Origin of the sequence: Rothia nasimurium (assembly GCF_004569295.1) — a bacterium.
Classification (GTDB): Bacteria; Actinomycetota; Actinomycetes; order Actinomycetales; family Micrococcaceae; genus Rothia; species Rothia nasimurium_B.
On sequence record NZ_SPQC01000019.1, the window covers coordinates 1 to 51,422 of the forward strand.

Here is a 51,422-nt window from a genome sequence, read left to right on the forward strand (position 1 = left end):
CTAACTCCACCCCAGACCACCCCTACCCCGACCGAAAAGTGAGCCCCCGCATGCGTAAAGTTCTCGTTGCTAACCGTGGCGAAATTGCCGTCCGTATTATTGGCGCCTGCGCCGCCCAGGGGATCGCGTCGGTGGCAGTCTACGCCGATTCGGACGCCGAGGCCCTACACACCGCCCTGGCCGATGAAGCCTACGCCCTAGAGGGCACCGGCCCAGCCGAAACCTACCTAGATATGGAGAAGGTACTGGCTATTGCGGTGGCCTCGGGGGCTACCGACGTTCACCCCGGCTACGGTTTTTTGGCGGAGAACGCTGATTTTGCCCGGGCGGTGATGGCCGCCGGGCTAACCTGGATTGGCCCTGCCCCCGAGACCATCGAGGCTCTGGGCGATAAGGTTAAGGCCCGCGAGCTGGCCCAGTCGGTGGGTGCCCCGCTGGCGCCGGGGTCGGACGGCCCCGTGGCCTCCCCCGAAGAGGCCCGCGCCTTTGCCCAGGAGCACGGCCTGCCCTCTATTATCAAGGCCGCCCACGGTGGCGGCGGGCGCGGTATGCGCATCGTGCGGGAGCTGGGCGAGGTTGAGGACGCCTTCGTCTCAGCTTCGCGCGAGGCCGTAGCTGCTTTCGGTAACGGGGAGTGCTTCATTGAGCGCTTCCTAGAGAAGCCCCGCCATGTGGAAGCCCAGGTGGCTGCGGATTCCCACGGGAATGTGGTGGTGGTTGGCACCCGCGACTGCTCCCTGCAGCGTCGTAACCAGAAGCTGGTGGAGGAGGCCCCCGCCCCCTTCCTCACCGCTGAGCAGCGGGCCCAGATTGAGCGGGCGTCCGCTGAGATTTTCCAGGCCGCCGGGTATGTGGGCGTGGGTACCGCCGAGTTTATGGTGGCCCTTGACGGCACGATTTCCTTCCTTGAGGTCAACACCCGTATTCAGGTGGAGCACCCGGTCACCGAGGAGGTCACCGGTGTTAATCTGGTGGCCCTGCAGCTTGATATCGCGGCGGGCAAGCCCCTGCCCTTTACTGGGACTCCTGAGCCGGTCGGTCACGCCTTTGAGTTCCGTATCAACGCTGAGGACCCGGCTCGTGGCTTCCTGCCTGCAGCTGGCCGCATTGAGTCCATCACCGTGCCCTCTGGCCCCGGGATTCGCTGGGACGCCGGGGTACGCCCCGGTTCTGTGGTCAGCGGGGAGTTCGATTCCATGCTGGCCAAGCTGATTGTCACCGGTCCGACCCGCGAGGTGGCCCTGCGCCGAGCCCGCTTCGCCCTGGCCCAGATGGACATCGCCGGGGTGGCAACCGTGCTGCCCTTTGACCGGCAGGTGCTTGAGGCCCCGGCCTTTACCGCCGAGAGCGGCGACTTTGAGGTCTACACGACCTGGATTGAGGACGCCCTCCTCCTCTCCCTCACCCAGGGCGATGGCGCCACCACCACCCCTGCCAGCGCCGAGGCTGGGAGCGGGGTGCAGGCGTCCTACCGTCAGCCCCTGCTGCCGGTGGGTGCCAGCGTCTTCCCGGGCACCGGCATCACCCGCTTCACCCTGGAGATTGACGGCACCCCGCACCGGGTGGGCCTGCCCGATTCGGTGTTTGCTTCTTTAGGTTCGGGTACGAACGCCGCCACCCCCGCCAGCGGACAGGGGCAGACGGGCGCCGGTCAGGTGCTGGCCCCTATGGGCGGGGCCCTGCTTAAGTACACCGTTGCCGTGGGCGATGAGGTAGCCGCCGGCGACCAGGTGGCCCTGCTGGAGGCCATGAAGACCGAGGTTCCGGTGCTGGCTGAAACCGCCGGCACTGTGGCTGAGCTCCCCGCCCAGGCAGGCGAGCGCCTGACCGCGGGCCAGGTTCTGGTGGTCTTTGAGTAGAGACCTAGGCCCGCTCAGGGACCCACGCCGTACAATAAAACGGTGACTTCCCTAGCCCCTGAACCCCTGCCGTCCGCGTCCCTTGATAATATAGCCCGTAACCGCCCCATCGAGTTGCGGGCGTCCGAGTGGGCTGTATATGCCCTGCGCACCGCCATGGATGCGGGTGTTCTCACCCCCGCCACCCAGCTCACGGAAGAAGCGCTGGCCGCCACCCTGGACGTCTCCCGCAACACCCTGCGCCAGGCCTTTACCGAGCTTGAAGGGCAGAACCTGGTGCAGCGCATCCCCCACCGCGGGGTTTTTGTGGCCCGCCCCGATAGCACGCAGGTGCGAGAGCTTTTTATTGAGCGGTGGGCAGTGCAGGCGGCCGCCCTTGACTTGGCTCCCGCTGGGGAGAATAAGGACGCCCGGGCCTCCCTCGCGCGTGCAAGGGCAGCCCGGGATGCGGGGTCGGTGGACGGTATGGCCAACGCCAACCAGGATTTTCACCGGGCTCTGGTTGCGGCTGCCGGGTCAGAGCGGCTGAGCCGCACCATGTCACGGTTGCTTGCCGAGATGCGCCTGCTCTTTTTTGAGTACGCCCAGGACGGGGGCTTCCACGCTCCCTACGTTGAGATGAACGCCCACCTGCTCGGTCTGGTCGAGCACGGTGAGCGGGCCGCCGCCCACGAGGCCTTACGCAGTTACCTGGTGGCCTCGCGGGATAAGTTTTTGCAGCGGCAGGCGGATTCCTAGCCGGCCCAGAGGGCGGCGATACCGCTGAGGGACTTGTAGCCCAGGTAGATGGTCAGCAGCCAGGAGACCCAGCCAATCACGATAAGCCAGACGGGGTAGCGGTAGCCACCCAGCAGGGTTTTGGCGCGGAAGGTCGCTACGAAAAGAAGCACCGCAAAACCTACCGGCAGGATAAGGCCGTTGACGGCACCTGCCACGATCAGCAGGGTGGCGGGGGCCTTGCCCGCAACGATGAAGACGACGGTTGAGACGACGATGAAGCCGATGGTCAGGGCGTTCTTAACGGTTACGGAAGTCTTAGCGGTGGTCAGGAAGGACACCGAGGTAAAGGCCGCACCGATCACGGATGAGATTGCTGCGCCCCAGAGAATCAGACCGAAGAGGCGGGTTCCAATCTCACCGGCGGCGATGCCGAAAGCCTGACCGGCGATAGACTTATCGGTATCGAGGGCTACGCCGGTAGCGACCACGCCCAGAATGGCGAGGAAGAGCAGGAAGCGCATGATGCCGGTGATGACGATGCCGGTGACGGATGAGCGGGAGATGTCCTTGACGTACTCGGGGCCGTGGATGCCGGCGTCCAGCATGCGGTGGGCACCGGCGTAGGTGATGTAGCCGCCCACGGTGCCGCCGACCAGGGTGGTGATGACGGTGAAGTTCACTTCACTGGGAATAACGGTGTTCTTGAGGGCCTCACCGACGGGTGGGTTAGAGACAATCGCGACGTAGAGGGTTGCCAGAATCATGACGGCGCCGAGTACCACGACGATACGGTCCAGGGCAACGCCGGCTCGCTTGGAGAGGAAGACGCCGATAGCTAGGGCGGCGGTGATGATGCCGCCGGTAGTGGCGTCCATGCCGAGCATGGAGTTGAGGCCCAGGCCGCCGCCTGCGACGTTACCGACATTGAAGACGAAGCCGCCGAGGGCGACCAGGATAGCGAGGAAGATACCGAGGCCGGGAAGGACGGAGTTCGCGAGTTCCTGGGCTTTCATCCCGGAGATGCCAATGACGCGCCAGACGTTGAGCTGCACGGCGATGTCGATGAGGATCGATACCAGAATCGCGAAGGCGAAGGCTGCGCCCATCTGGTAGGTGAACTGGCCGGTCTGGGTAATGAAGCCGGGGCCAATGGCACTGGTGGCCATGAGGAAGAGGGAACCGAGCAGAGCTGCACGGCGCCCCTTGGCGGCCTGGTCTTTGGGGGTGATCAGGGCGTTTGCGTCTGCCATGTCTCTCCTTGAGGGTGCGGGCACGCGACGGAGGCGTCATAATGCGTGCTAGGTCATAGACATAGATTACACAATTGTTGAACAATCGCAAGAGAAACCAGGCTTGTCCCCTGGGGCAGTACGAGGCCATCCACACTTCATACCCCACTTTTTGTGCATGTACCCCGGTTAAAAACCTGGGTAGTTGGTGGCTAGCGCCAGACTGGCCGGCAGCTATCCCGGCGGTCGGCTGATCACTGGGCTGGGCAGTGGGCTCAGGGCTGGGGGCGCTCTCAGCTGCAGCCAGGCAGTCGTCAATCACCGCGCCACCTACAGCAAAGACCGCGCACTGGGTCTCACTGTGGGCCATGGTTCCATCGGGCAGCGGGGCGCTGTAGTAGACATTGAAGCCGTAGACACCTGGGTCGGTAAAGACCCAGTTGGCGTGGGCGTGGGTAGCAAAATCAACGTCGATGGTGGTGTCCTTGGTAGCACCCCCGGCGTGCAGGGTGACCGTCCCGGCGAGCTGGGCATAGTCAACATCCTGAGTGTTCCAGCCGGGCCAGAAAATACCGGCCTACTGGGTCTGTGGCAGGCCGCAGAACTCGCTACCGGCCTCGCCCAAGAAGTTCAGCTCGGGGGCCATCATCTGCTCCTGGCGGGTGAAGCGGGTATTATCGCCCAGGCCCAGCACCACGTCGTTCAGGGAGCGCTCAGTAGCTTCGCGGGTGACAACCCCGGTCTCGTCTTTCAACGCCAACTTCAGTGCCCCACCTGCCAGAGATGCCTTGATATCGACGTGCCCGCCAGTGAGCAGGTAGCGGCCTTCGAGCTCAGGGGGCTTGCACTGGCGGACGTCGGGCAGGCGGCGGCTATTGCGGCTGTACTGGCGCTTGTGTTGGGGCTCTTCCATAAGGAGATTGTGGCGGTATCGCTCGATAAGGAGAGCGCGAAAGCTGCGGGCCTGCCGGTGCTGGCCCTGCTGGTGGTTCCGGCGGCGAGCGCCCGCCTGCTCTGCTCTACCCTGGGGCGCATGATGGTCTGTGCACCGGCCTTCGGGGCGGTGACACCACGGTGGGGCTTTATCTTTCCTGGGCTTTCAACCTGCCCACCGGCGGCGTCATCGTGCTGACCATGATTGCCGGGTTCCTGCTCTGCTGGGCGGCTAGTCGGGTACTTCACGGCCGCTTCCCCCTGAAAAGTGCAACTTCCCGTTAAAAAATGACAGGCATGTGCACTTTTCGAAGGGCGTCTTCGTTACGGGAAGTTGGTCTCTGCCTTGTTTTTGCTTCTTTACCTCGGAAAGATAGCAAGTGAACTGTTATCAATCGAGTGAAGGAGCACCCGTGATTTTCATTGTTGTGAAGTATCAGGTTAAGGACGGCGACCGCGAGGGCTTTTTGGCCGCTACCCGCGAGTTCACCGAGGCTACCCGCGCCGAGCCGGGCAACAAGTGGTTTGAGTGGTCACTGAGTGTGGAAGACCCCAACGAGGTTGTTCTCGTTGAGGCTTTTGAGGACGACGCCGCGGCAGCTCACGTAGAGTCAGACCACTTCGCCAAGGGGCTGGAGGCCATGAAGCCCTGGCTGACCGAGACCCCCAAGATTATTTCCCGCACGATCGACGGCAACGACTGGGAGGAAATGGGAGAGCTGAAAATTTAGATTTCGTAGCTTTCCCCGCACCAGGACGCCGGTGGGCAGGTTGCTGCCTGCCTGCGTCCTTGTTTTTGTTCCCGGGCTTGTGCCCGGGGTGTTGGGCGGGGCTTATCTCTTGACCGATTGACTAGAATAGGTGTAGAGGTCGCCGTGGGGCGTCCTGATTTTTACTGCCTACGACCGGGGAGCCATATGACTTTGCCGAACGCCGCCCAGGCCCACCACGATGAACATCTTGATGCCGACCATACCTCGGTTTCGCTTGCTGTTTCTACCGTGATTTTGGCTCTGCGCCGCAAGGAGGGCGAGTCTCACCATTCGCTGTGGCTGCCTCTGGTGCGCCGTTTGCGTGAGCCCTATAAGGGCCAGTGGGCCCTTCCGGGTGGCCCTCTCCAGCCCGATATGTCTCTTGAAGAGGCGGCTGGTTATACCCTTCAGCGGGCGACCGGCCTGGTGCCGGGTTACCTTGAGCAGCTCTATGCTTTTGGCGATGTGCACCGCACCCCGGATTACAAGATTATGCGTGAGGGTGGCTCTCTGCCTGTTCCTGCTGAGGAAGACCGGCATGAGCGTGTGGTGTCGGTGATTTACTGGGCGTCAATCCCCCAGACTGAGGTGAACCGCACCCGCGTGCACGAGAATATCCGCTGGTTCCCGATTGACGAGCTCCCTATCCTGGCCTTTGACCACAACGAGATTGTTGAGTACGCCCTCTACCGCTTGCAGAATAAGGTGGAATACTCCCGTATCGCCCACTCCTTCTTGGGTGAGGAGTTCACGCTCGCCCAGCTGCGTGAGGTCTATGAGACGATTTTGGGTCGGGCGCTTGACCCGGCGAACTTCCGCCGCCAGATTGCGGCGTCCAAGTCTATTATTGATACAGGTAAGCGTGTTGAGGGCACCCGTCACCGCCCGCCGCGCCTTTACCGCTACAACCACTCGCGCGCCTTTGCGGACCAGGGCCCTCTGGGTATGTACCGCGAGGCCGCCTATAACGCTGAGAACGGTGATGCTTGATGAAGCGTTTAGCCCCGCTGCTTGCTCTCGCCCTGGTGTCTCTCACAGCCTGTGGGTCCAGTGATACGGCCGGTAGCACCGCGAGCGCCCCGACTATTACTTACACTGATGGCATGACGGCTACGGTGGTATCGGTTGAGTCGGCTAATACTTTTACCGCCAGTTTTGATGGGGTTGAGAAGCAGGTTCGCCTGATTAACACTTCTTCCCCCACCGATAACGGTGTGGCCCTCTCTTCTAACTGCCTGGTGAGTGAGTCAAAGGCCCTGCTGGCTGAGAAGCTACCGGAGGGCAGCCAGGTGACTCTGAATTTTGATGAGTCCCAGCGCGGGGCGACCGGCTATGTTGAGGCTGCGGTGTATGCGGGTGATGCTTTTATCAACCGGGATATGGCGCGGGCTGGCATGGTGGCTACTACTTTTACTACCGCTACAGATGAGTTCTATGGCGAGATTTCTCAGGCCCAGCAGGATGCCGCCAACGAGGGTGCAGGCCTGTATTCCAAGGGTGTTGAGTGCACGATTCCGGCTGAGATTCAGGCCCACCAGGCTAAGGTTGAGGACGCCCGCAACTGGGAGATTAACACTTCGGCTGATGCCTCGGTTGAGGATCAAAAGCGAGTTTCTGAGCGGGAAACTATCTACAAGGAGGCGTCAGCTTTTTACACTGAACTTGAAGGGCAGAAGGCTGCCCCGGCTCAGTGGGTTGGTTCTATTGTGACTCTTGATGCGGTAGAGAACCAGCTGACCGATCTGAAGAGTCTTCTGGGCGATGATTTCTACCCTGAAAACGGTACCAGCGTGAACCAGCAGAAGAAGGCTGAGGCGGAGGCGACTCCGGTACGCCCGGGTTCCTAAAAACGGTTGAACGCGGCAGCGGACGCCGCCCCTCACCTCCGTGCCTGTAGGCAGGAGGGCGAGGGGCGGCGTCCTTGTGTTTGTCTGGTGGGTGAATTTAGGGGGTTAGAGTAGGGCTTTCCAGGTCTTCGGGGTGGGGTGTATCACCAGGGTGGGTGTTGTCCGGGTTGGCTGAGGTGGGTTCGGGAGCAGGCGGCTGCTCTGACGCCGGGGTCTCTTCTGGCGCAGCAGGCTTGTCGGGAGCTGGCGGCTGGCTAGCTTCGGCCGAGGGTTCACCTTTGGCGTCCTTTTCTGCTTTTTCGCGTTCTAGTCTTTCCCGTTCGGCTTCTTCTGCCAGGTTGTAGACGATGCGTTTGCTGTCGCGGGCGCGAACGAGGGCGTCGCACAGGGTTTTGACGGACTGGGTTTGGGCGACGGTTGAGAGCAGGGGCAGGTCGCTGGCAGTTTCGTATTCTTCTAGGCGGCGGGTGAGAGAGTCGGCGGCTTCTAGGGGCTCCTTGAGGTCTATTCCCTGAGCGTTATTTACACTGGTGAGAGTTGAATTGAGACGACTAGGGAGGGTGCAGTCAATGGTTCGGCTATAGATACCAGCCTGCTGCTGGTCGGCCTGGTCTTGGGCTGCACTGATGGTGTCGTAAAGGGTGGAACCGCCTTCGGGAATAGCCACGCCGAACCCTGCCCGGGCCATTTCGGCATTGAGCATGCGCCCGTCGGGGAGGGTGACTGCGGCTTTGACGGTGACGGTGGGGCTTACGGACGGGTCAGGCTGGCTGGTTTCGCCCGCCACGAGGGCCTCGTCGTAGGTGAGGGTGACGGGCGAGCCGATGGGAAGGAGCTTAGCCAGGTAGTCAGCGGCTTCGGGGGCCAGGCAGCGCATGTCTTCGTTCTCGTGTTTAGCCTGCGGGGTGACGAGACCGAGTAGGTCAACGGTAATAGGGGTGCCGTCGCGTTCCATGCTGAGGGTGTCGGCGTCGATGACGCCCACCAGGCGGGCTATAGAGCGATTTTCGGTGGTGCTGGGGGTGGCGGTACTGACCGGTTCGGTGTCACTGCCGAAGAGGCCGCAGCCGGTAAGGGTGAGTATGCCAGCGGTCAGGGCGGCAGGCGTGAAAATGCGGGCAGGGCGCATGGGTCTACTCCTTTATGTTGCTCACCATACTAGGTGCCCCAGCGCTTGACCTGCCAGTATTACGGGGCCGGGGTGGCCCTTAAAAAAGCCGGGTGCCGGCGTCCTTCTCTCATCGGAGCGGACGCCGGCACCCGGCTTTTTGCCTATACGCGGGGCGTGAGGGGTTTAGGCCTCAGGAATGATGAGGCCCTTAGTCTGGGAAACAGCGCGGTCGAAGCGGGCTGCAACGTCTTCCCAGTTAACGATGTTCCAGAAGGCCTTGACATAGTCACCCTTGACGTTCTGGTAGTCGAGGTAGAAGGCGTGCTCCCACATGTCCAGCTGCAGGACGGGAATCAGGGCGACGGAGATGTTGCCCTGTTGATCGTAGAGCTGCTCGATGACGAGGCGCTTACCGACGGTGTCCCAGGCCAGGATAGCCCAGCCGGATCCCTGGATGGTGAGGGCTACGTTTTCGAAGTGGGCGCGGAAGCCATCGAAGGATCCGAAGTCGTTGTCGATTGCTGCTGCCAGTTCACCGACGGGCTTGTCGCCGCCCTCGGGCGAGAGGTTCTTCCAGAAGATGGAGTGGTTGGTGTGGCCACCCAGGTTGAAGGCCAGGTCCTTGGAGAGCTTGCCGATGTTGGCGAAGTCGCCCTTTTCACGGGCTTCTTCCATCTTTTCAAGAGCGGTGTTGGCGCCGCCGACGTAGGTGGCGTGGTGCTTGGAGTGGTGCAGCTCCATGATGCGGGCTGAGATGTGGGGCTCGAGGGCTGCGTAGTCGTAGTCGAGTTCAGGCAGAACGTACTTTTCTGACATGGTCATTCCTTTCGTTGAAGGCCCTTCTTTGGGTCTTTCTGGGTTTAACTCTACACACTGGGGCGCGTGGGGTCACGGGAGGTTACTTGATAAGTCCCCTTGTTTAGCCCTGGGCAAAATGGCCTGAAACGGGGCGGACGGACGCCGACAGCGGGTTTTCCACAGTTTTCCACTTAAGAACGGGGAAAGTTATCCACAGGTGGGGATAAAACTGGGGATATTCGAATTACACGGGTGAGAGTTTCGAAAATGTTCGAGGGAATACGGGGTAGAGTGGGGCAATTCGGGAGTTAGTCTTTCGAAAATACCCCGGTGTTGTTCGAAAATCACACGGATGTCACTTATCCACGGGTGTGGATAAATTCTGTGGAAAACAGGATTTTGAGGCACTTTAACTCGGTGGATACTGCACTTTTACCCACAGGAAGCAGGGTTTTCCACGTTTTAAGTGGATATTGTTCACAAAGTTATCCACAAGTGGGGATAAAAGATGCCCCAGCCACCTAAACAGGCTGACCGGGGCATGTTTTTATCGATAATCCAGATTTAAAGCTGTGGATAAGAACTGTGCATAGCCGTAGCGGGTGCTACCAGGGGTTTAACTCGCCTAGTCGAGAGAAGCTACATTCGAGACGTTAATGACCGTGCTGGGCTTGTCCCCTAATACTGACTTGCCAATTTTGGCCAGGGACTTCACCTGGCGGGCATTGAGCTGGTCAAAGATAATGCGGCGAACAGCCTCAACATGGCCGGGGGCAGCCTCCTGCACCTTAGCCAGACCACCGGGTAGCAGGTGGCAGATAGAGACGCGGCGATCCTTCTCCCAAGTGCTGCGCTCGACAAAGTTGTCTTTCTCCAGACGGGTTACCACCCGTGACAGTCGAGGTAGCAGGGTGTTGGTCTGCCGAGCAAGATCGGTCATGGTGAGCTTGTGCTGGGGCGACTCCGACAGCATAGCGAGCACCATGTACTCAACAAAGCTGAGACCCGAATCCTTCTGCAGCTGGCTTTCAAGTTGGCCGGGCAGGTTAAACATAATGGAGGAGATAAAGAGCCAGCCTTCGCGCTCTTCTTCAGTCAGCCAGCGGGTGGCATCGATAGCGGCTGCGGGGGTTTCTTCGCTCATGGTTCCTCTGGTCGGTGCAGTGGGGAGGACTGGGGGTTGTCTATACCTAGTCTAAGTTTCTTTCGAAAGGGTTTCTGCTTCTGGTGCACCCGTGTTGGCGCGTTTTGCGAAAAATATCGATTATTTAGGGCTAGTTTTTGCCCCCAGGTCTCGGTAGGCACCCCTCAGCCCAGCCTCTTGCTAGCATGACTCGCTCCCAAAACTTGTTCCTGCCATCTAGTTCCTCGCCCCCGCGCCCATTTGATAAGCTGGATTACTAAGGTGTGCCGGGAAGACTGGTCGGCCCGCCCAACTCACCACCGCTCCACCTGAAGGTAGGCGCCCGCGGCGCTACAGGCGTCCGCCCCGGGAATCTTTCAGAAGCGGCCGGTGAGTAGGCGGTTTATCGTTACTCATCGACCTCAAAGAGCGTTTATGTCATCAGAAAACACCGTCCTATCGCGCGAATCCTACAAGGAATCCCAGCGCATTTCAGAGATTCTCTCCAAGGAATCCACTGGCGGCATCATCCTGCTGGTTGCCACCGTCCTCGCCCTCATCTTTGCTAACTCAGCGGCTGCCGAGCACTACTTCGGCCTACGCGATACCTACCTGGGCGCAGACTTCTGGGGCCTGCACCTCAAACTCTCCATCGGCCACTGGGCAGCGGACGGCCTGCTAGCAGTCTTCTTCTTCCTGGTCGGTCTGGAACTCAAAAAAGAATTCGTCGAAGGCGACCTGCGCAACCCCGGTAAGGCTCTGGTGCCCATCGTGGCAGCGGCAGGTGGCGTTGCCCTGCCCGCCATCATCTACGTACTGGTCAACCTCAACAGCAGCTCTGAAGCACTCGGGGGCTGGGCTATCCCCGCCGCGACCGACATCGCTTTCGCCGTGTCCGTCCTTGCCGTCATTGGCTCCCACCTACCCTCTGCCCTGCGCACCTTCCTGCTCACCCTGGCCGTGGTCGATGACCTCATCGCTATCACTATCATCGCCCTCTTCTACACTTCTGACCTACAGATTGGCTACCTGGCGCTCTCGATTATCCCGATTGCCCTCTACGCCCTGATCGCGCGCAAGGGTGAAAAGCTCTTCCACCTCTCCCCCGCAGCATCCTGGTTCATCCTGCTGCCCATCGGTTTTGTGGTCTGGGTACTCTTCCTCAACTCCGGTATTCACGCCACCATCGCGGGCGTCATCCTGGCCTTCATGATTCCCGTGCGCAAGAACAAGCGCACCGAGGCGGCGGACGCCCACCACGGCCTGGCCGAGGTCATGGAGCACCGCGTGCGCCCCTTCTCCGCCGGTTTCTGCGTACCCGTCTTCGCCTTCTTCTCAGCGGGCGTCGCTATCGGCGGCTTCCAGGGCTTCATTGACGCAGTCACCGAGCCGATTGCCTACGGCATTATTCTGGCCCTGATTTTCGGCAAGATGATTGGTATTACTGCTTCCACCTGGCTAATCACCCGCCTGCGCCATGCCAACCTCGACCCCGATATCAAGTGGATTGACGTCATCGGTATGGCAACCCTGGCCGGTATCGGCTTCACCGTCTCCCTGCTAATTGCCGAGCTGTCCTTCGGCCTGGGCTCCGACTACAACGATGCAGCTAAGGTCGCGATTTTGACCGCTTCGGTCACCGCCGCCCTGCTGGGTGCCCTTATCCTGTCGATTCGCAACAAGCACTACAAGCAGATTGCGCTCAAGGAGACCGTGGATGAGAACCAGGACGGCATCCCCGACGTCTTCACCGACAACACGGACGCACCCCGCCCCGGCGCTTAGCGTCCGCCTGCCTGCCCCTCGTCCCTTCCCCGAGGGGACCTGATTTCTTCAAAAGGACCGCATATTATGCGGTCCTTTTGAAGTTTTGCGGTCCCCTTGAGTGAGATGAGGGGCGGACACCGGTGTGCAGTTCTGCATCTCAGATTCCGACATTAGCTGGACTAAAGGAGCATAATGGAACCTAAAGCAAGCGATGACACCTACCTGAGCTAAGGAGAGGCATGACCCAGGAGCCTCACAAAGACCCCCTCTTTTCGCGCGGATCATACGCCGAGACCAGTCGCGTCTCAGAGATTATGCGCAAGGAATCGGTGGGTGGCTTTATCCTGCTCGCCGCCACCGTGCTCGCCGTCGTCCTGGCTAACACCCAGGCAGCGAGCTTCTACGAGGGCATCCGCGACACCGAACTTGGCTTCAACATTCCCGGCTTTAGCCACCTGATGATGAACATGCATCTCTGGGCGGCCGACGGCCTGCTCACGGTCTTCTTCTTCCTCACCGGACTGGAGCTGAAAAAAGAGTTCGTGGTGGGCGACCTGCGCGACCCGGGCAAGGCTATTGTTCCGGTAGCGGCAGCCTTCGGCGGTGCTATGACCCCGGCTATTATCTACTTCGCCATTAACCACGGCAACGAAACTGCGGTACACGGCTGGGCTATTCCCGCTGCCACCGATATCGCCTTCGCGGTCGCCGTCCTGGCAGGTGTTGGCACCTTCCTGCCTGCTGCCCTGCGCACCTTCCTGCTGACCCTGGCTGTGGTCGATGACCTGATTGCCATCATCATTATCGCCCTCTTCTACACCAGCAACTTCCACGCCTGGTACCTAATTATCTCCATCATTCCCATCGGGCTATATTTCTGGCTGACCCACAAGCATGAAAAGCTCTTCCACGACCACGAGTGGGCGGCCTGGGTTATCCTGCTCCCCCTGGGTATTATCACCTGGGCTCTCTTCCTGGAGTCCGGTATTCACGCCACCATCGCGGGCGTCATCCTGGGCTTCTGCGTGCCCGTGCGCATGACCGCCCAGGCCAAGCAGGCCGACGCACACGCTTCCCTGGCTGAGACCCTGGAGCACCGCCTGCGTCCGCTCTCCACCGGCATCTGCGTACCCCTCTTCGCCTTCTTCTCCGCCGGTGTAGCCGTTGGTGGTTGGGACGGCCTGCGCGCAGCCCTCACCGACTCCGTTGCTATCGGCATCATGGTCGGCCTGGTGCTGGGCAAGACCATCGGTATCACCGGCACCACCTGGCTCATTACCCGCTTCCGCGGCGTCAACCTAGACTCCGATATCAAGTGGATTGACGTGGTTGGCCTAGCCGTCACCGGCGGTATCGGCTTCACCGTTTCCATGCTGGTCGCCGAGCTCTCCTTCGAGTCGGGCTCCCTGCACACCGAGGACGCCAAAATCGGCATTATGATCGGCTCGGTTATCGCAGCGGTCTTAGGCGCAACGATCCTGTCGGTTCGCAATAAGCACTACAAGCAGATTGCGCTCAAGGAAAGCATCGACGAGAACGAGGACGGCATCCCCGACGTCTTCACCGACAACACGGACGCGCCGCGCCCCGGCGCCTAGCGTCAGTCCGCCCCATCTCACAGGATAGGTACCATCACAGTAGACGTGTTTTGCACAAACGCAACCGAGCTGTGAGAATTACCCCTAGTGTTCACCGCCCTAGCGCCGGTGATTCTCCGCCCTTACTGCCCACCGTGCCGCAGCTAAGGCGCCCCACCAAGTGCAGACGCACCCACCCCCTACCCCGGGCAGGTCTGCCCTTTTAACGATTTGGAGCACGCATGGATACTCTGCTCAACGCAGTGCACTGGATTAACGAATCCACCGCTGGAACAACCGAGATTATCACCGGCATCTCAGATAACCTCTGGGCCAACTTCCTCATGTACGCCCTGGTGGCCGTAGGCCTGGGCATCACCATCGCAACGCGAGGCGTTCAGTTCCGCCTAATCGGCGAAATGTTCCGCACCCTCAAGGACCCCGCCGGCACCGAGTACAACGGTAAGAAGAGCATCTCAGCCTTCCGTGCCTTTACCGTCTCTGCTGCCTCCCGCGTGGGCGTGGGCAACATCGTCGGTGTTGCCATGGCTACCACCATGGGCGGCCCCGGCGCTGTCTTCTGGATGTGGGTTATCGCCTCCGTCGGTGCCGCGTCCGCCTTCGCAGAGTCCCTGCTGGGCCAGCTCTACAAGCGCAAGGGCGAGGACTCCTACATCGGCGGCCCCGCCTACTACATGTCACGCGGCCTTAACGCCCGCTGGCTGGGGCTCATCTTCGTTGCCTTCATCGTCATCACCTACGCCTTCGTCTTCGTCGCCGTGCAGACCAACGCTATCGTTGGCGCAACCGCAACCTCATTCGGCATCGATGCATCAGACACCAGCGCTATGGGCTTCCGCGTTGCCATTGGTGTAGTAATTGCCGTTATCTCAGCCTTCATCATTTTCGGCGGCATCCGCACCATCTCATCGATCACCGAAATTATGGTGCCCTTCATGGCCGTGCTCTACCTGATTCTGGGTCTGATTATCGTCGTCATGAACCTGGGTGCCGTCCCCGGCGTCCTGGCAGATATCTTCGCAGGTGCTTTCGGCCTGAAGGAATTCGTCACCGGCACTCTGATCGGCGTCATCACCCAGGGTATGCGCCGCGGCCTGCTCTCTAACGAGGCCGGTATGGGTACCGCACCCAACGCCGGTGCGACCGCGTCCGTCTCCCACCCCGCCAAGCAGGGCTTCGTGCAGGCCCTGGGCGTCTACTTCGACACCATGCTGGTCTGCTCCGTCACCGCCTTCATCGTGCTGGTAGCCGGCGATATCCCCTACGGCGACAAGAGCTCCGCAGGCACCCTCACCCAGATTGCGCTCTCAAGCCAGCTGGGCCCCTGGGCGGCTCACTTCCTGACCGTGGCGATTGCCCTCTTCGCCTTCTCATCCATCATCGGTAACTACTACTACGGCGAGTCCAATATCCGCTTCGTCACCGAGAAGCACCTGCCCATGAACATCTTCCGCGTCATCGTGATCCTGTTCGTCTTCTTCGGCGCTATTGCCTCTATCGACCTGCTGTGGAACCTCGCTGACCTGCTCAACGGCGGCATGGTCATCGTCAACCTGACCGCGGTTTGCCTGCTGATGCCCCAGGTCATGAAGGTGCTCCGCAACTACGAGGCCCAGCGCAAGGCCGGTCTCGAGCCGATTTTCCAGGCATCTGATCTGCCCGAGATTAAGAACCTGGACGCCTGGGACGGCACCAACGAGCTCACCCAGCGCGAATACTGGGAGAACTTCGACCGCGAGCAGGCTGAAAAGCGCGCCGCCCGCGGCAAGTAGGCTCAAGCCTCCCGGGTAGTTAACCCGCAAGGACGCCGTCGCCCGCCCCACCTCAGAGGATGATCTTTAGCGACAATGACCAACGACTTCCGCCACAAAGGCCTCGCCGCAGGGCGCCTGGGGCTAGCTTCTTCAACCGTCATCGGGGTTGCGTCAACCGCCCCCATGTACTCACTGGCTGCCTCTATCGGCTTCATCGTGATAGCCGTGGGCTATCAAGCCCCGATAGCCCTAATTTTGGGCTTTATCCCTATGCTCCTGACGGCGCTCTCCTATAAGGAGCTGAACGAGGCGGTGCCGGATTCGGGCACGGTCTTCACCTGGGGCGCTAAGGCTTTTGGGCCGAAGACCGGCTGGATTTCTGGCTGGGGCGTTATCGTGGCGGGTGTGATTGCTATGGCTAATCAGACCCAGATTGCGGCGATCTATTTTTGGCTGCTGCTGGGGCAGGACGACCTGGCCCACAACAAGCACGTCATTGTGGCAACCGGAGTTTTGGTAATTGCCCTGACCACCTGGATTTCCTACCGCAATATTGAGGCTGGCTCGCTGACCCAGTGGCTGCTGGTCGGTATTCAGTATGTGGCGATTGTGCTGCTGGCGCTGGGCGTCTTTAACTCCCTGGCATCGGGAGCTGTGACCGGCTATGAGTTTGAAGCCAGCTGGTTCAACCCCTTTGAAGCGAGTTTTGACGGCATGATTCAGGCCGTGCTGATTGCTATCTTCATCTACTGGGGCTGGGACACCTGCCTGGCTATCGCCGAGGAAACCAAGGACCCCCACCGCACCCCGGGCCGCGCGGCCGTCCTTTCTAGCTCCATTCTGGTGGTCACCTATGTGTTTGTGACCGTGGTGGCCCTGATGTACGCGGGCGCCGGTTCGGGCGGCATTGGTCTGGCTAACCCCGATAATTCGGACGACGTCTTCACCCCCTTTAAGGACGCCGCCCTGGGCTCCTGGGGTTGGGGCATTATTCTGGCGGTGGCTGTATCTGCCCTGGCGACCTGCCAGACCACGATTCTGCCCTCCTCCCGCGGCATTTTTGCCATGGCTGTCTACCGGTCAATCCCGGCTAAGTTCGGCGATGTGCACCCCAAGTTCAAGACTCCTAAGACCTCTACCGTTTATATGGGTGTGTGCTCGGCTCTCTTCTACGCGGGCATGACCTACATCAGCGAGAACATGCTGGCCGATACCATCGAGGCTGCCAGCGTGGCTGTGGCCCTGTACTACGCGGTGACGTCCTTCGCCTGCATCAAGTACTACCGGGGCGATATTTTCACTAGCGCTCGTAATGTGGTGTTCCGCATGGTTATTCCGGCAACCGGTGGTCTGATGATGACCGCTATTCTCGTCATTTCGCTCTACAACATGGCTGACCCTGAGTACGGCTACACCCAAATGCTGGGTACCAGTGGCGTCTTTGTGACAGCGGCGGCCTCCTTTGTGATTGGCTTTGGGCTGATGGCCCTGTTGATGGGCCGCGAGGAGTTCAAGCCCTTCTTCCGCGGCGATACCCTGAACATGGATACCCGCGTGAAGGTACCTGAGTCTGCTGACCTTGACGAGGTAGAATAGGGCGCTTGTGCCACCATGCCCTCTTTATCACCGGTCAAGCGTGTGACAGAGAGGGCAACACGCCATGAAGGTCTAGGAATTTTTTACAGATAGATAAAATTTGCACTATTGAGGGGTGGTTTTGTTTCACCTTGCCAGACCCAAAACAGGGGGCAAGGCCCCTTACCTGCCTGGTTTTTATCCCCTTTTGTGCCTACAGAATCTCAGGTTTTGCAGAGGTTGAGGTGTCATACTTGGTGTAGTAGGTCTGGAAGAGTTTGGGCTGACAGACCTGCGATTCAGAGTATGAGTGTGTTTCAAATTTATCGTCTCTGATAGCTGCCCGCAGGGGTGTGGGCAGTAAACCGAAGTGGAGGCGGGCCCCCTGGGAAGGGCTCGTCTCCACTTCTCTTTACCCTCTTTCTTTGACTCGAAGTACAGTAGATACGAAACACCCGCCTCGGCAAGGAGAGTCAGTGGCTATTGACCCGCAGCACACTCAGATTAAAGAGACCGCTTTTGCGTTGGCCCGCAAGTTTGGCTGGGCCCTGGAATACAACGGCGGCCTGGAGCTAGACGGCGAGTTCCTTGACGATGCCGACCTGTCGGTGGAGCGCACCGAGGATGGCGTGCAGGTGGAGTACGTGCTCAATATCAGCTATGCCGATTCCACGGCCTACGGCTATACCCTGACTCGTGAGGCGGCGAGCGCACCGTCGTCCGCTTTTGGGGCCGGTGCGTTTGGTCAGGACGCCGGCAGCCAGGCCCCCGCGCCCAGCAGCTTTGGTGCCGGGGCTAGTTTTGGCCTGGGGTCTTTCGCTACGGATGGTCTGCCGGGCGAGAATGCGGTGACCCTGGCTGAGAAGTATTACATCACCACACTGGCTGAGCTAATTGAGGCTGTGGAGGCGAAACTAACCGCTCTGGCTGTGTAGCGTTTTCTTATTCACTGAAATGTCACCTAAAACAGCGACGGGAGGGCAAGAAGCGGGCTATTCTGTTGAATGACACACATCATCATTCACCGAGCGAAAGATAAGCATGTCTTCTTCTCTCTCCCGCCGTCTTGCTGGCCTGACCGCAAGTGGCGCAACCGTTGTTGCCCTGGTTGTTGCCCCCGTTCCGGGTGCAGGTGCAGCCGATACCACCACCCTGACCCTGCTAAATATTAACGACTTCCACGGTCGTATTTCCACCAGCATCGCTATGGGCCTGGCCAACACCATCCAGACCGAGCGTGCAGCTGCCACCGATGGCTCCCTGCTGCTGTCTGCTGGCGATAACGTGGGCGCCTCACTCTACGTTTCTAGCGTGCAGAAAGATCAGCCCACCCTGGACTACCTGAACGCCCTGGGCCTTTCTGCCAGCGCCGTGGGTAACCACGAGTTCGATGCCGGCATGGACGACCTGGTTAACCGCATCGTCCCCGCGTCTTCTTTCACCTACCTGGGCGCCAACGTCCTTAAGGCTGACGGCACCCCCGCCCTGGAGCCCTACTACACCACCGAGGTCAACGGCACTACCGTGGCCGTCATTGGTGCTGTCACCACTGAGACCCCGCAGCTGACCGACCCGTCGGCGCTAGCGTCCGTGCAGTTCACCGACCCCATTGAGGCCGTGAATAAGTACGCCGCGCAGCTCTCTGACGGCGATGCGAGCAACGGTGAAGCCGACGTCATCATCGCTGAGTACCACGAGGGTGTAGATACCTCCGCCCCCGCCGCTGATGCCATCATCAACCAGACCAGCGCCGCTGTAGACGCTATTTTTACCGGCCACACCCACCAGGAATACGTCATTGACGGTGCGGTCCCCGGCCAGGCTGGCAAGACCCGCCCCGTCATCCAGACCGGCAACTACGGCGATAACCTGGGCAAGGTTGTGCTGACCCTGGACGCTAACAAGAACGTCACCGCCTACTCCTCCGAGCTGGTTAAGCGCATGAGCGCCCCCACCGCCGAGCAGATTGCGGCCGACCCCGTACTGGCAAACGTCAACACCATCGTCACCAACGCTAACGCCTACGCCACCGAGCAGGGCTCTGTTGTAGCGGGCCAGATCAGCGCCCCCATCACCACCGGTTTTGACTCCGCCAAGACCACCCAGGGTGGCTTTGACATGCGCAACTATGAGTCCACCATGGGCCACCTGGTTGCCGACATGTACCTGGCTGCCGCTAACTCTACCGGCCGCACTCCCGCCGACATCGGTATCGTCAACCCCGGCGGTCTGCGCGATGAGCTGCCCGGCGGCCTGCGCACCTCACTGGGCCTGGCTGTCAACAAGAACGTGCGCGTCATGGACATCGTCAACGTGACCCCCTTCGCCAACAACCTCTGGACCACCCAGCTCACCGGCGCCCAGCTCAAGGCTGTGCTCGAAGAGCAGTGGCAGCGCAACTCAGCAGGCGAGATGGCAACCCGCCCCTACCTGCAGCTGGGCTTCTCCTCGAACGTCACCTACACCTACACCGGCTCCCCCGACGCTGATGGCTACGCAACCCGCGGCTCCAACGTGCTCGATGTGTACGTCAACGGCAAGAAGGTTGAGGACGCCGACACCTACACCGTCGCGATTCCCAGCTTCCTGCTGGGCGGCGGCGATAACTTCGGCACCCTCTCCCAGGGCACCAACGCCAAGGACACCGCCCTGGTAGATTCAGACGCTTTCGTTTCTTACTTCAAGAACGCTGGCACCGTTGACCCCAACTTCGCCAAGCAGGCTGTGCGCGTGGCAGATCTGGCTGAGAGCTACGACGTCAACGGCCCCCTGACCTTCTCCCTGTCTGACCTGAACGTCCTTAGCTACGGCGTACCCGCTCTGACCGAGCTGAAGGTTACCGTGGGCGGTATTGAGGTTGGCACCGTCGCCGTTGCCGAGGACGGCACCGCGGCAGTTTCCCTGGACCTGGCAGGTAAGGGCATCACCAACGGCACCCACGAGATTGTGCTGACCGATGCAACCGGCGTTGCCGGCACCACCGTCCGCCTCTCCGCGAACTTCACCGGTGAGATTGCTGAACCCACCCCCGCGCCCTCCGAGGAGCCTACCGCCGCACCTTCTGAGGAACCGACTGTAACTCCCTCCGAGCAGCCCACCGCCGCTCCTAGCTTCGACAGCACCGTCGTAGCACCTGCGCCTTCAGCTACCGCTTTTGAGTACGAGAACTGCGCCGCTGTGTGGGACGCGTTGGGCCGCTCCATCAAGTCCGACGAGGCAGGCTTCCACAAGGGCCTGGATGCAGATAAGGACAGCGTAGGTTGCGAGCAGGATCCCAACTACACCAACAAGGCTGAGGACGGCAGTGCCATCAAGACCTCTACCTCTTCAAGTAGCAGCTCTTCCCGCCATCTGGCCCACACCGGTTTCACCGCCGCTATGGTTGCTGGTGCTGGTGCCCTGGCCCTGCTTGCCGGTGGCGCTGCCCTGGTAGCTAACCGCCGCCGCAAGGCCTAAGAGTTGGCTTTCATAGGCTAGATACCGCGTTTGCGCTAAAAATCTAGTCTGCCCTCACGAAGGGACCAGATTACTCCGAATCGTATGTGTTGACTACAAGGACTATCGGAGGAATCTGGTCCCTTCTCTTTCTTCTGCCCACTACCATGGACACTATGCCCCTCGATTATCTTTCCACCCCCGCCCTATCGCTTACAGGCACATTTGCCGTGGGCGTCCTTACCGCCAAGCAGACAGGAACCCAGCTCAGCCTTTTCGGCTGGTTCTTCTACCCTCTGCTCTTTCTCGCAATGGGTCTGGCCATCTTCTGCATGCTCACCGTGCACCGCCAGCCCCACCTGAGTGAGACGCAGAAGCTCAAGTGGCTGCTCTTCACCCTCTTTATCCCCATCGTGGGCCCCCTGGCCTACTGGCTACGCATGCGCTCTGACCGGCGCGAGCGCACCGACGGCACAACCGCTCACTCTGAGAGCGAACCGGGCGGTCAGTAGGTCGCGCAGCCTGTAGGCAGGCGTAGAGTGAGAGGTGACAAGAACACTTCGCTAAGGAGATTCCCGTGCCTATCACCGTCAAGGACCTCCAAAAATTTGGCCCCGACCAGCCCTTCAAAATCACCGAAATCGAGCGTCGCGACCCCCGCGAGGACGATGTCGTCATCAAGATTGAGGCAGCCGGTATCTGCCACTCCGACATCCACACCATCCACAACGAGTGGGGCCAAGCCGACTTCCCCTTGGCTGTAGGCCACGAGATCGCGGGTACTGTTGAGGCTGTTGGGTCTGCCGTCACCAAGTTCAAGGTGGGCGACCGCGTGGGCGTTGGCTGCCTGGTCAACTCCTGTGGCGAGTGCGAGCAGTGTGTCGCAGGCTTCGAGAACAACTGCCTGAACGGCTCTGTGGGCACCTACAATTCCAAGGACGTGGATGGCACCATCATCCAGGGCGGCTACGCCCAGAAGGTCACCATCAATGAGCGCTTCGTTCTGCGCATTCCCGACGCCCTGGACTTCGACGTGGCAGCGCCCCTGCTCTGCGCCGGCATCACCACCTACTCACCCCTGGCCCGCTGGGGCGTTAAGCCCGGCATGAAGGTAGACGTGATGGGCCTGGGCGGCCTGGGGCACATGGGCGTGCAGATTGCTGCCGCTATGGGCGCTGAGGTCACTGTACTTTCCCGCAACCTCAAGAAGGCGGACGCCGCCGCCAAGCTGGGTGCCGCCCGCACCCTGGCAACCACCGACGAAAACTTCTTCACCGACCACCGCGGTGAGTTCGACCTGATTCTCAACACCATCTCAGCCCCCATCAGCCTGGACGCCTACCTGGGTCTGCTCAAGCCCCGCGGCATTCTCTCGGTTGTTGGCCTGCCCCCGGAATCCCTGGACGTTCACATGTTCAGCCTGGTCGGCGGTGGCAAGGTGCTGACCGGTAACAACATCGGCGGTATTCCCGAGACCCAGGAGATGCTGGACTTCTGCGCCGAGCACGGTATCGGCGCCGTTATCGAGAAGATTGGTGTGGATGAGGTTGATGCCGCCTACGAGCGCGTTGTCGCCGGCGACGTACAGTTCCGCGTGGTCATCGACACCGCAACTTTCGACAGCGCTGAGGTCAGCGCCTAGCCGACCACCGGCGTCCTCATCTGAAGGTAACTAAGGCCCCGCCCACCAAAGTGTGCGCGGAGTCTTAGCGCGCCCGGGGCCGCCGGGCAGTATTCTTAGGAACAACACAAACCTATTTGTTCCCCGAGGAGATTTCTATGGCCGGTGGTTTAGCGGCTCTCTTAGATGACGTAGCGGCTCTCGCCACGCTGGCAGCTGCCAGCGCGGACGACGTAGCAGCGGCAGCGGGCCGCGCTACTGTTAAAGTCGCGGGCGTGGTGGTGGACGACGCCGCCGTCACCCCGCAGTACGTGCGCAATATCGAGCCCAAGCGCGAGCTGCCCATCATTAAGAAAATTGCGGTGGGGTCCCTGCGTAACAAGCTGGTCTTCATTCTTCCTGCAGCGCTGATTCTGAGCCAGTACCTGCCCTGGATGCTCACCCCCCTGCTTATGCTGGGCGGCACCTACCTCTGCTTTGAGGGCACCGAAAAGGTCATCGAGATGTTCTCAAAGAAGGAACACGCCGAGGAAGAAATTCCCGCGGTGGTGCAGGGTGAGGACGCCGAGAAGAAAATTGTCTCGGGAGCTGTACGCACCGACTTCATTTTGAGCGCCGAAATCATGGTAATCGCCCTGAACGAGGTTGCTTCTGAGGGCTTCTGGGCCCGCGCCGCTATTCTGGCTGTGGTCGGTATCGGCATTACCCTGCTGGTGTACGGTGCTGTGGGTCTGCTGGTCAAGATGGACGACATCGGCCTGGCGATGGCTCAGCGTGAATCTGCCGGGGTGCAGAAGTTTGGCCTGGGCCTGGTGAAGGCTATGCCCGTGGTTATGAACATTATCTCTGTCGTGGGCACTTTCGCCATGCTCTGGGTCGGTGGCCACATTATTCTGGTGGGCCTCTACGATATGCACTGGTGGACCGCCCCTTACGAGTTTGTACACCACCTTGAGGAGTACGGCTACCACCTGCCCGCCCTGGGCGGAGTAGCAACCTGGCTGATCAACACCTTCTGCTCTATGGTGATTGGCCTGATCTGGGGCAGCATTATTGCTGCTGTGCTCCACTTCCTGCCCGATAAGAAGCACCACTAGGCTTTGCAGCTTCTCTTGTAGGGGTTCGCAAGCTCATGCTCGCCTCTATGAACCCCTTCCCTAGTTTTTGTACCGTGCCCTGCCCGCTTTTGACGCTAAAAGCGGGCAGGGCACGGTACAACTCTATGGAGGTTATGAGGCTTATTCATAAGGGGGTTCCGCAGGCTCACGCTCGCTGTCGACCCTCTCGCCTGGTTCGCTTCGCTCACAAGGGCGATTCACGCCAGCCGCCGAGCCAGCAGCTTCGCTGTGAGCCTGCTCCACCTACCCTAATGAATAAGCCTCTATGAGATGAAGACACGCCGACAAAATATTTCCCTACCCCCATATAGCGTGCGTCACAGATGTATATTTGATTTATCTCTAGCGCTGGAGATTCTTATCCACTAAGGTCAGCAGTCGCACAGTCGGGACTGCCTCCTTGAAGTATCAAGAAAGGGGAAGGTCATGTCCTTACCTCACGTCAAGAAAACTCTGGCAGTAGCTGGGGGGCGCTAACACTTCTGAGTGCAACATTCGCCGGCACCACTTCAGCTGAAGCAGCAACAACGATGGGTTGCCCCAGCAAGAATATTTGCGTATATCAAGATTCCTACCGTCGCGGAACTGCACAAATCATTAGCGGTTTCAACAACTACACCAATCTTAATGGCTACCTGCACGATTAAGCTTCGTCCTGGACCAACGCAAACGATATTACCCCTGAAGCTATTGGGGAATGGCGCAACGGGACTGAGTATATCGGCCAGGTTCTTCCTCCAGGCTGATATGAAGATGATTTGAGAAGTGTTAACTTCAATGACAAAGCAGATTTCGTAAAGCGCGCCTAGTCCCCATCAGAAAGTGCTGGGGTTTATCAAGGCCCCAGCACTCCTACCTTTTCTAAGGACAAATCATGTTCAACTTTAAACAGAGCCTTACGCTAATCGCTACAGGAGCACTCCTAGTTGGCTGCTCAGCAGGAAACAAAGAAACAGCAGACACAGAAGACAAGAGTCAAACCATTGTTGCCGCTGCCCAAGTAGATGCTCAGGCACTACAAAAAATTGACCAACTTTTCTCGCTTACCCCCACTCAGTACGAAGCGCAACAAAAGGCCCTCACATCATGTATGGCCTCTCGTGGGTTCACCTACGTCCCCAGCAACAAACAAAGCCAGCGTTCCCTCCGCACCCTCATCAGCCCTTCTCAATTAACCCTTGACCAAGCTCGAAGTTTTGGGTACCAGAATCAGGCCTCAGCTCTCACAGAGGCAAGCGTCGGCCTCGATGCTCCAGGGGCGATGGAAGCCTTCTCCGGAACTTCTGACTCAAAAATCATCTCAGTCGAGGGCGTACCTGGCGGGGTCAAAGAGGATAGCTGTATAGCCTCAGCCTACTCAGAACTCTTCGGCAATACCGAAACCGGGGTTTTCTTTGAAGGGGGCTCTCTTAACCTCCCTCTCCCCTATCTCAACGCTGCAACGAGCGACCCCAGAACGCAGGAACTCAACACACAGTGGTCTAACTGCATGAAGAATGATTATCAACTTGAATACGAGTCACCTTCCATCATTGCAAAATACCCAGATCAGCAAACTATAGACACCGCAACAGCAGATGCTCAGTGCCGAGAAAAAATTAACTACGAATCACAACTTTTAGATATTTATAATGCTTATCTCACCACCTTCTTAAATGACAATCAGAATATTATTCAGCAAATTTCTGATGCTAAAAAATTAGCTGAGACTAATGCACCAAAAATTCTTTCTCAATAACCCTTTGACACAAAGGAGGTATCCGCCGTGAACAAGAAAAAGGGCATAGCACTGGCGATTCTAGTGCTATTCTGCACGGTAGTAACCCTGATAGTAGCGGGCAAATTTAAAACTGTCGCCCAGCAAGAAGCCGAAGCATCACCACCCCCAGCATCTATAATGACGGCCCAAGTCAGCAATCAAAAATTCAGTGATTCTATCCCTGTGCAATGTTCCCTGGGCTACGAAGTGGCTACAGCTCTTCAACCAACAGGCGAACTGCCTGCCAACGCCCAATACACCAAAATAGCGGTGGTAGATGGCGAAGAGCTTAACCAGGGATCTCTAGTCGCTGAAATCAATGGCAACCCCGTCTTTTTCGGGGTAGGCCCCTTCGCCTTTTACCGCGACTTATATCTGGGCGACACCGGACCGGACGCTAAAATGCTCAACGATATCCTGACTGAGCTAGGCTACCAATACGGACGATATGGCGCAGAAGCTAGCACTTTCGACGAAACCACAGCTGAGGCACTAGCAGCGCTCTACCGCAGCTTTAACTACCCCGCACCTCAGAAGGACGGCGGGTTCAGGGCGTCCTCATTCATTATCATGAGTGAGCCTCAGAAAATTATTTCCCCACCCCGCAACACCGGCACTGTGGCAACTGCTCCTATTGCCCAGATTAGTGGCTCACAGCAACAGATAACCTGTAAGGGGCTGACCGGTGAACTCTCCCCTGAGATTACCCTAGGCATGACCCTGGTTCTTCATTCCCAGCAGGAAGAAATCCGCACCACTATCACCGGCTTCACAGGAGTCCTCTCAGAAAAAACAGATGAAAAATCTGACGGCAACCAACAGATTTCTTCTGCCCAGGGCCAGACGGCAACTGACAAAAAGATTCTTGCCTCAAAGCCAGATAACCTACCCGAAACCACTACAAATTTTAGTGCTGAAGTCATTTTGTCAGAATCATCAGGTGAACTACCTGTCGTTCCAGCATCAGCTCTCTGGTCACAACAAGGGCAAACCTTTATCACGGTACTTAATGGCCAAAACGAAACCGATATACCAGTTACGGTCCTCTACAGCGCAGGTGGCTTCAACGAAGTACAGCCGTTATCGGGAACCTTAACTGTCGGCGATGAAATCAAGCTTGTCACCGGAGGCCAGTAAGATGTTTCCCGAAGCTCTGCCTACCAGCAGTGCCCCATCTCCCCTGATTAGCCTACGTGGCGTAAGAAAGTCATTTGAAACCCCCGGTTCCTCAGAGGAGATTCTGCACTCAATTGATCTTGACCTCTACTCCGGTGAGGTCGTGGCAATCTTAGGCCCATCAGGTAGCGGAAAATCAACCCTACTTAACATTCTGGGTCTGCTGAGCACCCCTAACCAGGGGAGTTATACCCTCAACGGGCAATCTGTTCATCAACTTTCCCCCGCAGAATTGTCAGCTGTTCGGCTAGCCAACATATCTTTTGTCTTCCAAGCCTTTCACCTCATCGGTCACAAGAATACTGCCTCCAACGTAGAACTCCCTCTTCGCTATCTCGGGCTGAAAACAGCCCAAAGGCGGGAGAAGACAGAGGACGCACTAAAGATGTTAGGGCTTACACACAGGGCTCAAGCCAAAGTAGCAACCCTATCCGGCGGAGAAAAACAACGAGTCGCTATCGCCCGGGCCTTAGTCACCTCACCCAAGCTTCTGCTCTGTGATGAACCCACCGGTTCACTCGACTCTGCCCGGTCGCAAGAAGTAATGGGCATGCTCAGAGACATCACTGCCCCTGACCGCACCACCGTCATCGTTACTCATGACCCCGCAGTAGCGGCACGCTGTGACCGCACTATCACCATCACAGATGGAAATCTGAGCGTGGAACCCTACCGGGGTAGTGCCTCCGCACAGTACCCCAACCACAGAGAATCTGTTACTCCTTCGATAAGCCGCCCGGCGGCGTCCTCACCCGCGTATAACGGTAAGGGGACGGTCTCGAAAAAACCCCGCTGGCTACAGCTTGGGCTCTCTGAAGCCTGGGACGCAGCCACCCACCGCTTCAAGCGCAACCTCTTCACCGCTTTGGGGGTCGCTCTCGGTGTGGCCTCACTCGTTCTGACTGTAGGGCTTACCGCCACCGTATCAGGTCAGATATCATCCGCCTTCAATGTCTACCTGGCACGACACATTACAGTCAACCAGACGGGGCAAGAGGCAATGACAGCTCAACAGGCCGTCGATCTATGGAAGAGTAGCGACTTCAGCCGACTTGAAAACCTCAACGGGGTAAGTTCAGCCAGTCTTATCCGACCACTTTCTACTAGCTCGCTCACCATTACCACCGCCCCTGAAACGCGCCTGGACTTTCCCGGCCGACAACAGGCACAGTTGCTCAGCGCAACACCCAATATTTTCACAACCCAAGGGCAAAACATTATAAGTGGACGGAGCCTTACCGAAAGCGATATCCAAAACCCTCAACGAATCGCAGTAGTTGGTGAGTCCCTGCTCAATGCACTTGGTATCACCTGGCAACCGGGGCTTACCCTCTACGCAGAAAACCAGCCCATCACCATTGTTGGAGTTGCCGAAGAAAACACTGCGCTCTCTGACTACTACGGCGCTCTCTACCTACCCCTTGGAGTGGACCTACCCACGGAAACACCAGGCCCACTCATTATTTCCTTAGCTACTGACCCCGGTGCAGCCAGCCAGGTAGCGACTGAGGCCCCCTATGCCCTATCACCCCATAAGCCCCAAAGCTTCACCGCTGCACTACCACCCTCGCCTGAAAAACTTAAGGACGCCATTGGGCAGTCCCAGCGAACTATGCTACTTTTACTCTCTGGGGTCACACTCATTATCGGTGCAGTCGGCATTATGAATACTTTTTTGGTGGCTGTTATTGAACGCCGCCAGGAGGTAGGTCTACGGCTGGCCCTGGGGTTACCACCTCGCGGTATAGTCGCCCAGTTTATGGCCGAGGCCTGTCTGACCAGCGCAGCAGGTGCTCTCATGGGTATCGTTGTGGCTGTAAACTGCATTGCGGTAGTTAGTCTTGTAAATAGCTGGACACCTATCATCAGTCCGTTGACCATCGTGACAGGCCTGGTATCAGGTCTTGCTATTGGAGTGTTAGCTGGCATCTACCCTGCCTGGAAGGCATCGCGACTAGACCCTGTAGCTACCCTCAATCAGTAAGAGAAAGTGCCAGTCTCTTTTGGGCACGAAAAAATCCGCTCCCCCTAGCTCTCACTAGGAAAAACGGGTTTTTTCTTCTCTGTGCGCAAAGGGGACTTGAACCCCTGCAAGGCCCCTAGTCACAGCCCTTATATCCATTTTGACTAGGAAAAACGTTTACGTAAGTTTACACCAAATTCGCCTGTTTTCATGCACATTTACGTGGCCCCACCGCCTGAAACTATGGATGCAGCAGCCCTATAAGCTAAGTCCATAGCATCCGCCACACTGTCCACCTGCTCCTCGAACAAATCCGCGTACACATCAAGGGTCATAGTCGCAGACTTATGCCCCAACATTCTCTGAACCAAGGGCACCGGCGCACCCGAAGCCACGCAAAAGACGCCGCACTATGCCGTAAATCGTGCGGGGTAATCTTCTTCTCAATACCCGAGGCGGCCAAGGCACGGACAAACCAGCCGTTATAGCTATGAGGGTGCTTTAGATACCCGCCGCCGTGCTTATGGGTGAATACACTGGCCTCCCCTAGCTTGTCCTTACATGCCACCCGCAAATATTGGGCGATAAATCGGGGGAATGGAACCAGCTGCGCCTTACCGCTCTTAGGGGCCTTGTCCTCGTACCTACCACCGCCCTCAACTAGATTACGTTCAATACTCAACCGGCACCGCTCGAAGTCCACATGTTTCACCTGTAGCCCCACGGCTTCGCCCCACCCCGCCCACGCCACCATAGAACAGGTAAGAGCCGTACTAGCCCACAGCCAACCGCACCCGTCCCCGCAGCAGAACACCACCGCAGCCCTCGACACCCTCACCACCACACCCCTAGAGTCCATCACCGCCGCTATCCATCTGACCGGTAGTGAACGCGCCGCGCTCGCTGCCCTGGCCGCAACTGGCTTTGATACCTGCCCGTTCTGCTCCATCTTCTGCCAGCAGCGCGGCGACACCAGCGCCTAGCCCTACCCCTGAATAAACGATGTCCTCGGCAATTCCGAGGCCGCCGACCCCTGCCCCTGAGTGGGGCGATGACATCAGCACCCCGACGTCACCTAGCCCTGCCCCGTAGAACCAGAATTAACCCCCAGAACCCCTAACAGCACGCCAACAGGCTAAGAGGGCACCCCTCCTATTCCAGCCCCGCAAAACGGCATACACGGCGCGCAGAAAGGGGTAGGGGGCTATCCCCCACCCCGGCAGGGGTCAGTCACGCCCCTCGGTATAGAGAAATATCCCCCCGAACCTGTCCCTAAGGCTATGAGGGTGCAGCAGGACGCCAGGAAAATGCGCGGGGCAGCCACGGAGAAAATCTCCGCAACTGGGCGCGGGTAGTGAAAATCGCTACCCGCCGTCTAGACAGCCAGCAGGTAGAGATGAACGCCCTGCGAGCGCACCCCACATATTCCACACAAGAGGAATTGCGGTGGTGACCCTGCCCCCTAGCTGACCTCCAGCATTTAACGCTAGGATTAACCCACCTCGATAACGAGCACCCCAACCACTAGCCTGCAAGAAGGCACATTAACTATGACTACCGCCATTAACGAAACCATCACAGCCCAGGACTTCGACGAAACCCTAGAAGCCGTCCTTGACCGACTAGAAGGCGTAAACGCCATCCTCGCCACCCAGTAACCTGCGCCCGTGCATTACCTAACCCTTGCACAAGCCCTAGCAGTACACGCCCGCCTAGCACCGGGCCAGCACCTAAAACCCGGCGGGGAACACCTCCTAGAGAGCGCCCTAGCCCGCCCTACTACCAGCTACGCAGACCACAAACTCTACCCCGGCGTGTTTGATAAAGCCGCAGCCCTTTTAGAGGCACTGGTACAGAATCACCCTTTTACGGACGGCAACAAACGCACCGCCTACACCTGCACCATCCTTTTCCTCAGCCTGAACGGCTGGGATATCCTCCCCCTAGAAGAGCTTGAAGATAACGAGCAAGCCCAGTTCGTTGTTCAGGTAGCGGAACACACCCTAACCTTTGAGAAGATAGCCCACCAGCTGGAGCAGTGGGCCACACCGCGCATACCGTAGAACCCGCACCACCGGGCCATTCTCTGCCCCGCCGCACCGCCCAAATGTCTTGCTACCTCCAGGAATCAGCAGACCGCCAGACGGCGATATAAGCCCCTCACTCTCACCAGTAGGGCAAAAAAGAACACCACACCGACCCCGCTAAGGGGTGGGGGACACCCCCCACAGGCCGCATAAGGGCAATACCGCTTGTCATAGCAAACGAGAAAATGTACGGTTCAGGGTTCACAGTGGGGTAAGTAGTAGCTACCCCATGGTGAACACTCCAGGGGTCAGGCCTCACCCAGCTACCTAAAGAAAGTTGAGGCAGCTGGGTGGGAATAACCTCCACCTTGCGCGCCCCACCCCTGCGAGCGCACATCCCACCATCAGCAGTTACCAGGAAAATCCCGGCAGCTGGAACCGACAGTAAGACCTACCACCCATTTTTACCCGGTCAGGTAAAAACCTTGAAACCTACAACCTGTCGGTTTTGAAACCTCGCTACAGAAGGTTTTGACACACCAACCAGCTAGGCCAACGGGACGAAAAACGTACGCCAGGGTGACAGCCACCAGGGATAGGGTGCAACCTTCCTAACCCGCAGCAGGGCTTACCGCCCGTACATAGCAAGCCGAAGTGTGTACAGGTTACAAGCCCACCAGCTAAGGGGGTAGCGCAAAGCCCCCTCCGTGCCTAGTCGTGCCGAAATTGGCGGGGCCGCCAACAAGAGTGCGCAAAAGTGCGTACCCCTAAGACATGACCTAAACATTGTTGAGGACATCCCAGACGGAACACACGACCTCAGGGGAAGCCATGGGCCACTACCAGGAAAATCCCGGTGGTTGCTTCAGATGGGAAGACCCGCGGCCCCGTAGACACTCACCGCCCCAAGGGAGCACCCCACAACCCGGCGCACCCCAAGCCGACACCAACCCCGGCCACCAGCTGCCCCACATCTCTCAACACAGCGACAAGCCCACCGCCCCCACCGCTGTCCGCTGCCCCTAGCGTGCCCACCGCGCATACCCTAACCGCGCTCGCAGATACCTGCAACCGGCCCCCTCTAAGCACCTCGAAACCAGACACCTGCGCCGGTACGTTGCTCAACACATTTACGTGGTATTTACGTGGCGGGGCCTATTTTGGGCACGAAAAACCCGCTCCCCCTAGCTTTTACTAGGAAAAACGGGTTTTTCTTCTCTGTGCGCAAGGGGGGACTTGAACCCCCACGATCTTGCGATCACTGGCACCTGAAGCCAGCGCGTCTGCCAATTCCGCCACTTGCGCATTATTCATTTTTTATCGTTGCTGAATGAGCAACGAAGATAACTATACATACCCCGCGAAGAAGATGTCCAACCGAAATTAAGTGTCCTCAACCACATACAAGCCAGAAAGACGCCCAAAACCAGCGCACGGGCGTCCGCTCCCTACCCCACAACCCGTGAGACAGCAGGGCTTTACCAGGTTTTCCCGGGGAGTTTTTACGGTTATCCACTAGACTAGAAGCTTAGGCTGTGCGCATACCCTGCGCAGCGAATCAGCTCGAGCACCCGCAGAACACGGCGCGGTGCGCCCGTAGTTTTGTGTTGAAGGAGGCAAGCATGGGGTTCATCGACAGACTTGAACAGGGCCTAGAAAAGGCCGTGCGTGGCACCTTCAGCAAGGGCGGCACTTTTGAGCCCGTAGATATCGCCAACCGGCTCCGCACCGAGATGGACAACAAGGCCTTTTCCGTCTCGTCCGGGCGTACCATCGCCCCCAATAACTTCACCGCCGAATTTTCTGCCAGTGACTTTTCCCGGGCCCAGCAGTGGGGTGTGCCCCTGGCTGAAGAGCTCTGCGACGTAGTCATCCGCCACGCCCGCGACCAGGGTTACTCCCTGCGCGGGGCGGTGCGCGTGACCTTCTCGCTCAACAACGAACTTGAACCGGGCAGCTTCGATATCACCAGCGCGGTGAAGAAGATGCAGGCCCCTCAGGACGAATCCGCCCCGGCACCTGCCCCTCAGGCAGCGCCTGCCCACCCGGCGTCCGCCCAGCAGCAGCTCCCCACGCGCATCACCCGCCCGGCAGCGCCACCGCGCACCGAGCCGGTGCCCGCCCACCAGCTGCCGCAGTCTCACCGCCCCGCCTCTACCCCCCAGGTGGTGCTCGACATCAACGGCGAGCGCGTTGTGGTGCGCGATTTGCCGGTCACCCTGGGGCGCGGCTCCAATGCAGATATCACCGTTGAAGATACGGGTGTCTCACGCCGCCACCTCGATATTGTGGAGCAAGATGGCACCTACCTTGCGGTTGATCTGGGGTCCACGAACGGTTCTTACCTCGACGGTAAACGCCTGCACGGCCGGGCTGAGCTGCGTAACGGTTCTGTGATTGAGATGGGCCGGGCCCGTATTGTTTTCCGTCTGATGGTTCGTAAGGGGTAGCTTGTGGCATCTGAAATTACCGTGACGGTTTTGCGTTTTGCCTTTTTGGGCCTGCTGTGGCTGTTTATTTTTATGGTTCTTGCCGCGTCGCGCCGCGACCTGGGTGTGGGGCGTAATATCCGCACTGCGCGGGCTCAGTTTGAGGACGCCGCTGTTGATGCGCCGGTTGCTCCTGCGACTCCCGCCCACCCGGTGCCAGTAGCTGCCCCTCCGGCGCGTCCGTCCCTACTGACGATTGTGGACGGCACCCAGGCCGGGGCTACCATGCGTCTGGGCGATAGCCCGGTGACGATTGGCCGCGCCACCGATATTGAGGTGTCTTTGCAGGACGACTACGCTTCGGGCCGTCATGCCCGTCTTTTCCCGCAGGGGTCGCGCTGGTTCCTTGAAGATATGGGGTCAACCAACGGTACTTTTGTGGGTGATACCCGCCTGACCCGTGCTACTCCGATTGAGGCTGGCCAGCTCTTTAGGGTTGGCCGCACCACCATGCAGCTGAAAGCCTAGTGCATGAGTATCGCTTTCCGTTTTGCGGCCCGCTCCGATGTGGGGCGAGTGCGCTCTAAAAACGATGATTCGGGGTATGCGGGCCATTACCTGGCGGTTGTTGCCGATGGTATGGGCGGGCATGTGGGCGGCGACGTTGCGTCGGCGACCACGGTGCTTGATTTGACCCCTCTTGACCGGGCAGGTTTTGAGGGTAATGCCGGGGTGTACCTGGCTGATGAGATCGTGAATGCCAATATCATCATGAATGAGCTGGTGGCGCTGAACCCGCGTTTGGCGGGTATGGGTACCACCTGCACGGCTCTGCTGATTGATGGCGACCGCATTGAGATGGCCCATATTGGTGACTCGCGCGCCTACCGCCTGCGCGACGGTGTGTTTGAGCAGGTCACCACCGACCACACCTTTGTGCAGCGCCTGCTGCAGGAGGGGCGTATTAGCCCCGAGGAGGCTGAGGCCCACCCGCACAAGAACGTGATTATGCGCGTCTTGGGCGATGTTGATGCCTCCCCCGAGCTTGAACTTCGCACCCTGGACGCCGTGGTGGGCGAAAAGTGGGTGCTGAGCTCTGATGGTCTGGACGCCGTGGTGCAGGTAGCTGAGATTGAGACGGTCATGCGCTCCACCGGCGACCTGCAGCAGGTGGTCGATATTCTGACCGATATGACCCTGGAACGCGGCGCCCCCGATAACGTGACCGTGGTGGCCCTGCAGGTCATTAGCGAGGATTCCCTATCTGCGGCGATTACCGCCCCGCAGCCAATTATTCCGGTGCGTAAGTACGGTAAGGACGGCGAGCTGGTGGGGGTTTACCCCACCGTGGAGCAGGAGGCCTCTGAGCCCCCTTCTAGCGACAGCGAGGCAGAGGGAGCGGACGCCGGTGAGCCGGTAGACGAGGACGGCGAGCACCGCGCCCCCTGGCGCCGCCGCATGCCCCAGCACGCCAAGATGCGTAACGCCCTGCGCCACGGCAAGTGGCGTGGCGAATCCTTCACCGACGGCGTGCTCAACACCATGACGGTTAAGGCCGGGGTGGACACCGCCACCGCCACCACCGGTGACGGCGAGGACGAGCCGACCCCGGCGTCCGTCCTGCGCCAGGAGCTCTCGGAGCGACCCCACGACCTGGTGGGAGCTGCCGCTAACGCAACCCAGACCGGCATGATTCCGGCGGTGACAGCCCGCACGGCCCAGAACATCAGCACTCTCTCGCAGCAGCAGGCCAATCAGACCCTGGAACCCGCTGAGCTGCCCGAGGAATACCGGGTTGCCCTGAGCAACGAGGTAGCGCCGTCGCCCCACCGCTGGCCCATGCGGGTCTTCGTGGTGGCCCTGACCCTGGCGGTTCTTGCGGCGAGCGCCTGGAGCTTCTTCTCGTGGACTAAAACTCAGTACTACGTGGGTGTTAAGGACGACCACGTGACGGTGTTCAACGGCATCAACCAGTCCCTGGGGCCGGTGAGCCTGAACAGTGTGGTGGAAGAGACCGATATTGAGGTCAGCTCCCTGCCGGAGTTCTCGCAGTCGCTTTTACGCAGCACTATCACCGCCACGAGCCAGGACGAGGCTGAGCAGATTGTGCAGAATCTGCGCGACCAGCTACCGGCTACGGTCACGCCGGGAACCGTCACCACAGCGGAGCCTACCCCGAGCACCTCTGCCAGTGCCTCGGGTGAGCCGATCCCGGCGTCCGAAACCAGCCCAACACCCGATACCAGCACAACTACCCAGGGAGGTAACTAGTGAGCGCTTCATCTGCCGCACCTGCGGTTGAGCTGCCCCGCTCCCGCCGACTGACCGAACTGGTACTCACTGTGCTCGCGGTCTTGCTCTGCCCTGCCGCCATGTACCTGGTAGACCCCGAAGCGGCCCTGGAGAACCACATGTGGGTACAGGCTCTCACCGTTCAGGGTGTGGGTGCCCTGGTACTGCATGCCGTCATGTATATGCGGGCCCGCTACGCCGACCCCTTTATTCTGCCAATTGCGGTGGCTCTCAACGGGCTGGGTCTAGCCATGATCTACCGTATCGACCTGACCACCACCGCTAACGCGGGGGCCGCCCAGCTCATGTGGACCGGCGTAGCCATGATTGTTTCGGCTGTGGTGCTCTTCTTCCTGCGCGACCACCGGGTCCTGCGGAAGGTCACCTATATCTCTCTGGCTGCCTCGATTGTGCTGCTCCTGCTGCCGCTGCTACCGGTCATCGGTACCGAAATTAACGGTGCCCGTATCTGGATTTCGCTCGGCGGCCGCACCTTCCAGCCCGGTGAAATCGCCAAGATCACCCTGGCTATCTTCTTCGCCGGTTATCTCTCAACCCACCGCGACCTGATTATGCTGGCCGGTAAGCGTATCGGCCCGGTACGCCTGCCCCGCTTTAAAGACCTGGCCCCCATGTTTATCGCCTGGTTTGTCTCGCTAGCGGTGCTGGTTTTCCAGCGCGACTTGGGCTCGGCTATCCTCTTCTTCGGCATCTTCCTGGCCATGCTCTTCCTGGCAACCGGGAGCCTCACCTGGGTTGCCCTGGGCCTGCTCTTTGTAACTGCTGGCGGCGTGCTGGCCTACAACTACATCTCCCACGTCTACTACCGCATCAACTCCTGGGTGCACGCTTTTGACTCCGAAATCTATAACCAGCCCCTGGGTGGCTCGGGTCAGATCGTGCAGGGCCTCTTCGGCTTGGCCTCTGGCGGCCTGTTCGGACGCGGCTGGGGCAACGGACGACCCGACCTCGTCTCGTATTCCAACTCAGACATGATTATCACTGCCCTCGGTGAAGAGCTGGGTCTGCTGGGTCTGGGAGCGATTCTTATGCTCTTCCTGCTGCTGGTCTCCCGCGGTTTCCGTGCGGCCCTAGGCACCCGTGATGCCTTCGGCAAGCTCCTAGCCGCCGGCTTCTCGGCCCTCATCGTGATTCAGCTCTTCGTGGTCATTGGCGGCGTCACCCGCCTAATTCCTCTGACGGGCCTCACCACCCCCTTCATGTCCGCAGGCGGCTCCTCCCTACTCTCAAACTGGGTCATCGTAGCCATCCTGCTCGCTATCTCCCACACCGCCCGTGCCCCGCACGTGGTAGAAGAGTTCGACGAAGCAGACAGCATCGACTACGAAGGCTACGAGCCCGAGGGCGCCACGTCCGTCATTTCTAGAATTACCGAAACCAACCGTTCAGGAGGTGCTCGCGGTGAATAAAGCTATCCGCCGGGCATGGATCGCTGCAGCCTGCGTCTTCGTGATGCTGCTGGGCACCCTGACCTATATCCAATTCTTCGACGCTAAAAACCTGCAGGCCAACGCCTGGAACTCCCGCACCCTCTACGAAAGCTACGGCTCCCAGCGCGGGTCCATTGTGGTTGACGGCGTCGAGATTGCCTCGTCCGTAGAGTCGAACGACGGCTATGCCTTCCAGCGCACCTACTCCCAGCCCGAGCTCTACGCGGGGCTCACCGGCTACTTCTCGTCCATCTACGGGGCAACCGGCCTGGAATCTGCCATGAACGATCAGCTCTCGGGCAACTCCGACGCCCAGTTCTACGACCGCCTGGCCCAGATGTTCACCGGCAACACCGCCCAGGGGGCCAGCGTTGAGCTGACCATCGACAGTGAGCTCCAGCAGCTGGCCTACGACCTGCTGGACGGCTACAAGGGCTCTATCGTGGCCCTCGACCCCAAGACCGGCGAACTCCTGGCTATGGTGTCCACACCCTCCTACGACCCCAACACCCTCTCGTCTCACAATGCCGAGTCGGTGCTGGCCCAGTACGCGGCCCTCAATGAGGACGCCAACCACCCGCTCTACAACCGCGCTATCGCGGGCGACACCTACACACCCGGCTCAACCTTCAAAATTATTGACGCCGTAGCCGCCCTCGAATCGGGTAAATACAATGCGGACTCGGTGATTCCCAACCCGCAGAACCTAACCCTGCCGAACACCACCGTCACCCTGCCCAACTACACCGGTGGCCAGTGCTCAACCCGCACGTCCGCCACCATCGAGTGGGCCCTGGCGCAGTCCTGCAACACCCCCTTTGCCCAGATTGCTATGGACCTGGGCGAAGAAACCATCGCCCAGGCTGCAAGCAACTTTGGCTACGGGCAAGACCTTCAGATTCCCCTGACCGTGTCACAGTCGGTCTTCCCGACCAGCATGGAAGACAGCCAGCTAGCACAGGCGTCTATTGGTCAGTACGATGTGAAGACCACCCCTTTGCAGGTTGCCATGATGAGCGCAGCTATCGCGAACGATGGTGTGCAGATGAAACCCAACCTGATTAGGTCGGTTAAGTCTCACAACCTCAGCTCGCTGTATGAGTTCTCAGCTGAGGAGCTACGACGCTCCACCTCAGCCGATATCGCCAACCAGGTAACAGAGTGGATGGTAAACGGCGTGAGTAACGGTATCGCCTCGGGCGCCGCGGTGAGCGGGGTTCAGGTGGCCGGTAAGACCGGTACCGCTGAAATTGGAGACACGGGGTTGAACAACTCCTGGTTCACTGGTTTCGCTCCGGCTGACGACCCGCAGGTAGCTATCGCGGTAGTCTATGAAGGTGTAGACGTCACAACAGGGGCGCAGCTTGCTGCTCCCGCAGGTAAACAACTTTTTGAGGCGGTGTTGAACAAGTGAGGCCTTCGGTAGATGTGACTCTTGGTGGTCGCTACACCCTGACCGAGCGTATCGCAATTGGCGGTATGGGCGAGGTCTGGAAGGCGCGCGATAAGGTCTTGGGCCGTACCGTCGCCGTAAAAATTCTGAAAGAGGAATATACGGGCGACCCTGGCTTCCTGGAGCGCTTCCGCGCCGAGGCCCGCCACACCGCCCTGCTCAACCACCCCGGTGTCGCCAACGTCTTTGACTACGGCGAAGAGGACGGCTCTGCCTACCTGGTCATGGAACTGGTTCCCGGTGAGCCGCTGTCTAACATCATTGAGCGCGATAAGCAGCTACCTGCTGACCGCATCCTCAATATCATGGCGCAGACCGCCCGCGCCCTGGCAGCCGCCCACGCCCAGGGTCTCGTGCACCGCGACGTGAAGCCCGGCAACCTGATTATCACTCCGGACGAGCGGGTGAAGGTCACCGACTTCGGTATCGCCCGCCTGGCTGACCAGGTACCTCTGACCGCCACCGGCCAGGTCATGGGCACCGCCCAGTACCTGGCGCCTGAGCAGGCAACCGGCCAGCAGGCCACCCCCTCCTCAGACATGTATTCCCTGGGCATCATCGGCTACGAGTGCCTGGCAGGCAAGCGCCCCTTCACCGGCGAATCGCAGATCGCCATCGCCCTGGCGCAGGTCAACGACCCGCCGCCGCCCCTGCCCAATGACGTCCCCGCAGCAGCGCTCATCATGTGCCTGCTCTCCAAGGACCCGGCGGACCGCCCCGAGACCGCAACCGCGCTGGCGTCCGCTATCGACGCTATCCGTCGCCGCGACATCCCGGCCGCCATCAAGGCTGTACCGCCCCTGGGCAAGTTCCTGCCGCAGGGGGCAGATACCCAGGCCACCCAGGTCATGACGGCCCCCACCACAGTGGCTCCCGCAGCAACCCAGTTTGGCTCAGGAGCCCACCACGAACCCGAGCCCACCACCGCCCGTGTACCCAGTGCCCCGGTCGTTGCCGCCTACCCGACAGCCGAGCCCCCGGCAAAGAAGAAAAGCCCCTGGGGCTGGGTGTCCCTGGTGCTTGCCCTGCTCCTCATTGCCGCCGTCGTCTGGTTTGTACTAGCGGGAAGTAACCGCTCCAGCACTACCGGCGAGAGCACCCCCACCGCCTCGGGTACCGTCTCAACCGTCAGCATCTCACCCACCCCCAGTGCCAGCGAAACCAGCACCGAGAAAACCCGGGTAGAGATTGACTCAGCCTCCTTCGAGGGCCGCTCCCTCGATGAGGTCGTCAACGAACTCACCGCTATGGGCTTCTCAACCCGCACCACCGGCGTCACCTCCGACTCCGCTGTAGACACCGTGCTCTCCGTTTCACCTACCGGTAGCGTAGAAGTGGGCGAAACCATTACCGTGCAGTACTCCACCGGCCCCAAATCAGTGACCCTACCAAGTAATCTGGAGGGTACAGACTCTGAAGAGGCCATCAACGCGATTACCGCCCTGGGCGTGAACGTGCAGATTCACTTTGAAGAAAGCAGCAGTGCCCGCGAAGGCACCGTGCTACGCACCAGCCCCACCTCGGGCTCCCGCGTTGAAGTAGGGAGCAGCGTAGACGTCTACGTAGCCAAGGCCCCCGCAGCCAGCGCATCGGCATCCGCATCGCCGAGCGCCTCAGCATCACAGTCAACCACCGGCTCCGAATCAGCCTCACCGAGTGCTGATTCAACCGGCAACTAAACTCCACCGGAAATGATGGGTGAATACATGGACCAGCAGGTTCCTGAAACTATCGATCAGCGCTACGAGGTCGGAGCCGTTATCGGCTCCGGCGCCATGGCGACCGTCTACGAGGCGGTTGATACACGCCTGGGGCGCAAGGTTGCGCTCAAGGTGCTACGGACTGAGCATGCTCAGGACGTCATCTTCCGCGCCCGTTTTCAGCGCGAGGCAGAGGCTGTCGCGGCCCTCAACCACCGCTCTATCGTAGGTGTCTACGACACCGGCTCCTTCGATATTCAGGTAGGTAGCTCTGAGGTCTCTGTGCCCTTCATGGTCATGGAGCTGGTTCAGGGCACCACCCTGCGCGACGCCATGTCTCGCGGCGAGGTCGACCAGGCCCAGGCCCTAGCCTACGGTGTGCAGATTCTCGAGGCTCTCGACTACAGCCACAGCGCAGGTATCGTGCACCGCGATATCAAGCCCGCCAACGTCATGATTCTGCCCCAGACGGCAGAGGACCGTGAGCTGGGCGAGCCCGGCCAGATTAAGGTCATGGACTTCGGCATTGCCCGCGCCGCCGAAGAGGCCGGTGACGCCCTCACCAAGGCCAACACCGTCATGGGTACCGCCCGCTACATCTCACCCGAGCAGGCTCGCGGTGAGACCGTCGACGCCCGCAGTGATGTCTACTCGGCTGCCTGCGTGGTGTACGAGATGCTGGCGGGGCGCTCCCCCTTCGACGCCCCCACCAACGTGGAACTGGCCGGTAAGCACCTGAGCGAAACCCCTCAGCCTCCCAGCGCCTTCGCCTCAGAAGAGGTCTCCCCAGCTCTCGACGCTGCTGTACTCAAGGGCCTGGCCAAGAACCCTGCCAGCCGTTACCAGAGCACCGGCGAATTCGCGTCCGCCCTCAAAGATGCCCAAAGCGGCATACTTACCGGTAGCGACCAGGATCCCACCCAAGCAACCACCGCTTTCGGTGCAGCTGCCCTGGGCACAGACACCCCAGCAGGCGCTGTTGCCGCTACTCCGCGCGAAACCGAAGAAGCCGGCATTGGTAGCTTCTTCGACAACGCCCAGTCTGAATACACCGACGAAGAACTCTACGGTTACGGCTACGGCCAGGACCCGGCTAAGGCCCGCAAAAAGCGCCGACGTAACGCCTGGGGCAAGGCCCTCACCACCCTGCTCATCCTCCTGCTAGCTGCTTTCGGTGTGAGCTCCGTGCTCTACTACCAGGCCAAGCTCAACGAGGTTCCCGTCCACGTGGTTCCTGCGGTTCAGGGCCTCACCAAGGAAGAGGCTGAAACCCAGCTGCGTAACCTGAACTTCGCGCTCAAGTTCGAAGAAGAGCACTCCGACACCATCCCCAAGGGTTCAGTTATCAAGACCTCCCCCGTGACCGGTCTTGAAGCTGAAGAGGGCAGTGAGATCGTTGTGACTGTATCGTCCGGCCCGGCTGTACTGACCGTGCCCGCCAACCTTGAGGGCCAGAGTGAACAGTACGTGCGTGAGACCCTCACGAACGCTGGCTTCGTGCCTGGCCGCACCACCACCGTCAACAGCCCCACTATCCCTGCGGGCATGGTTGTTGGTGTAACCCCAGGCTCCGGCGAACAGGCCGATGCCGGTGCGACCATCGATATCATTCTCTCCAACGGTAAGGTTGAGGTCCCCAGCCTGGTCGGCCTGAGCCGCGATGCCGCTATCGCAGCACTGACCGCGTCAGATACCCTGCTGAGCACCAATATCGAAACCGTCACCACCACCGCCCAGCCCGCTGGCACCGTTATCTCACAGAGTGCCACTGCCGGAACCCTGATTGAACAGGGTTCAACCGTGACTATTCGCGTGGCGGTTGCCCCTGTAGCGACCAGCGCCCCCAGCACGGCAGCTACTACCGCACCGAGTGCAGCGGCTACCGCTCAGGCCACCCAGCCTGCCGCTACGGCCACTGCCCAGGCCACCCCGAGCGCAGCAGCGGGCGCAAGCGGTAACAATAACAACTAGGTGGTGCTAAACCTATAAGAAAGCCGCCCCCGCATGTGGGGAGGGCGGCTTTCTTATAGGGGTTTTTGGGCTATCAGGCTGGTGTTAGGCTGCCGGATCGATGAGGGGAGAGAGGGTAGCGCCCAGGGCTGCGGCCCCTTCTAAACCTACTTCTTCGAGCCAGTTACCGAGCATGAGGTAGCCACCTTCAGTAAGTACCGATTCGGGGTGGAACTGTACGCCGTGCAGGGGGGCGGTGACGTGGCGCAGGCCCATGATGATGCCGTTATCGGTGCTGGAGGTAACCTCTAGTTCAGCGGGCAGGGTGGCAGGTTCAACGGCGAGGGAGTGGTAGCGGGTGGCGGTGAAGGGGCTAGGCAGCCCCTTGAAGACGGACTGGCCGGTGTGGACCAGCTGAGAGGTCTTACCGTGCATCAGCTCAGGGGCGTGGCCTACAACCCCGCCGAAGGCTTCGGCAAGGGCCTGGTGGCCCAAGCAGACGCCGAGCAGGGGCTTATTGGCGGTTTTGGCCCACTTGATGACGTCGATGATGACGCCCGCTTCGGCAGGGTTGCCGGGGCCGGGTGAGACGAGCACACCGTCGTGCTCTTGGGCGAGGGCGATGGTCTCGTCAAGAGTCAGTTCGTCGTTACGGATAACGGTGGTTTCAGCGCCGAGCTGCTGGATGTAACCGACCAGGGTGAAAACGAAGCTGTCGTAGTTATCGATGACGAGGATTTTGGTCATGGCACCTGCCCTTTCGTGATGGTGTCTTGATTCTATCGCACGGGGTGGGGCGGACGTCCGGCGCTTATTGCTCTATGGTCACGTCGGTGTTGAAGGGGCTGTATTCAGCGAAGTGGGGGAAGACGTGTTCCATGAGCAGGTAGACGGCGGCAGCTATGAGGGCGATAGCGATAATGATGCGCAGCCACAGGGGGCCGGGTAGGTGGCGGAAAATCCAGGCGTACATGGGGGGTTCCTTGGGGTGGACGGCGGTGGTTGGCTTTAGCCGGCGATGCCGGCAATTTCTTCGGGGGCACCGGCTTCAGCTGGCTGCCAGCTGACAAATTCGGCATGAACGATGTAGCGTTCGGTATCGCCATAGCGGGGGTGGCAGCTGGTGAGGGTGAGTAGGCGGCGGTCTGCCTCGGCGAGGGGCGCTTCAGGCTGGTCGGGGTTAGGGGCGATGACCTCTATCTGGGTGGGGAGCACAATTGTGTGCTCGTAGACCCGGTAAGTGTAGTAGCCCTCGGCGGTGCGCACGTAGATGTTGTCGCCGTTTTGGAGCAGGTCGATATTATCGAGCACCGCACCGTTGGTTTGGCGGTGACCTGCCAGGGCGAAGTTGCCGTATTCACCGGGCATCTGGCTGCTGGGGTAGCGCCCTAGACCCAGGGTATCGAGCACATCGGTACCTACGCCTTCGGCGAGGGGTCGGGCGTAGTTTTGGCCCAGGCGAGGAATGTAGACCACGCCGTAGGCCTGCCCGTAGGCAGGCGGGGTGGCAACCGGTGGGTTGGCGGGGTCGTAGTCGGGTACGACGTTTTCGGACGCCGCCCCCTCGGTGTTCTCACCCTGGCCGGTGGTAGCGGGGCCGGGGCGTCCGCTGCCGCTGTTGAATTCTTGGATGAGGCTGTCGACGGCCTGCTGCTGGGTGCGGTTGGCGTCGATGTTGGTCCACCAGAGCTGCCAGGCGACGAAGAGAAGCAGGATAATCCCAGCTGTGATAAGCAGTTCGCCGATGATTTGGATAACCCATTGCAGGGGGGTACGCCGGACACCTGGGCTGTTTCGGTGGCTAGCGGTGGGGGCTGCTGTGGTCACATCTCACCTCGGCGTGGGACGGTTGCGGGGGACTGTTTAATGTTAGAACTTTTTCAGGTGGTACGGTTAAAATCGTCTCTGACCGTATATTTTGTAAACTGCCGGGAGCGTGCTCCCCTACTGGAGGAAAAGTGGCTGAGTCGAAGTCTATTCGTGACGAGGATTTTGAAGAGGCGGAGCTACGCCGCGTTGCTGAGTCGATGTACAGCGACGATGACTTCCCGTCGCCGACCCCCCTCTGGTATCGCGTGATTATGTTCGCCATGATTGTGATTGGCGTGCTGTGGATTATTACCTTCTACATTTCCCAGTCGGTATACCCGATTCCGGGTATCGGTAACTGGAATATCGGTATCGGCATTGGCTTCATGATGGTGGGTCTGGTTATGACCACCCGCTGGCACTAGGTGCCACTGTGGCTGAGAAGAAACCTGAGACAACCAACCCCTCGAACTTAGCGCCGGTTGATCCGAACGAGACGCTGGAGCAGCGCGCCGATATTCGTGCCGCCCGGTTTGAGACCAAGCTGCGCCGGTGGGCGCTGTTTGGTGTGGTTGCCGCTGTGGCTATTTATTTTGTGTGGCAGGCGGTGGCGGGCTAGGCGTCCGCTCCCCTTCCTCTACCCCCGTTACCGGCCTACGGTAGCGGGGATTTTTGTGTGCGGTAGAGGGCAACCCGCTCGGGTGCGGGTAGGGCCCTGCCCCAGCGTCGCAGGAGGGAGCCAGAAAGCAACCCCATACATATAGCGTATAGGGCATATAAGTAGGCCAGGGGTATAAGATACGAGGCGGGCTGGGTGACATGAACGGCATAAGCGGCCGGAGTGAGGGCAAGCACCAGCACCATCAGGGGCACCATCAAACCACTCGCTGCATCTTCAGAGTATTTCTGCAGGTGCCCACCTGCTCCCTGAATAAGAGCTGCACCCAGCAGGGGAATTACCACCACAGCTAGAGCGGCTGCCAGCTGCGGCAGGGCCTGCCAGAGGGTACCGTCAGCCAGAAACTCCCCTCGCCAGATACCGGCGGAACGGAAGAGCAGAAGCCCCAGCAGAAGTAGCGCCACCATCAGGGGTGCTAGAAGAAAGTTGAGAGCCAGCAGAGTTTTAGTAAAACCGGTGAGCGCCCCGGATTCCAGAAGGCCATGGAGCGGAATCGTCAGGAAGGTGGCTAAGAGCAGCACACCAAGGGTCGGGGTAACCAGCGGCTGAGAAGACCCGCAACCCCCGGCACAAAGGACGCCGCAAGCCCCCACTGCCAGGACAAGCAGGTAGAGCACCACCTGGTGTCTCTCCACGAAGCTGACCACGAGCGTCCTTTCTGTTAAAGCAACCTGCCCTCCCCTACCGTAAAGCAGGGAAGGGCAGGGCTACACAACACCTATCAGCTCGAGTCCAGCTGATTTTGCACCTTGGCTTGGGTATATGCCTCAAGCAGTGTGCTTTATCTCGTCAGCGTTCTCACACTGGGAGTCTAATTACGCTTCGGGAGCGGTGAAGGCTACATCGAGGTTGATGACGACCTTATCTGAGACCAGCACGCCGCCAGCTTCAACTGCGGCGTTCCAGGTGATGCCGAAGTCCTTGCGGGAGATGGTTGCTGAGACAGATGCACCGGCGCGGGTAACACCGAAGGCGTCGACGACTGCACCGGTAAATTCGCCGATGAAGGTGACGGGGCGGGTTTCACCCTTGATGGTGAGGTTGCCTGCGATGGTCAGGTCTTCACCGTTGAGGTCGAAGGAGGTTGATTCGAAGGTCATGGTGGCGTGAGCGTCTACATCGAAGAAGTCTGCGCTGCGCAGGTGGCCATCGCGATCAGCATTGTTGGTGTTAACAGATGCGATCTGCGCGGTTGCCTTGATGGTGGAGTCTGCGATGTTGTCAGCGATGACGAGCTGGGCGTCGACCTGTTCGAAGGTGCCGCGTACCTTGGTGATGCCTGCGTGGCGCACAGTGAAGCCTACCTCTGAGTGTGCTGAGTCGTAGTTCCAGGTGCCTGCGGTGAGTTCTGCCATGATTGTGCCTTTCAAGCGGTACGGTTTGTTTTCAACAGTTATTACTTTACAAGTAAAGTTCTATCCATGCAAGCTACGTAGCGAAAAATTTTACAAAGAAAATTTCTAGCACCCTCAGGGTGTCTTTTTGATATTTTTTTGATCAAAAAGTGACCATAAATGATTATTTATGCACTATTATGAACACATATGGTCACTTTCAAGGAGTAACATGCTTGCAGACGAACGCCACGCCAAGATTCTTCACGAAATCAACACCCACGGCAGCATCACCACAGCCCAGCTCATCGAGACTTTCGACGTCTCACCCATCACTATCCGCCGCGATCTCACAGAGCTGGACGCACTGGGTCTTATCGCCAAAGTCCACGGCGGAGCACGCTCAGTGCGAGCGACCCACAACCCCACCTACACACAAAAAAGTCAGACCAACCAGCAGGCCAAACAAGAAATAGCCCGGGCAGCAGCGCGGCACGTTAAGGACGGCGACTCCGTGGGTTTTGCGGCAGGTTCAACCTGCGCCGCGGTAGCAGCGGAAGTGGCTGACTGCTCTAACCTCACTATCATCACCAACTCCATTCGAGTAGCCGACCAGTTCCAGGCCGCCCCTCACACCGACCTCTTCGTCACCGGCGGTAAACGCACCCCCAGCGAGGCCCTCGTCGGGCCACTCACCCTATCGGCCCTAAGCAATCTGCATTTCGATACCCTCTTCACTAGCACCCACGGAGCCACAGCAGAAGTGGGGCTCACCTCTCCATCTGTGGAAGAAGCCGCAGCAGTGCGAGCGCTCATCGATAGCGCCCACCGGGTGATTCAGGTCTTTGACCACAGCAAATGGGGGTTCAATGCCCTTTCTACCTTTGCCCAGTGGAGCGATATTGACCTTGTCATTGTTGATAGCCAAACACCGGCTTCGGTTATCAGCCAGCTTGAAGACCTTGTAGAGAAAGTAGAGGTAGCCCAGTGAATACCTACTCCCCTGTAGCAGCACCTGCCATGCCATCACCTTCAGCATCCGTACCAGTGAAGCTGCGGCGGGACCCGCTCACGGGCCAGTATATACCGGTACCCGTCAATGGCGCGCGTAGCACCCTCGCCCAGCGCCTTCAGGCCAATGCCCTGCCCCTCTCTACCGATGTTCGCTACGCAAATCCCAGCGACCCGCTTTTACAGCTACAGTCAGCGCAGCAGAGCGACGATGCTTTCTGGCAGGTACATGCTGAGACTCTGTGGAACCGGCCCCTAGCTCAGCGCCAGCAGGACCAGAGGGCCTACTTCGCCCGTACTATAGGTGCGGTTGAGTCCCTGCTTGAGAGAAGCGATATTGTCGATATAACTATCGTCGAGCACCACCGTCAGGGCCGGGTCATATCCTGCCTGTATGGCTTTAGCGACGCTACCACCCGCTCTCAGGTTATTCAGGGGGAAGCCCAGCGCTGGAACCGTCGCACCGGCGGGGACCTGCTAGCCGATGTGCTGACTTCTGAGCTGGTAGACGGCTCCCGTATTTTGCTCAATACCGAACACTGGATTGCTTACATTCCCTACGCATCCACCGCGCCGCTAGAAATTCTGGTGATGCCCAAGCAGACCAGTCGATCACTCGCCGCACTCTCAGATGCAGCCCGTGACAATCTAGCTGAGGTAACCCACCGCCTCTTTTCCCTCCTGTGTCAGGTAGCCGGGGCAGAAGCGTCCTTCACCGCCTGCTGGAATATGGCGCCGGCGTCCGCGTGCCCCCACGTATCTCGCCTGCATCTTCGTGTTACCGCTGACGCTCCCCTGGAAAGCAGCTCGCCCGAGGCTCTGGCGGAGCAGCTCAGAGCTCTCAGCTAAGCCTTATCTCAGGACCCCTTCGCCCGCGGCTGCAGCGTACACCCGTTCGCTCAGCCGGGCGAGCACGGGGGAGCTGATGTTCCAGTGCTGCCAGTAGAGCGGCACGTCAACCGGCTGGGAGGCGAGCTCCACCAGGTCGCCGGAGGCAAGGGCGTCAAGTCCCTGCACCTCGGGCAGAATACCCCAGGCAATTCCGCCCAGGACGGCCCGCGCATAGTCGGGTGAGCTGGGCAGGTAGATGGTAGGTGAGCCCTGCCAGGAGTCAGGTTCCACCGCGAAGCGGTCGAGCAGCAGGCCCCGGGCGGACGCGAGCCCGAAGTCCTTTCGGTCAAACTCCACCACCGGCGCAAGTGCCAGCTGCTCAGCGGTGACCTGCGGGTAGGCGGGGAAATAGCGGGCCAGATAATCGCGGGAGGCAACCACGCGGTAGCGGATATCGCCCAGCTTCTCAACGGAGCAACCGGCGATAGGTTCGGGGCGCGATGTCAGGGCCGCCATCACTTCCCCAGATCGCAGCAGGGCGGACGAGTGATACTCGGCTTCTCGGCGCACGTCGCAGAATATACGGTCACGGGCGGCTAGCTCTGCAACGGCCGAGAGGAACCAGGTTGCCAGGGAGTCGGCGTTGACGGCCACAGCTACGCTCTGCCCCTCTTCACTACCGCCGAGTTCACGCTCCATTTCTGCGTGCAGGAATTCGCTCTGCCGGGCAATACGCAGGACGCTTTGCCCCGACTCGGTGGGAGCCACCGGGTTAGTGCGCTTAAGGAGCACCCGCCCGGCCAGCTGTTCCATTGCCTTGACGCGTTGTGAGATAGCTGAGGCGCTGACGCCCAAAATATCGGCGGCTGCGTCGAAGGTGCCATATTCGATGACGGTGACGAAGGTTTGGAGCTGGTCGGTAGTAAAGCGCATCATAAGAACATCTTATGCTATTGAAGTTTCATTAGATAGCTTTATGAATGCTGGTCACCTACGATAGATTCTCGTGACTATCGCAGAAATCCTCCCCCACGTCCTCTTTGGCATCGGCACCTCGCTCTCACTCATTGTGGCTATCGGCGCCCAGAACGCCTACGTACTCAAGCAGGGCATCATCGGCAAGTTCATCTGGCCCATTGCCATCTTCTGCATTCTTTCTGATGCTCTGCTCATCGGCTTGGGAGTGCTGGGGATCGGGTCCCTGGCGGACTCAGCCGCCTGGGTACTGGAGATTCTGCGCTGGGGCGGCGGCGCCTTCCTCGTCCTCTACGGTGCCATGGCTGCGAAGCGTGCCCTGCGGCCGTCCACCATGAAGGTCACCAGCGAAGACTCCGGGCCGCAAACCCTGGGTAGGGCCCTGCTCATTGCTGCTGCCATGACCTACCTCAACCCCCACACCTACCTCGATACCTTTGTCCTCATTGGTGGCATTGCGGCGCAGCAGGGCGACTACCGATGGCTTTTCTACGTGGGTACAGTCACAGGTAGCGCTATCTGGTTTACCCTCCTGGCCTCGTGCAGCCGCTTCCTGCGTCCTGTTTTTGCCAGCCCCCGCGCCTGGCGCGTGCTGGATGCCGGCATCGCAGCCCTCATGTTCTTCCTGGCCTACAAGGTCATGTTCGGGCACTAAGGCATCTGCCCGACCTGTAGGTAAGTATCTGAAGTTTTTATCTCTACGCCTCTTGCTCCAGCTCGTAACGCCGAAAAGCGCAACTCGCGCTGGGCGCCCCGCACGGATGAGCCCTCTAACCCAATCGCCCCCCCAACCCACAGAAGCAGCAGCCGTGAGGGCAAGACGATGAGAAGACACCGCAGCTTTTAGGGGCAGACCAATGGAGTCAGCTAACTCCAACCAATGTCGGCGACGCAGGTTGCGCGTCCGCCTCGCAATAAGCGATGACACAGCAAGGTCAGCTAAAGCCGATATGACGCACTCTGTCTCAAGAAAGTACTTTTGCGCCGGGTACACGCCTAGAACCTGAGTAGAGTCTTCAAATGCATAGCGTGCGCCCCCTTCACCACGGTCAAAACGAGATATCCAAAGGCCCTCCACGCCCAAGGAATCACGGACCAACTGAGCCGATGCAACGGGCAGCTTCAATGCTTGAGCTGCTCGCAGATGGGCGTATTCATTCTGAACGAGTTGGGGGTATCTACCAGGGTTTACTTTCACCAGGGCGCTGGTGCCATCGTACCCAATAGCCGTCGCTGTCATCATTTGAGCACTAGCCTTAGCCTGAACTCCAGGCAAGGCATGAGAATCAACTGCAACAAAGAGTTGAGAGAAATCAAGGGTTTCAGGATTACCGACAAGCAGAGCTGGAGTTTCAGATGGTAGCTGACCTGCGGGGACAACCTGGTATTGCCCGGGGTATCTTGCCCAACGGCTAGAAGAAGCGTGAACTCATCGTCCAGACTGGTTTTAGTGGCTGCTCTCAGTAGGGTAAGGCGATATCCCTCTGGAAGAAGTCCGGCAAAAAAGCGGGGAGGGCACCCGCAGGGGAAACCAGCGGGGGCACATCTAGTGGAAGAGTAGTTGCTACCGGACGCCCTCGATAACCAAGTTTGTAAGAAAAAGTTACTGTCCCTTGTTGGTCTTTCGTGAGATATGCGGCAAGAGTACCTGCCACGTATACGTCCGCAACTCTCACACCTTTATAATCTTCAGGAATCATACGGACCTAGCAACCTCAAGATGAACCCCAACTGCAGCCGCAACCGCAAGTACCGTCGAGAATGAAGGCCCCGAGCGCCCTTTCTCAATATCCCGAACGGTGCGGTCACTGACCCCAACCAGTTCGGCTAACTCAAGCTGAGTAAGACGAAAGTGTCTACGGGCATCTCGGATGGCTGCACCTACAACTACTGCCGTCTCCACCACTTCACCTTTCGGAAGAATTATTCTGAATATAGAGCTGTGTTCACTTACCTCGCTGCGGTACTTCTACTTCGTACGAGCCCGGTAGATATTTCGCACCATGACCGTGCTCCGCACCTGGCCGATGGCAGGCTCCAAGAACTCCTCCGCGTAGCGGGAGTCCGTGCTGGTCTGCGCAGCAAAGTTAAGGGCAGCAAAAGCCCCCAGCACCATCGATACCTTCACCAGAACGTCCGTAAACGGGAACTGCACACCCAACAGGGTCACCTTAGAGGCCTCAAAACCCAGCCAGCTCGTAATGGTGGCATCAGGGATAGCGATCGTGCCAAACCAAACAAAAAACAGAAAAACGACCCCGGCAAAAAGTACAGCCTGAATCATCTGCACCACAATCGGAAGAAGCACCAGGTTATTCCACTCGCCCCACCTAAAATCAGCCGGGCGACCCAAACCCGCAGCGGGCAATTTTTCAAGCTCCTGACGCCACCTGTCCCCAGCCTGTAGAGCAGCACCCGCGTACTCGGCGTCCGTAAACTCCTCCACCCTATCCCCTTTACGGGCACCCAGTAGCCGGCGGGTCTTCTCGGTTACTGTCGACGAAACAACCAGCAGACTCAACACCGTCAGGATAGCCACCACCTGCAGAGTACGCTGCATACTCAAAGCCGCAGCCACTCGCCAGATATCACCGTTCACAAAAAAGAAGAGCACGGCAATCATGAGCACCGGCAGCACCTTAACCACCATGCTTGAAAGGGCAGCCAGCTCCTTCACAATCTGCCGAAACGCCCAGTAGCACAGAGAATCCAGGCCCAGGTAAACAGCTAGGAGCGTAGCTCCCAGAATCCAGAGCACATCACCGACAGCAAAGGCGTCAGCAACATCTGCCAGCCCCATCCAGCGAGCAGTCTGTGGCAGCGACGCTGTCTGGCACGTCTACCGGCACGCCTCCGTCCTGCGCCTCCACATCAAGCTGGGCTAGGCCCCACAGCAGAGCAAGATAGGTGAAGGAAGAAACTATAAGCCAGGCAGAAAGCGGGGCAGAACGGGCGAGAGTCCATCGCGCACGCTCTCGTGCAGGGATAACCAGCGGGGCCCGGCCGCTCTGAACCATGTGTGTGCTTCTTGCTCGGTGAGTGTCATACTCTGATTCTACGGGCTGAGCTGGAGGGGTATTTTTAACCGCACACTATATAAAATATTTATTCTATTTTTATAAAAAACAGTTTTTAGATACAAAAAAGCGAGGGGTTCTAGAGCGTTAGCTCTAGAACCCCTCGCTGATTCAACCCTGGGGTTGTTATCTCAAAACTATACAGTGGACGCAAACACCAAACACACTCAGTCAAAAAATGTAAGCCTTCGGACTATTAGTACCAGTCAACTCCACGGGCATTCCCCGCGTCCATACCTAGCCTATCAACCCCATCATCTATAGGG

At 59.2% G+C, this 51,422-nt stretch carries 48 protein-coding genes, 1 tRNA gene and 2 pseudogenes; 31 read left to right on the forward strand and 20 right to left on the reverse strand.

The features are described from left to right. Window positions 1-50: 50 nt before the first annotated feature. Together E4U03_RS06380 and E4U03_RS06385 are read left to right on the forward strand one after the other, a co-directional pair. Complete coding sequence (locus E4U03_RS06380) at window positions 51-1,859, forward strand: acetyl/propionyl/methylcrotonyl-CoA carboxylase subunit alpha (protein ID WP_135012574.1); 1,809 nt, start codon at window positions 51-53, stop codon at window positions 1,857-1,859. A gap of 42 nt (window positions 1,860-1,901) precedes the next feature. Continuing rightward, window positions 1,902-2,597 (forward strand): GntR family transcriptional regulator, encoded by a 696-nt coding sequence (locus E4U03_RS06385; protein WP_135012576.1) that lies wholly within the window; start codon window positions 1,902-1,904, stop codon window positions 2,595-2,597. Here E4U03_RS06385 and E4U03_RS06390 read toward each other — a convergent pair. The 3 genes and pseudogenes from E4U03_RS06390 to E4U03_RS12800 all read right to left on the reverse strand — a co-directional run bounded on the left by E4U03_RS06390 (window position 2,594) and on the right by E4U03_RS12800 (window position 4,721). Then, complete coding sequence (locus E4U03_RS06390) at window positions 2,594-3,829, reverse strand: NRAMP family divalent metal transporter (protein WP_135012578.1); 1,236 nt, start codon at window positions 3,827-3,829, stop codon at window positions 2,594-2,596. The genes E4U03_RS06385 and E4U03_RS06390 overlap by 4 nt on opposite strands. A 322-nt stretch (window positions 3,830-4,151) precedes the next feature. Further along, window positions 4,152-4,379, reverse strand: a pseudogene (locus tag E4U03_RS13730) (choice-of-anchor M domain-containing protein); the annotation flags it as partial. Window positions 4,380-4,385: 6 nt separating this feature from the next. Further along, window positions 4,386-4,721, reverse strand: coding sequence for a hypothetical protein (locus E4U03_RS12800; protein ID WP_167752337.1), 336 nt, complete (start codon window positions 4,719-4,721; stop codon window positions 4,386-4,388). Between the two features lie 9 nt (window positions 4,722-4,730). On the opposite strand from E4U03_RS12800, the gene E4U03_RS12805 reads away from it, so the two are divergent. The 4 genes from E4U03_RS12805 (at window position 4,731) to E4U03_RS06415 (ending at window position 7,340) form a co-directional block, all read left to right on the forward strand. Next, on the forward strand, window positions 4,731-4,940 hold the full coding sequence (locus E4U03_RS12805; RefSeq protein ID WP_167752338.1) for a metal ABC transporter permease: 210 nt from the start codon (window positions 4,731-4,733) through the stop codon (window positions 4,938-4,940). A gap of 214 nt (window positions 4,941-5,154) precedes the next feature. After that, window positions 5,155-5,472 (forward strand): putative quinol monooxygenase, encoded by a 318-nt coding sequence (locus E4U03_RS06405; protein WP_135012580.1) that lies wholly within the window; start codon window positions 5,155-5,157, stop codon window positions 5,470-5,472. Between the two features lie 186 nt (window positions 5,473-5,658). Beyond that, window positions 5,659-6,483 (forward strand): NUDIX hydrolase, encoded by an 825-nt coding sequence (locus E4U03_RS06410; protein ID WP_135012582.1) that lies wholly within the window; start codon window positions 5,659-5,661, stop codon window positions 6,481-6,483. Continuing rightward, entirely contained in the window at window positions 6,480-7,340 is an 861-nt protein-coding gene (locus E4U03_RS06415; protein WP_135012584.1) for a thermonuclease family protein, read from the forward strand. The genes E4U03_RS06410 and E4U03_RS06415 overlap by 4 nt, the downstream gene beginning before the upstream one ends. Before the next feature lie 97 nt (window positions 7,341-7,437). Here the strand turns inward: E4U03_RS06415 and E4U03_RS06420 are convergent, their stop codons facing one another. From E4U03_RS06420 to E4U03_RS06430, 3 genes are all read right to left on the reverse strand, one after another. Beyond that, window positions 7,438-8,469 carry a thermonuclease family protein gene (locus E4U03_RS06420; RefSeq protein WP_135012586.1) on the reverse strand — a complete coding sequence of 344 codons (1,032 nt, stop codon included), beginning with the start codon at window positions 8,467-8,469 and terminating at the stop codon, window positions 7,438-7,440. Between the two features lie 165 nt (window positions 8,470-8,634). Further along, the gene (locus tag E4U03_RS06425) at window positions 8,635-9,267 is read right to left on the reverse strand and encodes a superoxide dismutase (protein ID WP_135012588.1); all 633 of its coding nucleotides are present in this window, start codon (window positions 9,265-9,267) and stop codon (window positions 8,635-8,637) included. Between the two features lie 607 nt (window positions 9,268-9,874). Next, entirely contained in the window at window positions 9,875-10,393 is a 519-nt protein-coding gene (locus tag E4U03_RS06430) for a MarR family winged helix-turn-helix transcriptional regulator (RefSeq protein ID WP_135012590.1), read from the reverse strand. 414 nt (window positions 10,394-10,807) lie between these two features. Here E4U03_RS06430 and nhaA (E4U03_RS06435) point away from each other — a divergent pair, with 414 nt between their 5' ends. The 12 genes from nhaA (E4U03_RS06435) to E4U03_RS06490 all read left to right on the forward strand — a co-directional run bounded on the left by nhaA (E4U03_RS06435) (window position 10,808) and on the right by E4U03_RS06490 (window position 28,159). Beyond that, window positions 10,808-12,157: a Na+/H+ antiporter NhaA gene (nhaA, locus tag E4U03_RS06435; protein WP_135012592.1), complete on the forward strand. Its 1,350-nt coding sequence runs from the start codon at window positions 10,808-10,810 to the stop codon at window positions 12,155-12,157. Window positions 12,158-12,378: 221 nt separating this feature from the next. Beyond that, window positions 12,379-13,737: a Na+/H+ antiporter NhaA gene (gene nhaA, locus E4U03_RS06440; protein WP_135012594.1), complete on the forward strand. Its 1,359-nt coding sequence runs from the start codon at window positions 12,379-12,381 to the stop codon at window positions 13,735-13,737. A 221-nt stretch (window positions 13,738-13,958) separates the two neighbouring features. Continuing rightward, a complete protein-coding gene (locus tag E4U03_RS06445; RefSeq protein ID WP_135012596.1) occupies window positions 13,959-15,509 on the forward strand; it encodes an alanine/glycine:cation symporter family protein in 1,551 nt (516 codons plus the stop codon). A gap of 75 nt (window positions 15,510-15,584) precedes the next feature. Further along, the gene (locus E4U03_RS06450; RefSeq protein WP_135012598.1) at window positions 15,585-17,087 is read left to right on the forward strand and encodes an APC family permease; all 1,503 of its coding nucleotides are present in this window, start codon (window positions 15,585-15,587) and stop codon (window positions 17,085-17,087) included. A 455-nt stretch (window positions 17,088-17,542) separates the two neighbouring features. Further along, complete coding sequence (locus E4U03_RS06455) at window positions 17,543-18,001, forward strand: hypothetical protein (RefSeq protein ID WP_135012600.1); 459 nt, start codon at window positions 17,543-17,545, stop codon at window positions 17,999-18,001. Between the two features lie 106 nt (window positions 18,002-18,107). Further along, window positions 18,108-20,522 carry a 5'-nucleotidase C-terminal domain-containing protein gene (locus E4U03_RS06460; protein WP_135012602.1) on the forward strand — a complete coding sequence of 805 codons (2,415 nt, stop codon included), beginning with the start codon at window positions 18,108-18,110 and terminating at the stop codon, window positions 20,520-20,522. Between the two features lie 155 nt (window positions 20,523-20,677). Further along, a complete protein-coding gene (locus tag E4U03_RS06465) occupies window positions 20,678-21,013 on the forward strand; it encodes a PLD nuclease N-terminal domain-containing protein (RefSeq protein WP_167752339.1) in 336 nt (111 codons plus the stop codon). 65 nt (window positions 21,014-21,078) lie between these two features. After that, window positions 21,079-22,143 (forward strand): NAD(P)-dependent alcohol dehydrogenase, encoded by a 1,065-nt coding sequence (locus tag E4U03_RS06470; protein WP_135012606.1) that lies wholly within the window; start codon window positions 21,079-21,081, stop codon window positions 22,141-22,143. A gap of 137 nt (window positions 22,144-22,280) precedes the next feature. Then, window positions 22,281-23,219: a DUF808 domain-containing protein gene (locus E4U03_RS06475; RefSeq protein WP_135012608.1), complete on the forward strand. Its 939-nt coding sequence runs from the start codon at window positions 22,281-22,283 to the stop codon at window positions 23,217-23,219. An 895-nt stretch (window positions 23,220-24,114) separates the two neighbouring features. Next, on the forward strand, window positions 24,115-24,978 hold the full coding sequence (locus E4U03_RS06480; protein WP_135012610.1) for a hypothetical protein: 864 nt from the start codon (window positions 24,115-24,117) through the stop codon (window positions 24,976-24,978). 27 nt (window positions 24,979-25,005) lie between these two features. Then, window positions 25,006-26,136: a hypothetical protein gene (locus tag E4U03_RS06485; RefSeq protein ID WP_135012612.1), complete on the forward strand. Its 1,131-nt coding sequence runs from the start codon at window positions 25,006-25,008 to the stop codon at window positions 26,134-26,136. 1 nt (window position 26,137) lies between these two features. After that, window positions 26,138-28,159 carry an ATP-binding cassette domain-containing protein gene (locus tag E4U03_RS06490; protein WP_167752340.1) on the forward strand — a complete coding sequence of 674 codons (2,022 nt, stop codon included), beginning with the start codon at window positions 26,138-26,140 and terminating at the stop codon, window positions 28,157-28,159. A gap of 310 nt (window positions 28,160-28,469) precedes the next feature. Here E4U03_RS06490 and E4U03_RS13735 read toward each other — a convergent pair whose 3' ends face one another. Together E4U03_RS13735 and E4U03_RS12815 are read right to left on the reverse strand one after the other, a co-directional pair. Further along, window positions 28,470-29,087: a tyrosine-type recombinase/integrase gene (locus E4U03_RS13735; RefSeq protein WP_135012616.1), complete on the reverse strand. Its 618-nt coding sequence runs from the start codon at window positions 29,085-29,087 to the stop codon at window positions 28,470-28,472. Then, entirely contained in the window at window positions 28,987-29,196 is a 210-nt protein-coding gene (locus E4U03_RS12815; protein WP_167752342.1) for a hypothetical protein, read from the reverse strand. The genes E4U03_RS13735 and E4U03_RS12815 overlap by 101 nt, the downstream gene beginning before the upstream one ends. 609 nt (window positions 29,197-29,805) lie before the next feature. Here E4U03_RS12815 and E4U03_RS06500 point away from each other — a divergent pair. Continuing rightward, the gene (locus E4U03_RS06500; protein ID WP_135012618.1) at window positions 29,806-30,201 is read left to right on the forward strand and encodes a type II toxin-antitoxin system death-on-curing family toxin; all 396 of its coding nucleotides are present in this window, start codon (window positions 29,806-29,808) and stop codon (window positions 30,199-30,201) included. A gap of 1,185 nt (window positions 30,202-31,386) precedes the next feature. Here the strand turns inward: E4U03_RS06500 and E4U03_RS06505 are convergent. Next, window positions 31,387-31,470, reverse strand: a tRNA-Leu gene (locus E4U03_RS06505). 317 nt (window positions 31,471-31,787) lie between these two features. Between E4U03_RS06505 and E4U03_RS06510 the strand changes: the two genes are divergently transcribed. From E4U03_RS06510 to pknB, 7 genes are read left to right on the forward strand one after another with little or no spacing between them, the layout of a single operon-like run. Next, complete coding sequence (locus E4U03_RS06510; protein ID WP_135012620.1) at window positions 31,788-32,615, forward strand: FhaA domain-containing protein; 828 nt, start codon at window positions 31,788-31,790, stop codon at window positions 32,613-32,615. Window positions 32,616-32,618: 3 nt separating this feature from the next. Next, a complete protein-coding gene (locus tag E4U03_RS06515; RefSeq protein WP_135012622.1) occupies window positions 32,619-33,122 on the forward strand; it encodes an FHA domain-containing protein FhaB/FipA in 504 nt (167 codons plus the stop codon). Between the two features lie 3 nt (window positions 33,123-33,125). Further along, window positions 33,126-34,865 (forward strand): PP2C family protein-serine/threonine phosphatase, encoded by a 1,740-nt coding sequence (locus E4U03_RS06520; RefSeq protein WP_135012624.1) that lies wholly within the window; start codon window positions 33,126-33,128, stop codon window positions 34,863-34,865. After that, window positions 34,865-36,316 carry an FtsW/RodA/SpoVE family cell cycle protein gene (locus tag E4U03_RS06525; protein ID WP_245207682.1) on the forward strand — a complete coding sequence of 484 codons (1,452 nt, stop codon included), beginning with the start codon at window positions 34,865-34,867 and terminating at the stop codon, window positions 36,314-36,316. The genes E4U03_RS06520 and E4U03_RS06525 overlap by 1 nt, the downstream gene beginning before the upstream one ends. Then, window positions 36,309-37,751, forward strand: coding sequence for a peptidoglycan D,D-transpeptidase FtsI family protein (locus E4U03_RS06530; RefSeq protein ID WP_135012626.1), 1,443 nt, complete (start codon window positions 36,309-36,311; stop codon window positions 37,749-37,751). Before E4U03_RS06525 ends, E4U03_RS06530 begins: the two co-directional genes overlap by 8 nt. Next, on the forward strand, window positions 37,748-39,469 hold the full coding sequence (locus tag E4U03_RS06535) for a protein kinase domain-containing protein (protein WP_135012628.1): 1,722 nt from the start codon (window positions 37,748-37,750) through the stop codon (window positions 39,467-39,469). The genes E4U03_RS06530 and E4U03_RS06535 overlap by 4 nt, the downstream gene beginning before the upstream one ends. Before the next feature lie 27 nt (window positions 39,470-39,496). Further along, the gene (gene pknB / locus E4U03_RS06540; RefSeq protein ID WP_167752343.1) at window positions 39,497-41,461 is read left to right on the forward strand and encodes a Stk1 family PASTA domain-containing Ser/Thr kinase; all 1,965 of its coding nucleotides are present in this window, start codon (window positions 39,497-39,499) and stop codon (window positions 41,459-41,461) included. An 84-nt stretch (window positions 41,462-41,545) separates the two neighbouring features. Here pknB and E4U03_RS06545 read toward each other — a convergent pair whose 3' ends face one another. The 3 genes from E4U03_RS06545 to E4U03_RS06550 all read right to left on the reverse strand — a co-directional run bounded on the left by E4U03_RS06545 (window position 41,546) and on the right by E4U03_RS06550 (window position 43,267). Next, window positions 41,546-42,187 carry an aminodeoxychorismate/anthranilate synthase component II gene (locus E4U03_RS06545; protein WP_135012632.1) on the reverse strand — a complete coding sequence of 214 codons (642 nt, stop codon included), beginning with the start codon at window positions 42,185-42,187 and terminating at the stop codon, window positions 41,546-41,548. Window positions 42,188-42,251: 64 nt separating this feature from the next. After that, window positions 42,252-42,413 carry a hypothetical protein gene (locus E4U03_RS12820; protein ID WP_167752344.1) on the reverse strand — a complete coding sequence of 54 codons (162 nt, stop codon included), beginning with the start codon at window positions 42,411-42,413 and terminating at the stop codon, window positions 42,252-42,254. 35 nt (window positions 42,414-42,448) lie between these two features. Then, window positions 42,449-43,267, reverse strand: a complete 819-nt coding sequence (locus E4U03_RS06550) for a class E sortase (RefSeq protein WP_135012634.1) — start codon at window positions 43,265-43,267, stop codon at window positions 42,449-42,451. Window positions 43,268-43,398: 131 nt separating this feature from the next. Here E4U03_RS06550 and E4U03_RS06555 point away from each other — a divergent pair, with 131 nt between their 5' ends. After that, entirely contained in the window at window positions 43,399-43,674 is a 276-nt protein-coding gene (locus E4U03_RS06555) for a cell division protein CrgA (protein WP_245207683.1), read from the forward strand. Window positions 43,675-43,682: 8 nt separating this feature from the next. Beyond that, window positions 43,683-43,868, forward strand: a complete 186-nt coding sequence (locus E4U03_RS06560) for a long-chain fatty acid--CoA ligase (RefSeq protein ID WP_135012635.1) — start codon at window positions 43,683-43,685, stop codon at window positions 43,866-43,868. 35 nt (window positions 43,869-43,903) lie between these two features. On the opposite strand, the gene E4U03_RS06565 is transcribed toward E4U03_RS06560, so the two are convergent. Together E4U03_RS06565 and E4U03_RS06570 are read right to left on the reverse strand one after the other, a co-directional pair. After that, window positions 43,904-44,563, reverse strand: coding sequence for a hypothetical protein (locus tag E4U03_RS06565; RefSeq protein ID WP_135012637.1), 660 nt, complete (start codon window positions 44,561-44,563; stop codon window positions 43,904-43,906). Window positions 44,564-44,743: 180 nt separating this feature from the next. Then, on the reverse strand, window positions 44,744-45,283 hold the full coding sequence (locus E4U03_RS06570) for a YceI family protein (protein WP_135012639.1): 540 nt from the start codon (window positions 45,281-45,283) through the stop codon (window positions 44,744-44,746). A 211-nt stretch (window positions 45,284-45,494) separates the two neighbouring features. Here E4U03_RS06570 and E4U03_RS06575 point away from each other — a divergent pair, with 211 nt between their 5' ends. Together E4U03_RS06575 and E4U03_RS06580 are read left to right on the forward strand one after the other, a co-directional pair. Next, complete coding sequence (locus E4U03_RS06575; RefSeq protein WP_167752345.1) at window positions 45,495-46,253, forward strand: DeoR/GlpR family DNA-binding transcription regulator; 759 nt, start codon at window positions 45,495-45,497, stop codon at window positions 46,251-46,253. After that, window positions 46,250-47,122: an HIT domain-containing protein gene (locus E4U03_RS06580; RefSeq protein WP_209304135.1), complete on the forward strand. Its 873-nt coding sequence runs from the start codon at window positions 46,250-46,252 to the stop codon at window positions 47,120-47,122. Before E4U03_RS06575 ends, E4U03_RS06580 begins: the two co-directional genes overlap by 4 nt. 3 nt (window positions 47,123-47,125) lie before the next feature. On the opposite strand, the gene E4U03_RS06585 is transcribed toward E4U03_RS06580, so the two are convergent. Beyond that, window positions 47,126-48,040 carry a LysR family transcriptional regulator ArgP gene (locus tag E4U03_RS06585; RefSeq protein WP_135012645.1) on the reverse strand — a complete coding sequence of 305 codons (915 nt, stop codon included), beginning with the start codon at window positions 48,038-48,040 and terminating at the stop codon, window positions 47,126-47,128. Between the two features lie 70 nt (window positions 48,041-48,110). Here E4U03_RS06585 and E4U03_RS06590 point away from each other — a divergent pair, with 70 nt between their 5' ends. Further along, window positions 48,111-48,734: a LysE/ArgO family amino acid transporter gene (locus E4U03_RS06590; protein WP_245207684.1), complete on the forward strand. Its 624-nt coding sequence runs from the start codon at window positions 48,111-48,113 to the stop codon at window positions 48,732-48,734. Window positions 48,735-49,070: 336 nt separating this feature from the next. On the opposite strand, the pseudogene E4U03_RS13370 reads toward E4U03_RS06590, so the two are convergent. The 5 genes and pseudogenes from E4U03_RS13370 to E4U03_RS06610 form a co-directional block, all read right to left on the reverse strand. Continuing rightward, window positions 49,071-49,322: pseudogene (locus tag E4U03_RS13370) on the reverse strand (HipA domain-containing protein); the annotation flags it as partial. Then, entirely contained in the window at window positions 49,319-49,738 is a 420-nt protein-coding gene (locus E4U03_RS13645) for a HipA N-terminal domain-containing protein (protein ID WP_322785917.1), read from the reverse strand. The pseudogene E4U03_RS13370 and the gene E4U03_RS13645, both read right to left, overlap by 4 nt. Before the next feature lie 37 nt (window positions 49,739-49,775). After that, window positions 49,776-49,985 carry a helix-turn-helix transcriptional regulator gene (locus E4U03_RS06600; RefSeq protein ID WP_322785916.1) on the reverse strand — a complete coding sequence of 70 codons (210 nt, stop codon included), beginning with the start codon at window positions 49,983-49,985 and terminating at the stop codon, window positions 49,776-49,778. A gap of 63 nt (window positions 49,986-50,048) precedes the next feature. Further along, the gene (locus E4U03_RS06605; protein WP_135012649.1) at window positions 50,049-50,879 is read right to left on the reverse strand and encodes a hypothetical protein; all 831 of its coding nucleotides are present in this window, start codon (window positions 50,877-50,879) and stop codon (window positions 50,049-50,051) included. Further along, entirely contained in the window at window positions 50,857-51,096 is a 240-nt protein-coding gene (locus E4U03_RS06610; protein WP_135012651.1) for a hypothetical protein, read from the reverse strand. Before E4U03_RS06610 ends, E4U03_RS06605 begins: the two co-directional genes overlap by 23 nt. Between the last annotated feature and the right edge of the window lie 326 nt (window positions 51,097-51,422).

Bases quoted from the DNA above. Each gene is read 5' to 3' on its own strand.
- E4U03_RS06380 (WP_135012574.1), top strand. From the start codon at position 51: ATGCGTAAAGTTCTCGTTGCTAACCGTGGCGAAATTGCCGTCCGTATT.
- E4U03_RS06390 (WP_135012578.1), bottom strand. From the start codon at position 3,829: ATGGCAGACGCAAACGCCCTGATCACCCCCAAAGACCAGGCCGCCAAG.
- E4U03_RS12800 (WP_167752337.1), bottom strand. From the start codon at position 4,721: ATGGAAGAGCCCCAACACAAGCGCCAGTACAGCCGCAATAGCCGCCGC.
- E4U03_RS06410 (WP_135012582.1), top strand. From the start codon at position 5,659: ATGACTTTGCCGAACGCCGCCCAGGCCCACCACGATGAACATCTTGAT.
- E4U03_RS06420 (WP_135012586.1), bottom strand. From the start codon at position 8,469: ATGCGCCCTGCCCGCATTTTCACGCCTGCCGCCCTGACCGCTGGCATA.
- E4U03_RS06425 (WP_135012588.1), bottom strand. From the start codon at position 9,267: ATGTCAGAAAAGTACGTTCTGCCTGAACTCGACTACGACTACGCAGCC.
- E4U03_RS06430 (WP_135012590.1), bottom strand. From the start codon at position 10,393: ATGAGCGAAGAAACCCCCGCAGCCGCTATCGATGCCACCCGCTGGCTG.
- nhaA (WP_135012592.1), top strand. From the start codon at position 10,808: ATGTCATCAGAAAACACCGTCCTATCGCGCGAATCCTACAAGGAATCC.
- nhaA (WP_135012594.1), top strand. From the start codon at position 12,379: ATGACCCAGGAGCCTCACAAAGACCCCCTCTTTTCGCGCGGATCATAC.
- E4U03_RS06445 (WP_135012596.1), top strand. From the start codon at position 13,959: ATGGATACTCTGCTCAACGCAGTGCACTGGATTAACGAATCCACCGCT.
- E4U03_RS06450 (WP_135012598.1), top strand. From the start codon at position 15,585: ATGACCAACGACTTCCGCCACAAAGGCCTCGCCGCAGGGCGCCTGGGG.
- E4U03_RS06460 (WP_135012602.1), top strand. From the start codon at position 18,108: ATGTCTTCTTCTCTCTCCCGCCGTCTTGCTGGCCTGACCGCAAGTGGC.
- E4U03_RS06465 (WP_167752339.1), top strand. From the start codon at position 20,678: ATGCCCCTCGATTATCTTTCCACCCCCGCCCTATCGCTTACAGGCACA.
- E4U03_RS06475 (WP_135012608.1), top strand. From the start codon at position 22,281: ATGGCCGGTGGTTTAGCGGCTCTCTTAGATGACGTAGCGGCTCTCGCC.
- E4U03_RS06480 (WP_135012610.1), top strand. From the start codon at position 24,115: ATGTTCAACTTTAAACAGAGCCTTACGCTAATCGCTACAGGAGCACTC.
- E4U03_RS06490 (WP_167752340.1), top strand. From the start codon at position 26,138: ATGTTTCCCGAAGCTCTGCCTACCAGCAGTGCCCCATCTCCCCTGATT.
- E4U03_RS13735 (WP_135012616.1), bottom strand. From the start codon at position 29,087: ATGGAGCAGAACGGGCAGGTATCAAAGCCAGTTGCGGCCAGGGCAGCG.
- E4U03_RS12815 (WP_167752342.1), bottom strand. From the start codon at position 29,196: ATGTCATCGCCCCACTCAGGGGCAGGGGTCGGCGGCCTCGGAATTGCC.
- E4U03_RS06510 (WP_135012620.1), top strand. From the start codon at position 31,788: ATGGGGTTCATCGACAGACTTGAACAGGGCCTAGAAAAGGCCGTGCGT.
- E4U03_RS06520 (WP_135012624.1), top strand. From the start codon at position 33,126: ATGAGTATCGCTTTCCGTTTTGCGGCCCGCTCCGATGTGGGGCGAGTG.
- pknB (WP_167752343.1), top strand. From the start codon at position 39,497: ATGGACCAGCAGGTTCCTGAAACTATCGATCAGCGCTACGAGGTCGGA.
- E4U03_RS06545 (WP_135012632.1), bottom strand. From the start codon at position 42,187: ATGACCAAAATCCTCGTCATCGATAACTACGACAGCTTCGTTTTCACC.
- E4U03_RS12820 (WP_167752344.1), bottom strand. From the start codon at position 42,413: ATGTACGCCTGGATTTTCCGCCACCTACCCGGCCCCCTGTGGCTGCGC.
- E4U03_RS06570 (WP_135012639.1), bottom strand. From the start codon at position 45,283: ATGGCAGAACTCACCGCAGGCACCTGGAACTACGACTCAGCACACTCA.
- E4U03_RS06575 (WP_167752345.1), top strand. From the start codon at position 45,495: ATGCTTGCAGACGAACGCCACGCCAAGATTCTTCACGAAATCAACACC.
- E4U03_RS06585 (WP_135012645.1), bottom strand. From the start codon at position 48,040: ATGATGCGCTTTACTACCGACCAGCTCCAAACCTTCGTCACCGTCATC.
- E4U03_RS06605 (WP_135012649.1), bottom strand. From the start codon at position 50,879: ATGGGGCTGGCAGATGTTGCTGACGCCTTTGCTGTCGGTGATGTGCTC.
- E4U03_RS06610 (WP_135012651.1), bottom strand. From the start codon at position 51,096: ATGGTTCAGAGCGGCCGGGCCCCGCTGGTTATCCCTGCACGAGAGCGT.